We start from the raw sequence: 57,671 nt of genomic DNA on the forward strand, positions 1-57,671 counted from the left end.
TTCTTTAGTGATTTGTAATGTTTGCGCTGCACCCTCTTTTCGAGGATCAAAGTGTTTTGCAAGTCGCTCGTCACAATCGTTATAACGGGCTTCTAAAGCTTTAATAGTGTCAGTATGCTGCTGTCTGAGTTTCTTAATTAAAGGTTCCGTATTCCTAAGTGCCAAGATAGTAAATTGTTTTTTCAAATCCTTGCAATCTACCAATTCATAACCAGTATTGGTTTCTTTCTCAAAGGTTATATTGGGGAGTAAATTATCAAAAGCATTGAAGTAAACATGCAGTCGATAGCGTCCTCCTAATTGGTTTGTAAATTCAGAGGTATAATGATACTGGCTTAATTTTGGATTATTCCGAAATTCATTTTGATAAATACTCACATGGTGTTTGCCCAACTCATACTGGTTTTCTTTGTCTTTTACGATAGCGTGCACTTGTGCGGGACATTCAATACGGTAGTAGTCTTGCTCAGCTATGTTGGTATCTAATACCAATGTATACCCTTGCGGTAACTGGACAGTAGCCTCGTTTTTAAAGAAAATTAAACAGTGTGTTTTTAGCCATAAGGAACCCTTAAAAAATAAAAAATCGTCCACATTATAATTAAAAAACACGTTTTGTAAAAAAAGTTCTTCTTTTGGTTTTTGTAAGCCCTATTTGATTTCATTAAAAACTTTTTATGAATTAAATATACAATAAAAACAATGGGTTATGAAAATAGAGTAATATTTTTGATTATTTATAAGTCAAATTGATTAATGGTACCTTAGAGACATTTTTATCAGCCTGATCTGGAAAATGAGTCAGGCTGCTTGCAATAAAGAAATAATTTTTTATAATGTTGTCCAAATTACAAGCTATTAAAGCGACTATGTTTACCAAATTATATTTTCCAAACTTTTTTAAATCACAGTATGAAATAAGTATTAATGAAAAACTTTCATCACCTGACACGTTGAGATGGGATAGGGATAAATTTAAAGCTTTATTGAGATTAAAGATGCATGTTGCAAAACTCACCGTAAGCCTGAGTGAATTAAAAGGAGCTACGCAATCAAGCCGGGTTGATTTTTTTTATCAATATCTTTCATTGGTAATGCAAAATGCGATTTCCGATAGAAGTTTTAACCCTGCCTTATATAGCAACGAGTTAAACAATCGATTTTTGCTATTAAAAGATGAGGTTAAAGAACACAAAAATATTAATAAGTTTTTTTCGGGATGTAACATCTTTTCGAATTCAATTATTGCTTCTGCGGGAGCTCTAGGCCTCGTTTTATTTGGGGCAGCTGTATGTACTGGTCCATTTGGTATGGCTCTTGTAGCAGTAGGCATGTCCATTTTGTCGGCGCTGGTATTGGCGATTGCCGCTTACAGTATCTATGTAGATGCACGCTTTTTAGGTGATAAACAACTGAAAGAAATCGAAGCCGGCGTAAAATATTTAAGCAATTATTATCCTGAGGATGCTCGTTTCACTAATGAGCTCGAAGAAGATACCTCTTTGTTGTGCTGTATGTAAAAGTGGTTTTTGGTTAGTATTTCATGTGCAGCCCGCAGGCCAGATAAATAAGCACCATGGACGGTACTTGGATCGCTTGTAGAAGTTGCTTCACCGGCAAAATAGAGTTTTTCTGCTACTGGCTTAGCTAATAATGCAACAATATTTTTATCAACATTGATGGGTAAATAAGAATAGCTGCCCATAGTAAATGGATCGTTAGTCCAGTGTGATTGTTTTGCTTTGATTGGCTCAGGTATATTCACTCCATAAATTGTTCTTAAGTGGTGCATTGCCCATTCTTTTAAATGGCCTCTTTTTTCCATATCACGGGCAAGCTTACCAGCAGTAAATACAATGAGAACGGGTTTTTTTGTGTATTTATAATAATTAAAGATATTGAAGGCTTCTTCACCATTTTTGGGTAGTATACCAATCCATTCTTTATCTTTATCCCAAAAGACCTTATCAAACAATAAATATAATTTTTCATAATTTCCCATTTTTAATTCTGCTATTGCATTTCTTTTTTCTTCAGGCAAGGAAGGATGAAATATAATTTTATTGGCTTTTAGTACTCCTAAAGGAACAGTGATAATCACGTGTTTGGCATCATAGGTGTGGCTTTGAGTGATGACATGGACATCATCGGAAGTATAATCAATTTGTTGGACAATTTGATTCAAATGAATAGGAATATTCTGTGAAAATTGTTGAAAAAGCTGAAAATAGCCGGCAGGAATGAATGCATTTTTTCCAGAAGAAGTTGAGCTTTCATATGCTGAATATACATTACGTGATAATTGTGTCAAATTATCAGCAAATTCATAAGTGTAAATATTATCTAATGCATAATGCAGTAAGGCACGCTGCTCTGCATCCAACTTTTTTTTCTGTGCAAATACAGTAAAATTTTGAGCAAAAGAGAGCATGATATTTTGTGTTTTACTGTAACGTATAAATTCATGAGCCAAACTGGAAAATAATTTTAAAGAGTTTTCTGATACCGGTTTTCCGTCACTATTAAACAAAGCAAAGTCTTTTAACATCTCGGTTGGTTTAGAGTTATTGTAACTATTGAGCACTATAGTTTGTTGGTTTAACAAGGGGATTAGCGGGTTATGTTCAATCCCGTGAATCCAGGTAGCTCCCAGATCAATAGCAAACCCCCAATTATAGTCTGTATATACTCTGCCACCGAGGCGTTCTTTGGCTTCAATAACAAGTACGTCTTGGTGCGCTTGATGTAATTGCTTTGCGGCAGTTAATCCAGATACGCCCGCCCCTATGATTATAGTGTCATAAGAATGTTTTGCCCAAGAGCATGGAGCAACCAATAACAACGAAGCGGCGCAAATAAATTGTTTTTTTATTAAATATAAATGAGTAATCTTGGTGAGTAATTCATTATAACTTTTTAATTTAGTTTGTTTATTCATACAAATTGACCAAATAACTTCTCTTGCAATGCTCAGAAAAAGATAACCCAAATTAACGGACATCAAGGATGTGTGCAACCAATGTTTCAGAAAATATGGTGCTTATGTTTGAGTTCAGTAAAATATTGAACGTTTAGGATAGAGAATAGATGCATGGTTTGTAAATAAAGCAAACAAAAATTTTAACTATATCTTTCTTTACAACTATAGATTGAATTCGCTTTTGCCTTAAGTCTTAGTCAGTGAGTGGTGATTACTTGAACTATGAGGGTTCACTACTCCTGGAGATGGGGGAGCGTGTTGATGTTGCTCCAAATTTTTTTGTTTCGGCTGTAAGCCTCGTTTCGAGCTGGAGTCTGGAACGGCAACTTTTTTTAAAGCGGGTGAAACAGAGGATATTTCCTTCTTCTTTCCTTTGCTGCTTAGTAGTGTTTCTGCTGATTGATCAAGATGATCATTTCCCATTATTGCTGCTGTAATGCGTTCAGTGCCGCATTCACCTTTATCAATTTGATCTATCATTGCTAATAAGGCGCCTGTAGAATGGTAGCCGCAGCTAACGCCATCGAATATAGGCTGAGTTTCTAAGCGGTGTATTGTTATCTGCTGATCTAAAAAGGAGACATTGATTTGTTTGCCAATGTTAAATGCCCATAATCCAAATGCTTTAAACGGAGCTGTCAAGTATCCCCATGCCATTTCCCAAATAGACGGTGCATTAGAAGAATTGAAGAATTGTTCCGGTTCACTTATTTTTGAGTCAAAAACACTCATTTCTTTGTCTTCGTTTTGTGCATGATAAACTGCGACGTAGTGGCGCTCTCCAGAACCTTTTCCCAATAAAGAACTGCAAATATTAAAGTGATTCGTACCTAAGTGTTTTTCAATAGCCGTTATGGTTGCTTGATAAGAAGGTTCGGCAGCAAGGCCTTCGCCATTTTTTACAGCTAATGGGCTGGGAATGACAACAGAATTTTTTTCTTGGTTATAAAAATAGGTGACATTTATTCCCTCTGGGTCCTCCAGATTAGGGATAATGACGCCTACTTCTCGCTTCTCCCATTCTGGTTTTCCTGCGAGGTATTGTGTCACGATGTAATCCATTTCATCTGAAAATAACATATGCCTTGGCATAGCATCAGCCGTTTATTACATATAATAATATTTAGTATAAATAAAAAGAATTAATGTTTTATTAACTCCTGTTCGTAAAGTAGACAGGGTAAAAACCTCGAAGAGCATAATATAAAATTAAAACATCTACTCCGTAATCCCCAAAGCCTACATTCCGCGTTGTATGTGCTGAGCTTTAGGCTATATGCGAGCGACTGGATGCCGTGCATAAAGCACGGCAAGTAGGCAAGAAAGCTCTCTATTGAATAGTCCAGGTAATAATACCACTTGCATAATAAGAGATGTTACTTTGATTGCCATACCAATATTGGGCGACAGGCAAGGAAAGGCCGGCCTGCAGCATTATTTTGGATGTAGAAAATGAGAGGGATGGGGTTGCATAAATAATAGACCCTCCTGTGTTAGGAACATTAAGTGAGTCAAATTTGGTTTTAGCACTATATTGGCCATTTACTTCAAGTAATCCAAAAAGGATGTATTTTTTTTCTGCGCTTTTGATAGTACGTCCTATCCCGAGATTATAATAATATTGCGTTCCTTGCTGAATGGAGTCTTTTTTGCTTGCGAATAAGGCTCCTGGGGCAATAAAACCATACCAGTCAACGAGCATACGCGAGTAAGTAGCCCCAATAAAATAAGTCATCACATCAAAACTGGAAGGGGCACTTTTCCTGGAAAATCCTGATACACGGCTGCTTGGATTCAGTTTTTTAGTTATTTCATCTAAAGTACTGACAGGGAAGCTAGGAGCAAAAATAATAGTTGCTTGATCTGAATATCTTGAGTTTTCGTAATTATAAAATGCATATTCTAAATCAAGGGCAAGATCGCCGACGCCAGATAAGCTTTGATTGCCATTTTTATAACTAAAAGCATAGGGCAATGAGAGTAATATCGAGGCTGAGTCGGTGATTCCATAAAGAATGGAGGGAGTTCCGTCTAAAATGCGTTGGGTCTGGCTATATAAGTAATTGGGGTTAAAAGAAACAATAAATTGATTCTTATCAATAACATTTTGGCCAAAAGAAAAAAAAGGACCAGGCTGTTGTGACGTTGCTAGAGCAAAATTGCCTATGGCTGGGGGTTGATTGAGTGATACAGGCGTACTAGCGGCTGACCATTTTATATTGCTTATCAATAATAAAAATAACAATCTTCTAAGTGGGCTTAGAGGATTGGTTTGTCCTTGCATCCTGCGCTCTCCTTAAGTAAATCCTTCATCGTGTGTAGTGAAAATGCTTATCTTGAATCATTTGTATTCTTTCGCTTAAAAACACAATAGTATCATTAAACAATACTTAATCTGCATCATCATTTCTACAAAATCTAATCTATTAAATGAAACTTAAATCGGGTAACTTTATAGGTGGGTTGTGCAAATGGGAATATGAGTAAGGACACGTTAAATGACCAAAAATGAAGCGACAAGAAAAAGAAGTAGTATGATGAGATGGACAGTGATTACTATTTATTTTCTGGCAACCCTTTTTTCTGCTGCCTGGCATGGACCGCTCGCCGTGATTTTTTTACCTATTATTCTCGTCTTGACTATTTTTATTTCATCTTGCCTACATGGTAAAGAGCGATATGGTCTAAAGAATCTTATTTTATTTTTTATCATCACTTGGTTGGTCAGTCATTTTTTTGAAGCACTAAGCATTCAGACAGGTTTTCCTTTTGGGCATTATTATTATGATAAATTAGCTGGGCCTAGGCTTTTTCAGGTGCCGCTTATTATTATGTTTGCTTATTTTGGAACGGGCTACGCTTCGTGGATTCTGGCTCATATCCTTTTGGGACAATACGCTACGCCACTTGCTGGGAAACAGATATTCTTCGTACCTTTAATCGCTGCTTTTATTATGGTGATGTGGGATGTATGTATGGATCCTCTGTCTTCAACAGTCTATTCATTATGGGTATGGAGGGATGGGGGACCGTATTTTGGTGTCCCCTTGCAAAATTATTTTGGTTGGTTCTTTGTGGTTTATATTATTTATCAAATTTTTGCGGTTTATATTGCCAGGTATGATGTTATGGCTACGAGCAAGCATGCTGTTTTTTCTTCAAAAAACTTTTGGAGAGAAGCGGTCGCTATTTACGGGATACAGGGTTTATCCCAATTAGTTGATCCTTTAGGCGCTTCAACTCATTTAGATATTTATGGGGCGATGGCTCTGATTACCGTATTTACGATGATGTTCGTGGCTTTACTTGCTTTGCTTAAAATCAATGAGGTTAGATAGAAAAATCAGTAGTACTTCTGGTTGAAAGCAACCATACTAATTGCTTTCGCACGTAGGTGTTTCCTTGTTGACCACGTATCAATTTTGTTTCAAAACAATCATTTTTTCTTTGGACATTTCTTCCATGGTCCCAGGTATTCCCCCAATGCCATAACCTGATTGCTTTAATCCAGTAAAGGGCATCCAATCAGTACGAAAAGCGGTGTGTTCGTTAATGAGTACTGTGGAGGCTTCAAGACTTTCTGCTGCCTTTAATGCAGGCTCTAAATCCTCAGAAAATACGCTTGCTTGAAAGGCAAAGGGTAATGAATTTGCGGTGTGAATTGCCTGGTCAATTTTTTCATATTCATAAATACAGGTTACCGGCCCAAAAATTTCCAATTGTGATACTTTGACATCAGCGGCTGGATTGAGCAATACCGAGGGAATTAAAGTCGTTTCGGAAAGTCGCCCGCCACCAAATAATTTTGCTCCTCCTTTTGCCACGGCTTCATCGATCCAGGACATGACACGCTCAGTTTCACGTGGAAGAATCAACGGTCCTACTTCAGTTTCCTTTAAAAGGGGATCACCAACACGCAGTCCTTTCACACGGTTTACGAATTCGTCCATGAATGAGGTAATAATGTCTTTATGAACAAAGATCCGTTGTACTGAAACACATACTTGCCCGGCATGATAATAACCGCCTTTGACCAGGGCTTGGGTCGTTTTCGATAAATTCGCGCTGCGATCAACGATTACTGGGGCCGCTCCTCCATGCTCCAAGGCACAACGGGTTCCTGGAGACAGTTTGCTTCTTAAGTACCAACCCACTTTAGCGGAGCCTATAAAGCTTAAGAATGCGACTCGTTCATCAGTTGCAAGTCGTTCCGCTAAGTCATTATCTTCCGTAATGAAGGTTTGACACCATGCTTCTGCAAGTCCTGCTTGTCGCAATAATTCGATGAGTTCTAAACAACATAAAGGGGTTGTTGATGCAGGTTTGATGATTATCGGACAACCCACAGCAATTGCAGGGGCTACTTGATGCACAATGAGATTGAGTGGGTGGTTAAACGCCGAAATGGCGGCTACTACGCCAATGGGTTCTTTAATCGTGAATGCCCAGCGACGCTCACTAGCTTGGGTGAGTCCCATAGGAATTTCTTTGCCTGCAAAGTGACGTAATTCTTCTGCTGCATCGTTTAACCCATCTATAGCACGAGTCACTTCAATTGCTGCATCGGTCAAGGGTTTCCCTCCCTCTTGCGCAATCAACTTGGTAAAACGTTCTTGCTCGGATGCCAATAATTCGGCAGCACGTTTCAATATAGCCATACGCTCATAAGGTTTGAGCCAGCCATCACGATTTTTTAGGGTTGATGCCGCTTTCTTAAGTTTTGCGACAAGTGCTTGTGCATCATCAGAGGGAATTTCTTTAATTAATGTTCGATCAAATGCACGTACCACGCGAAGTGTTGTTGTCATTATTTTCCCTTTTTCTTTGGCGGTAGCCGCTCTTGTAATTCATCCACGAGGACACGTTTATTTTCTGAATAATCAATGGGAAACACAACAAGATGGACGCCTCCATTCTTGAATGCGTTTTCCAGGATGGATTGAAAATTTCCAATGGATTCAACCCGGGTGCCCCGTGCTCCGTATGATTCAGCGTATTTTATTAGATCAGGATTTGTGAATGTCATACCATAATCAGGAAAATGATCTACCGCTTGTTTCCAACGTATCATACCAAATGCATGATCTTCAATTACGAGTACCACCAGGTTTAATTTAAGTCGGACGGCAGTTTCTAATTCTTGACTATTCATCATAAAACCGCCATCGCCACACACAGCCATTACTCGGCGATCAGGATACAAAAGTGAGGCCATAATTGCTGAGGGAAGTCCAGCTCCCATTGTAGCAAGTGCATTATCAAGAAGAATGGTATTTGCCACTTGCGTTCGATAATTGCGGGCAAACCAGATTTTATACATTCCATTGTCCAACGCGAGAATCCCATCACGTGGCATTACTTGTCGGACGTCATACACCATACGTTGAGGAGTAAATCGATCCTCAGTAGCTCGCGCTGCGATTTTACTCAAAATTCCTTCACGTAAATGAAGGAGTGCATCTGCATGAGGGAGCTTACTCTCGAGCTTATCCGCAAGCAATTTTAAGGAAGGCCCCATATCCCCAATAACCTCTGCTTGGGGAAAATAAATTTGTTCCACATTAGCCGATTTGTAATTGACATGAATGACTTTAAGATGAGAGCCCATGATAAAAGGTGGTTTTTCTATTGTACTATGGCCAATCGTGATAATCAGATCAGCTTGTTCTATCGCTTCATGTACATAATCCCGCTCTGAAAGAGCCGCGGTTCCCATATAAAACTCTGTTGCTCCAGAAACCGTCCCTTTACCCATCTGGGTTGTGAAATAAGGAATTTTTGTGCGCGTAATAAATTGGGACAGTGCATTGGTTGCTCTTGGGCGTGAAGCAGCGGCACCAAGCATTACGAGAGGGCGCTTTGCTTTTTTAATCATTTCCGCTGCGCGATTTAACGACTCCTCACTTGCCACAGGGTATTCTATAGGGTGTGGCGGAATGAGAGCAACTTTTTTACTTTTCTCCGCAGCAATGTCCTCAGGAAGTTCCAAATGCACAGGTCCTGGGGTTTCTTCTTGAGCGAGATGGAATGCTTCCCTTACGATGGCAGGAATCATTGAAGGGGATACAATTTGACGCGACATTTTGGTTAATGGTTGCATAGCCGCCACAGTATTCACCATCTGAAAGCGTGCTTGACGCGAGGATAAAATGCCTTTTTGTCCAGTAATCATAATCATGGGCATCTGGCCAAGGAGGGCATAAGCTGCCCCGGTAGTAAGATTCAGAGCTCCAGGGCCTAAGGTAGTGATACAAACTCCGGGTTTACCCGTTAATCGTCCATAGGTTGCCGCCATAAACGCAGCTGCCTGTTCGTGCCGTGTTAGCACCAGCTTGATTGACGAGTTTCGGAGCGCTTCCACCACATCAAGATTTTCTTCGCCAGGAATGCCAAAAATGTATTTTACTCCTTCATTTTCCAGGGCAGCAACTAAGAGTTCAGCACCTTTACTCATAGCATTTCTCACTTATTCCAGAATAATCCATACTTCAATATTATACTAAAACTCATAAAATTGTTTCGCTTTGTGTGTCGATGCTTCGATTTACAAAGATGATCGACAACGGAACGACGATAATGATTAAGTCACTTTAATATGCTCGAAATGATGCAAAATTAAACATAATGAATTTATAGCATAAAGATATAAAAGGTAGGTACTAAAAGGATAAAAGAAACGGATTCAATGAATTTTTAGCATTTTTAGGGGCACAATATGAGCGACAGTAAATTCGTAGGGGGTCAGAAAAAAATAGCACTAGTTGATATCGATGGATGTCTTCTTATAAACGGTGAACTAAATATCAATCTGTTCAGAGACATTATGCATAAAATTGTTATCAATCGTTTTTTATTTGAATTCGCAAGCTGCGGTACGAGTGGGAAATAGTTGTGAAGTACACGAGGAGGAGCTACCACATCCATGTGGTGTTGCATCTTCCGTGATGCTATATTTTTCCTTTTAAGACATCCATTGTCATTCCTCGTTCTTGTTAATCATAACAAATTTCTCTAAAAGGTCATTACCATACTTGCTTAAATTTGTGTAAGAAATATCTTAAAGTAATGCAGTTTCCTTTTTTAGATAGTGCAAAGTTAACCAACTTATTTATCTGGCAAAATATCAATTTTAGTGACAAAACATTTCGTTTCACCACTCCAAGGAAGGGTATAGGCATCACAATGATAACTAATAATGACATGTTTATTATTTTGCATGGCAAAATCAGCTTGCTTTATCAGTTCTGATTTGAATTGCCCCAGAGTAAAATGAAAGGCACGACCACTGGCACCGCTGGCATTTTCCAAACCACCCAGGATCATTTCTCCTTCATAGGTCCCCCAAAGTTTACCTTCTTTGGCAACTTTGACAATGACTCCAGATTTCTGTCCTTTTTGTACTGTCCAGCACCCTGTTAAAAAACATAAGGAAATGAGTAAGATGGATGAGAAGAATATTTTTTTCATAGTACCTTAGAGTGAAATGAACACTTTTGCTTAGTAAGTATTCTATTATTGTAATGCAGTTTTACTCTTGATGTAATCACGTGATGCTGGATTCAGTGAAAAGCTTTTTTCTAATGAAATAGAGATCTTTATGTTCCATTTGTCACTTAAAATAAAAACTGTTTTGATAATAGACAATCCGAATATTTATTGATATATTCACTTTTTTTATTTTCAATAAGGAAAAGACATGTCGCTAGAAAAAGCAATCAAAATAGCCCAAACCATTTTAGCTGATATTCAAAAAAATATAGTGACTCGTAACAGTATTATCCCTTTATCTGAATTGCCTTTTGTTTATGAAGATGAAATCAAACAATATAGAGTTAAATTTGGAAAATCTTTTGATTTACTTCTGCAATCCATAACGAATCTTAACTTGGTAAGAGATGCCTCGGAGGTATTAGTAAAAAAAGCAAAGGGCTTTCAGGAAGGAGCTACCTCAACCTATATGCTGCAACAGCTTGCGGTTGCTTATTGTAAAATGGGTGCCTGCGGCGAACTCTCAACCTATGCTTTATTTGCATTATTAAAACAGCTTAAGGAGGAAAATATTGATTTGCCGATTACCTTCATTGCATTAGATAGTAAAAAGAAGAATATATTTACAGGGGAGTCTTATAATCATGCGTGCCTGTTGATTGGTGAGGTTGAAATTAATCCTGGTGAGCGCATAGACAAATTCAGTAAATTACCTGATACCGTCATCTGTTTTGATCCCAGCATCGGATGGATTGCACCGGCAAATAAAATGCTGGAAATAAACCAGGTATTTTTTGCAGCGCACGAAATCGATCATGTTACTACAGAGCATCCTGGGGTTATCCTTTTTCAGCCAAATGATAAAGCTTTGCAGAAAAAAGCACTTAAAATTGAAGCGGCAGCTCGAATTCTAAGTAACCAAATATTAGAAAAACTAAAAGGAATACATGATTTTAAACCGTTCTCTTTAGAGAATAAATCATTGCCGAAATTAGCTGCGCATGAGTTCAGTTTTATTAACCAAAACACTAAAAAAGACTATGAGGATGCGTTAGAGAAATGTACAAGCTCTCTTTTTGAAGACAGTTTATCTCATTGGAAATATTATCCTAGACGTGATGGTGACAAACCACGTCCAGCTCAAATTTTATTAAGTGTAAAGGATGAGGATAAAGCAAGCGTTATTCTTGATCATTTAATAAAGCATAAAATAACGGGTGTTCATCCGACAATGCAGCGTGTACAAGCAACTGGTTATTATGCAGTATTGATTGTTGAACCCAATCTTGTCGAGCTGCGCGATTTACCAAAGATAGGAAAAAATCAGAAAGACCATGCTCAAGCTTTGTCGGAAGCATCTCTAACAATGTTATAGAAATAGATCAGAGTAAGAGCTCGATTCTGCATACTGTAGCCTGGTTGCAAGTAACCAGGCTACATTACCTGAACAGTTTACAATAGCTCAATCAAGCGAGTTGTTAACAGATTCTAGTCTTATTAATGCGTCTTTTTATTTTTAAGTTCGCGTCAATTCTCCATTTATCTCGTTTCTATAGCGTTTTATTTTTTTAAATAAACGGAGTAACTTGAGATTGAGTTTATTTTCTAATTCGATAAGGGGCATTTGATAATTATCTAACTGTAAATCTTTAACAGAGGATTTACTGGCAAATAAAATATAGTTGTTGCTCACTGTTGGACAAATAAACAGGTCAGCAAAATAATCTTGCATGCATTGAATAAAAAGGGAGTCCAGTTCAGGAAGTTCATGAAAATTGATAACCAACCAACCCCGATCATCCAAAATACGATGCGTTTGTTCTATAAATTGTTGCTGAATTTGAAATACGTTCATTCCATAATCAAGATACAGGTCAGCAAAAACTATTTGAGTACTTTTACTTTTTTGAAATTTAATTGCATATTGTGCATCTGCAATTAATATTTCGATATTTTGGGCTTTCGGTAATTGAAAGAAATTCATTGCTACGTCATACACTTTTTCACGTAATTCGGTACAAAAAAGATGGCATTCAGGTAAAAGAAAATGGAGGCAGTGAATTAAACTTCCTCCACCTAATCCTAATAAAGTGACATGGTTTGGCTTAAGCAAGGCGAGAACTAATACCATTACACGAGTGTATTCATGGACAGGGATATGAGGATATTGAATATAAATGCCGGTTTGATCATAGACTGGATCGAAGTTTAACGCCCTAATATTTTTTTTATCGACGACGAAAATATCGCCCCAACAATCATTCGTGCGATAGATGACAGTATTTCCAAAAAAATCATTATTATTTGAGTTCTTAGAGCCCAATTGTATGTCCTTCAATACAGCAAAAGGGTCTAGTATTTCATATCATGTTCCAAGACACTATTTTTTAACTCATAAAAAACTAGCTTCTTGGTCATAAATAAACTCTTATAAATCTATGTACTAGGTTTTATGCGTGGTATTCAGAGATCTTGCTTTTAAAAAGAACTTGGCAGTACCTTAGTATCGCTCTGGATGCCGCGCAAAAGCGCGGTTAGGAAGAAGGGTTTATGAGAATTTATTCACTATACGAACGAGGGTACTAATGTTTGACTGTCTTCCTTAGTGCGGGTGTCCTGCAACGCAAATACACCAAGATTACTTGCCGCTTTTGCGCTGCCTGGTAACAGAGAGGTTTCCAATGGCTTTTTAGCAAAAGATTTCTTATCGTCAAGCAGGACAGTACCATTGCTATCGGTAATCGTTAAATGTAGGGCTTCATTATTCTTATATTGATTTGGCTTTAACGCAACAAATTGTCCTGACATATCATAGGAACGAACATATTCCTCTGATTTGGCATCCAGGTCGGAGCTATTCGTAACCTGTAGACGACAGGTGAATAACTCTCGAGCTGCTGCCCATTCCTGTAACTTACCTTTTTTAGATAAGGCTTCAGTAAAATCAATCGTATCTGTATCGAGAACAAGCGAGCCAAATACCTCAGCCACATGATGCAAAACATCGGGTTGCGTTGTACCATAGCTCAGAATGAAAAATTTATTACGCACAGGAATTAAAGCGGAGGTTTTTTTTAAGGATTCGACATCCTTTTCCAGCCCTTTTATGAGAAGGTTGTTATCCCCTATTGTATTGTCACCATCCGTAAATAATAAAACATTATTGTGCTGTGTTGATTGAGAGAGCATAGTCAATTTATCGGAGACTGTTCCGAAAAGCCGGGTTGTTCCAGTAGCATTTAATCTGGTGATATCTGTAGCTAACTGAGAACGATCTGATTTTCGATAACTACCCATTCCCACCTTTGTAGTAGCTGTATTAAATTCAGTGATATTAATGACCGCATCAGGTTGAAATTCGAACAAAGCATCAGCAAATTCGATCACACTCTTTTTCAATGCATCCAAACGGGCTCCCTCCATACTGCTACTGGTATCTAGAACAAAATGATAGGCAGGTGGCGTGATTGCATCGGGAACAAAAAAGTAAGGAGTTACTTCAACTGTATCTTCACTTATTCTATTCTCTGCATAAAAAACCTTTTTCTGTTCAAAGGAATCTGAATGGACAAAGAGCAAAGGTAGTTTTCCATCAATTAAAATAAGTTCTTGTTTATTAGCTTTTAGAAATTCCTTGATGTTGAATTTGATTTTCTCACCTTCAATGCTCATAAACTTATAATTTAAAGAATTAAATAATGGGGCATAAGCAGTCGATGGAAGTTGGATATTCACATATTCCTGTTCTTTATCAAGTGCGTATTCCAATCCTGTCATTTGTAAAACATTCAGTACAGCCAGACAGGATTTTTTATGTGTTTCAGCCATTGCATCATCAGAGCAAGCCGCTTGAGCAATTTCATTGGTCAATAGCTCAGCAATACTCATACGTCTAACAGTAGGTTTTATCGCATCTTTTTGTAAAAGGGCTTGCAAATTTGTTACGAGAGTTTCAGCGTCGTTCACTGTTTCTGGGGTAAAAATAACGCGCTCATCTTTACATATAACCTTGGCATTATTTAGGGTAATCCCCATAGCTTCCAGCAATGCTTCCATATTCTTTGAACGTAAAATATTATTGACAAGACGCCCCATAAAATTCCCCTTTTATTAAAATAAAGACAAAAGTGTCGATAATAATACACACAATTAAAGGGGAAAAATAGACGAGCCATTAATTTCTCTATTTGACTCATTAGGGTTCATTAAATACAATAATTACCCTGTTAAAAATAATAGAACCAACGTGTTTGATAAAAGTAGAAGTCAACTGGAATTATACAATAATTATATCTACCATCCAGGAACGCATACGTTGCTCTCTCCCGTAGCCGGTAGCCGTGCCTGCGAGTTACACTTGATTTATGAATACAGGAATTATTTCACCTCTTTTCAAGAGGCTATCTATTCAAATCAGCGACTCAATATTATCCCTATTGAGTATAAAGAAAAAGCAGATAAGATTTCGAAAGGGATATTAGCCCACTATATAAAAAAATATGCTGATGCTGAAATTACACTAGAAAATGCGGTCTCCTGGACGCAGATTGGGCTGACAAGAACCTATCTTAGTGACTTGGAAAACGAATGGAATACCTGGTGCGTACAGGCCATTGTTAGTGAAATTGGCTCTGATACTCATATCTCGGAAGGCAAATATCGACCTGGATATATTTGTGCTTTACATGAGTTAATGCATGTTGAGGAAACGCCTCTAGGCATTTCGAGGCAAGAATATGAAAAATATAAGGATGTTGTGGAAGTTCTGACGGTTACGAGAACCTTAATTCTGCTGGATGAGGTTTATAAGAAAACATTGGATATCCCTATGGATTATATTGCTGATTATGATAATAATTTTAATCTAAATGGGTATGTTATTTCTCAAGGAAAATTTGCAAATTTTTATCGTGCACTTGAAACGAAATACGGTTCTTTAGCTGAGGCTTTGGTTTCCGATGAATCGTTGACTTTTTTAGGGTTCCCTTTGCATCAATATCCTGATATTAGCATGCACGTAGTACGTGAATTCATGGCTGTTTCAGGAGCTGTTGCGATTTTGGCAGGAATTGTATTATTATGTTTTTTCAGTATTCCCCCATTGGGCGCTCTGGCACTAGTGGCTGGTGGTGCGGTCCTCACTTTAATTGGTATTGGGCTATTTTCCTCAGAACGTAAAAAAGAATCGGTGGAGTCGAGAATGCAAAACCTCGAGGTGCCATCATTGGGGGGGCCTTCAATATAAATTGCAGAATCAATTTACTATTCCCCAATTATTTTCACTAAGGCTCTTTTATCGCGACAACCATCGAACTCACCGTAAAAAATTTGTTCCCATGGCCCAAAATCGAGTTTTCCTTCAGTAACCGCTACTACAACCTCCCTTCCCATTATTTGTCTTTTGATATGGGCATCAGCATTATCTTCTCCAGTATTGTTATGCTGATAATGCGAAATGGGTTCATGGGGCGCAATGTGTTCAAGCCATTTTTTATAATCCTGATGTAAACCCTCTTCATCATCGTTAATAAAAACAGATGCAGTGATATGCATGGCATTAACCAAAACAAAACCCTCCTGAATACCACTGTCGTTTAAGCACTCGCGCACTGTATCGGTTATATTTATAAATCCCATACGTGCAGCAACATGAAACCATAATTCTTTTCTATAAGTTTTCATTGAATACTCTCAAGTAACACTCTCAGTCCAATCGTCCAAAGTTTACTATAATTAGATCTAGTTTGGCTAACGAGGAATAGGTGGATGATTATGGTTAGTAATTCTCAATATTTGAAAATAAATCTGGATGGCATGCGTGCAGCATCTGAGTTTAAAGAAGTTTATCAACAAGTAACGCATGAAATGTTAGAAAAAGAGCATTGGACGCATGAGGAAAGGGAAGCCATGCAGTTGCTCTTTGAAGGCAATGATCCCCAAACGATTCGTAACCATATACAATTAGATGAAGAATCCAATAGAAAAATTGCAGATATCTATTTTATGATTTTGTTAAATACTCTAATACGCAGTAAAATCCCGATGCCATTTGAATTACCCGAAAAAGAAATTACTTCTTGGCCTGATAACTACCCTATAGATCAATTTGCTTCAGATCTTCTTAAGCATAAAAAAGAGATGGCTTCTACAGCTGTTGGAAGGGAGGTGATGAAGGCTGCTTCTGAATATACTTCTTTATATGAGGGTACTGTAAGCCAGAATCCAGATATAACAAATCAAAAATCAGACACTAAAAGTTCGACGTTCGATCGAGTTTGTGATTCATTGGGTTTTTTATATGGTGTGGCAGATGGATTATCGTTTAGCGCTAAATCTCCACTCCCTAGCGTATTAACCATGACTAGTGATTCCGCAAGTGCAGGATATGCTGTTGGGATGTTTGCTAAAGGTGTTTTTGAATTAGGTGGGGTAGTTGCAACCTTAATGAAATAGCAGATCAAATAATGTTTTATCCCAATCATAATTCAGGCCTGGATTCAGCGAAACGAAACCCAGGTATTTAAACCCGGGCCCGGGTTTGGATAATGTTCACCCCGGACTACCAGGAACTGAATTTGCTCTGTAATCCTAGAGTAGGAATAAGCCCAATTAAAAAATGCTTATTCGACTACTTTAGAGTGGGTTGTTCTGACGTTGTGTGTACCGGGTTATTGTCACCTGGTTTAAAGAATTGTTGTCCAGAAGACGCTGCTTGCTTACTTAAATAGTCTAAAAACTCATTCATTAGAATTAATTGATTTTTAAAATCCTCTTCTAATTGAGGATTAGCTAAGCGTTTTTCTTCAAACATTTTGATTGAGAGTTTAAGTGCTTCTGCTGGTTCTAGAGGACCACCTTTTTTATCTTGATAGGCGCTCAATTCAGAAGATATTTCACTTTGAATAGCAATGTAGGGTAAATGACTCTCTATGGCATTATAAAAAGTATGGGTAAATAAAGATTCTAATTGCTCTTTGAGTTCGAGTTGATCTTTTGCAAACTGGTTGATGAATGCGCTTTTGAGTGTAATAAATCCAGTTAGTGTTTGTCCCATGGAGTGTTGTTTGGAGATCAATGGCCTATGACCGAATTTTTTTAGATTTTCATTGATGTAAGGGTAATAATCCGCAGCTTGTCCACTGCGAAACTGCATCACTCCCTCGCTATAAAACCATGCCGTCAGTTTATCGTGTTCCAGGGAGGTTGTTTCAGCAACTTTAATGACGAAAGCACGCATTTCTTTTTCGTAAATGCTAAACGTAGAGAAACCAGGCATGAAAATCCTTATTTGTTAAATTTAAAAAATGAAAGACTACAGAAAATAAAGTGAGGGGTAAAGGGCTGTTTTATAAAAAACAGAACCTTGCGATTTTTGGAAATGAGTATGCTTAATTTAAGTAAGGTTATTATAACCGATGTTTAATTTGATCATAGATAGAACCTTCTATTCCTACATGAAAAAAACCATCAAAAGTGTGCAAGGGTATTTCCATTACCTGTGCAAAAGTATGATAGATGGAATTGCTGTTGATGGTGGCTGATAAAGGAATTGTAAATCCATAAGGGGGATAATTAAGATCCAAATCATTTATTGATTTAATCGCTTTTATTCCTTGCAGCCAGTGTTGGACACAATCCTCTTTTAGATACACTGTGCGGTGGACATGAATAGGTAGTGCAAAAGTACCTTGTTGCAACCCATATTGATTGGCAAATTCAGTATCGTAGGCAACGCAGTAAGCTTTTAAACTATGATCTTTGTTGTAACCAATTGGTACTATATTCCCGCTTTTTCTTGATGTAGCAAGGCCATGTAGTTGGGCGATGACGTGATTGCTTTCAATCTCCCTTAAAATCCAAAAATCATGAGCAAAACGATTAAAAAAGGGGATTGGCAACTGAAACATGGCTGCTTGAATACAATATCTTCGCATAAGTATCTCCCAGTTCAACGTGTCCCTATAATGTTTAGTAGCACTACTTTGTAGTGTAGTTCAATCTATTGATTAATTTGAAAATTCAGTCCGTTAATTTGACGCAATGGACTATTTAGGGAGCCTTATCTATTTGTAATCAAAAAATTAATTGTTTGCTTTTTAATGGATTAAATAGGAATACTTTAATCATATCTTTGGCTTCACGACATGGGGTAGAGCAAACTGTAGCAAAGGATTTGAGGCCTATTCAGGTTGAGTACATGCCATTTCAATGGCAGCTGAATTAATAATGCAAAAAAAGCAGGGGAGCGATTTCCAAGCCTGCTGCTTACGCACAAATGCTGTATCCTTTTTTCAAAAGAATCATTAAAAAATCAAACATTATTAATCTAAATCAAATGCTCCGACTAAATCAGTAGATACAGAAGGTACTTTTCGTTGTATTTTTACTTTAAAAAGCCCATGGCTCTTTAATGATGCCCCAACTTTAGGAGCATGATTTATATCAGAGTCTTGAGCACTTTCTGTGCTTCCATTCATTGTTAAACCATTATCTATTATTGGGATGTCAACGATTTCTAAGCCAGATTCTGAAAGAGTATCTATTTCCAATATGTTATCTATTTTAGGCTCATGATTCGTTTCTGAACTATTATCCATTTCGGAGTCCATCATTTTCTGAGGGCTTTTTTTAATGTTCAATTGTTTACTTAAATAATCAGCAAGTTCATTTTGGCCACTTGCAATCGCTTTATTACAAGCAATCCTTAGGGATTTTTTGTTGGGAGTGTTAACGGGAAGTTCACATAAGTACCGAGCAACTTGGGGATTTTTTAGCTTCACTGCCAAGATTAACCCCTCACCAACATCTCTTTGATTGAATGCATCCATTTTATTGGTGCATAAGTAAGCAACAATATCCAGTTTTCCATGTTCCACACCAAGAAGAAAAGAATGTTTTACAACCGATTTGCCTGGGGAATTCTGTTCCCAACGACAGAGGGTACTAAATAGTTCCACTTGCCCATGCTTGACAGCCCAATACATTGCTTGATTGATAACATGTCGAGTTGGTTTGTTTTTAATTGCCATAGAGCAAAAAAACTCAACTAGAGCTACCTTTCCTGTTTTTACAGCAGTTATAAATCCTTGATTTACCAAAGATTGATTGGGTGGATAAATGGATGAGTTATATAAATAGCTAATAATATCCTTGTGCCCATTAATGATTGCTTGTTCCAATGCTTTTTCAATAATTGCTTGCGGTAATTTTTCAGGTACATCGTGAAGGCATTGTACTATTGGTAAATGACCTAACTGACATGCCTTTACAAACGCTCGGTAGATCACGTTGGGCCGCGGGATATTGGTTGATAAAGTACAAAACCGTTGCATCGCGTCTAGCTGCATGGTGGTTGCCGCATGAGTAAATGCCTTTTCAATAGTTAACAGAGAGGGATAATGTTTATCTGAGTCCGCAATAAATAAGGCAATGTCCCAAAACTCTAATTCGATTGCCGAATTAAATAATTTATTTATCACGGATTGAGCAGGCATCTTGTTAGAAAAATTGTGAAAATATTGAACAACATTGAGTTTATTATGTGTAATTGCCTGATGAAGAATTTGAATCACTTCATCAGTAGATGGTTTATAATCGTAGGTATCTAAAAGGTATTTTATAATTATAACCTGGCCGTGCTCTGCTGCTTGGAGTATAAGGGTTGCAATTTCTTCTTCACTCAATTGCACTTTATTATATTGGCAGAGCCTTTCTACAAATTCCCATTGATTTGCTGTTGCCGCTGTAATTATTGCTTTGTTAAAAGTTTCTGGCGCGATTTGCTCTTGCAAAAGGGAGAGTAATCCTAGATTGCCATGTTTTGCTGCCTGAAGGAATATTGTTTTTCCATCATATTCTTTTTCTACCCAATCGAGCCGATGTATGGGATAACTTTCCAGTTTTTCAATAATTTGTTCCCTAATCGATTCATTATCGATGATCGCAAGAATTTCAATAAGAATACGTTCGTATTCGCTTACTCCATTTTCTGCTACTACAGGGGGCATAGATAATGATTCGATAAATGCATCCAGATCAAAAAATTCTCTATGAGAAAAAAAAGTAATTTCGGCAACCTTTGCCTGCAGAGCATATTTATTATTGAGATTGAATTTCTCTTGCGGTGAAATGAGATCAAATACAGCAAGTTTTCGAGTTGCATCAACCCAAATATCTTCGATAATATGATAGTGGTAGCGGCTGAATGGAAGTTCCTTTGATTGTTCCATGATACAATCATGGACTTGCTTTTTTATTTTTTCACTTTGTTGAGTAAGTATCCGATTACAATCTGGGTATTTCCTTAACTGACGCAACAATTTTTCATCTTCTAATAGAAGTGGATGATGCACAAGATTATCAATAATTGCTTGAAATACGAGTTGCGTCAACGGACTTTCTTTCTTTGGGAGCATCGAGAATAATGCCATTAATTGAAAAATAATTTCTGGATCAGAGGTATGTCTCGCCGTGAGTTGATGGATAAATCCAGTAATGTTTTTTTCATTAATGTATTCAAAAAGCATCGGCTTATAAGGCAATAGGTAAAATACAGCGCCTTCATTCTTGGATAGTAAGTATTGTGCCGTATGATCATCGATTAAAGCAGCGAAGATCTCTAGGACGTGAGGAGAGGATTCATGGGCAATATAATTAATAAGCCTGGGAATTTCATTGGTTACAATTTCTTGCTGGTTCAAGGTTTGTTTTAATGCTTCTAACCAGGTTAAATTTTCATGCTCTACTGAAGTGATTACCGCTGCAGTCAGAAAGGTCGCACCAAAAAGTTCGTGTAAGGCTAAAAAGTTCGCTGTTGTTAATGAAAATTCTAAAGATTGCGGTTTCGGTGGGATGCTCTGGAGTTCTTTCTCGCTCAGAATTCCATTTAGTGCATAGTGCTGAAATCCTCGTTCATCGCTACCTGTTTTCTGGGCTGCTTCTACAAGTAGTTTGGCCTCTGGGAAGCGACTAAGCAACGAATATAAATGAAAAACTTCATTGTCTTCTGAGTGCAAGGTAAATAAGTGATACTTAAGGAAATCATGAAGTAAGTAGCTTTGAAGAATTTGCTTTATGCTGACATGACGCTGCAATAGCCAGAGTATTAATGCAGCAAACTGTTCTGTGTCACCAACCCACTCCCTACATAAGCCAATGATTCCAAGGGGATTTTTTTGATTGGATAACTGTTTGCTTAAATCACCTAAATGGTCTTCAACTCGTTTCAGTGCTTCATTACGTTTTTGCTCACATAACCCAAGCTCAACCTGTTTCTGAATTTCAGGATGGTTTTTAAATAATATTTCATTTTGTTGATAAAAAGAAAGAGTATTTTCTCTGTCTTGATGCAATAAAGCGACAAATAATTCATTCAATTTGGCATTTTGATGGAAGTCTTCTTTTTGTGTTTTGGGCAGCAGATATTTTAAGGTGACTAAAAACAAAGAACACTGGTGATCCTCCGCGAATTGCAGGTTGCAAAACTCAAGATAATCCATAAATAGAATGTGTTTTTCTAACTTACTTTGGGCATCACCTGGTTCAAGGCCGGTTAATTTGGCAACCCGTGCTTCACTTAGAAGCAAGCGATTTATTTTTTTTGCTTGAGATTGTTCCGATTTGAGGAGGTCTTGCGATAGAGGTTGATCGACAAGATGCAACGATTTTTCATCGTCTTGAAACCAGTTAAACAGGTCGCTAATGATCATCTTTTGTTCCGACAGGATAACATAAAGATAAGATGTACCACAAATAATCTTGAGTCAAGATATTATTTATACTTTCAGAATTCAATTTGATCTTAGTGATGTTTAAATGAGGTCTTTATGAAAAAAAACAGTAACGGGTTAAAAATAAAGCAAATAAAATGGAGGCATGATACGAAGGAATTAAATATGAGGAGTAGCCTTATCAATGAACAGGGAGTGCTTGCTTCAAAAAAAACGATTTCATGATCGATTAAGAAGATGTTCCTAGCGATAATGTGTATTTAGTTATTCGATTACACCTATAAAATGATTCGAAGATGAACCAATGAATTAAGTCTGATTAACGGGTGCATAATCAGACTTGTGAGCAGACTAACACGAGGAGGTTAACCACATCCATGTGGTATAGCGTCTTCCATGATGCTGTAAACTTCCTTTTAAGACATCCATTGTCATTCCTCGTTTTGTTAAGCATAACAAAATGCTCTATATTATCATCGCCTTTTTATCTCATATTCGTGTAAGAAATCTCTCAAACTTGCGATAGACAAGTAATGGAACAAACTTCTCTAATCGATGCAGCATAATTTTTATATGAGATAAAATTTTTTAAGGCAAAGAGTTATATCAGAATTGGCATGGTTATACTTGAAACAATATTTCTAAAGCGCCATGATATCTAGGCAGCTTACCTACTGATAGGAAAAGATGTAACTCAACCTTGGTTGAGCGTCGCTACATTGCTGTGAATAAGAGAAGGATTCTTGTTATGAAATTACCCAACATAAGAATTTTCCATGCCATATTATTTGTATTTGGTTTGAATGGCGTAGTTCTTGCACACACTCATAAAAGTCACTGTCTCATGGTTGTAACGAACCAAAATGAAGGCGGCAGCAAAACAGCAAATAATGGTTATACGACACCCCAAGCGTTCTGGAATTTATATTATGATTTTACTGGAAATGGAGATGCGCAGTACCCTAAGGGCAAAATTAATATTTCTCAAACTTTATTCCAGTCAGAACTGAAAAAAAATAGTAATTTAACACAACAAGATAATGGTTCATTAATTCTATTTATTAATTCAACATTATATATTTATAACAGCGAGCATCAGTTAGAACTGGAACAATTGATGCGTACTGCCCCGAACTCCGGCTTCATAGAAATGACTGCCGTATCACATATTGGTCCTGCACTAATGTATCTTGCAAAAATAAAGGAAAATAGCGACAGCAATTGGAAGTCGCAAATGGAAATCTTACTCAAAGATGTTAAAGCAGTAAAAGAAATAAATGCGCAAACAGAAAATAACTGGTTGGAGCACGTGAATGCACCTGCTTGGAAACCTCATTTAACTTTAATTCATAATATGATTGATTATGCTTGTTCCATGGCAGGTAATTATATGAGTGAGGTTCTTCGCGGGAAACAAACATTTGATATGACCTCATTACAAAATAATTTCCTTGATGGGAATAACACATACCCAATACCTTATAATAATGTAATGGTTGGCACTTTTATGTTAACCGCCTTACAAAGTATGGATGAGCTTCATCGTAAAATAGCACAATTAAATATTGATTGGCCGAATGCAAAAGTAATCATTCGCTTTGTTGCTGGATCAAATGTTTCGGCGGGTGTGACTAAAGACAGTAATTGGTTGGTTTCTTTTGTTGAGGCACTTTCCAATAATACCTTACCATCCGATAGAGTTTATATAGCTCCTTATGCAGCGGTTAAATCTTCCTTAGGTGAAAAACAATTACCTCGCGCTGATTATGACTATTACAATAATATATGGGCATCGAGGCACAATCGCACAATTATCGCTAATAACGTCTTTACCAATATTCCCAGTATCTTTTTACCTGCTCGTCCCGCCATACCTGGTGATTATACTTATTCAAAACAACCGGAGATTAACGATTTTTTAATGCGCCTAAAATTTTCATTAGCTGAACCAACACAAATGCTGTCCAATACAGTTGGTTTTTGGATGGCTGGGGAGCTGGCTGCAAAGAGTTGGGATTACAATAAAATAAGCATTCCTGGCATTACTACTGGATTTCCGCAGGGCACATCTGCTTATCCCCAGGATAATCCAAGGATTCAATAGTGATTAAAAAATTACTGATAAGTATGACCTTTTTTTTAGTATTTCCAGTTTGGGTACAAGCAAAAGAGGTAATGCTTTCCCCATATCAATACTTAAAAACATCTGGCGCAAGAGATATGACGCCGTTTACGATTGATGGTTCTCAATATATCGCTGTGCCGCAATTAGCGCAGGATGTGCCTAATACTCCGGCAAATATGAATGGTGGTAATGCCGATATCGATGTGCTCATTTATAAGTGGATTGATCACAAGTTGATGCTGCATCAAAAAATCCCAGGACATGGTAATGAAGGGACTGCTTTTTTTAAAATCGCAAATCAAGCTTATCTTGCTACATCTTCAATACATTCAGGTACCAAAGCGCCATATAATTTGAATACCTATGCAAAATTATATCGCTGGGATGGCCACTATTTTTATCCAATTCAACAATTTTTTACTTATGCATCTAAAAGTGCTTATGCTTTTTCAATTGAAAAACGGCACTTCTTGGCATTTGCCAATGGAGTCGTTTTACCTGACAGTAAAATAACAAACAATACTGATTCAATGATTTATGAATGGAATGGGAAAAAATTTATTCCTTTTCAAACTTTTCCTACAAAGTGGGGTTATGGATGGGATTTTTTTTCGCTAGATGGTTCTTATTATCTAGCACTCACGGATCATGTGAATGCTTCAACTATTTATCGTTGGAATGGAACGAAATTTATTTTATTCCAAAGCGTTCCAAAGGGCGGTGGACGAGCATTTACTCATTTTACTATAGATGGAAAATTTTACTTGGCATACGCTAATCTTCTGAATTCGTCAATTATTTATCAGTGGGATGGTAAGCAATTTAAAGAGTTTCAAGTGTTAGAGGGTTTAGGAGGTCGAAATTTTGTATTCTTCTCGAATCATGGCAAACATTATTTATTTCGGATTAACTTTATTACGGGCTCTAGAACGACTCCGAGAACGAAATTATTATCCCAGTTGTATCAATGGAAAGATGGTAAATTTCAGGTACTACAAAGCATCACAACACATGGGGGAGTTAATGCTGCGGTTTTTACGGTTAATAGCCAGCATTACTTAGCTGTGGCTAATAGCTTAAGTGAGCAGTTACGATTTCGTACTGATAGTGTGATCTATAAAATAAACTTTGTTGACTCATAGAAGTCACAGGAAGGGCCTTAAGTTTTTTTGCATTTCTTTTAGTTCAGTTTGATCGAGAGGGAAATGAATTGTCCAAGGTTTTATTGGCAAGGGTATGGTATCTGTGCAGTAAGTTTTTAATGTTTTAGCTGAAATATCAATGTCAAATTCCTCTACAAGTACTTGGTGACCCTCTTCAAAGCTGGCCAAAACTTTTTCGGTGTATTCTGTACCCTCACTCGCTGAATATTTTAACTGTTTTGATTGAGCATCCCAAACCAATGATTTTCGGCCATGCTCGGTAACTATTCCAATAACTGTTTTTGCATCGCGTATCACAAGAATTTCCGGATGCCGTTCCAGTTTGAGTAAATTCATTGCTGCTTTTTCCTGACTTATTGGAGTCAAATCGGTCTGCATTAAGAGAAACCATCCTTTTCTTGTTTTTTTCTCAAGAACATGGATTGTATCAATAGGATAAAACTTAAATTCATCTTCGTTTTGAGGAATTGACTCATTTTTTCCCGTAATGAGTATCGGGAGGCGCGGAGCGGAGGATCCTAATCCGGGATCCAGGAGAAACTTTTGATCATCAATTTGAACTGTTAATATGAGATGAGTTGGGGGCATTTTAAGTACTTCAGATGCATTAGGTTTCGCTCCTAGAAGCACTCGCGCAGCACAGAATGAAACGGTATACCCCAGTTGTGATAATGCATCGGATAATAAACTAGCCGTTTGAAAGCAATATCCGCCATCTTGGGAAGAAAGTAACTCTTTATAACTAAAAAAAGACAAAGAATCTCTTTGGATAAGATGCTGTTTGGAAATTTTTCGTAACTCAAAATTTGAATATGGGAAAGTTCGGATATGAGCAGAATAGATTTTTCTTAAAAAATCAATTTTATCTTCACGTGAGGCATCAGTTAGTGAAGGAACAATAATTTTTATTTTTTTAAGGTAATCTTCTAAATTTATTTTTCCCATGATTAAAATGCTAAATAGAGTCTCAATTAATATAAAGTACTTAATATTTTTATTTAATTCCAGGGAATTCTTAAAAGATAGATAGGAAAATCCATCGTTCGTCTGGTGTTTGATCTATGGATGGAGGGCGGCGACTTATTATTATTTTTTATTTCCAGGCTCCGTGGACAAGTCACCGGAGTTAGTGCAGCTAAAGTATTTCTTTAGTAATGATTCGATCTATATTTTTCCTCATTTCCCGCCAACGAAGAAAAGAATTTAATTTTTTTCTTTTAAAGTTTATTTTGTTAATCAATCCTTAAGCTTCTCTGTTTTACACTGATAAAAAGTCGAAAGGAGATTACCATGTCAAACAAAAAACTAACTGAACGTTTAAATCAGGAGCTCGATGAGCTTGGTGTTCCTGCCTTAATGACCGAACGTGTACAGGTGTGCTCTAAATTATTCCAATTACCTAAATTTAAAATTGAAGCGCTGTTATATGGTGTGGCTTTGGATTCTAATTCCATGCAAAAAATAGCTAATGAGCTTGAGGTAAGTATGGATTGGTTGTATGGCGATGACAAAGGAAAAACAACTCACTAGGATAAATAGAGAGTAGCCTGAGTGCAAACAAAGCGTTGCGACTCGGGTTATTCTTTATCACTGTGTTAATAACTCATCGCGACTGAGGTTTGAGTCACAGCGATTCATCATGTAATATTTCCCACAAATTTGCTGCAATGATATGCTGCTGAAGGCGCATGTTTTGCTTGCATTTGGTTCTAAAAATTTCATTGAACTGAGTCAGTTTGCCTCAGAGTTGTAGCGATAACTATAAAGGACTGTGATCGCAATGTATTTATTAGTTTCGAAGAAATGATGGCTGCGTAATTTAACGTATTTTTGATTAATCACTAAATACAGCCACCTACACATTGAAGTTGAAAAAAAACCAGTTAAAATAATAACTTGCTTCTGGAAAACCTTAATTGAAAAATGCGCGGTATTTTCAGTAGTTGAAATTGACTCACAATTAAAGCTTTAATTGACTTTTTAAAAGGATTTTAAAAAATGCCATCAGGAACTTATTCTAGTGTAATGGAACATCTTCAAGCCTCTTCAGCTGCCCATAGAAATGCACAACGAGGAAATGCCGGCTTAGCGGTGACCCAATTAACAGTACAGGCAGGAATGCAACTTACTAACACAACAAGCCCTATTCCGTTAATCCCGATATCTTTTGCTCAGGTACTCAATTCCAGTTATGCTGTATGTCGGGCAGATACCCATATCAATGAAAAAGTCATTCAAGGACTTCAGGCTATTTTTTCGGCAGTTATATTAGGATTAGCAATAAGCCTAATGTTTCATGATCAAGATGTGGTTGGACAAGTTATGTACTTATTTCAACTTCTCTACAGTGCACTACTTCTTGTTTCATGGGGAGGCAGTGAAGTTTCAAAGGATTCCTCAATTTCTCCGGCGAAGGCAGTTGCTCCTCGTTTGCTTAAAGGCATAATTAAAAGTCAAGTTGAACACGATGAGGAGAAGGGGGAAGTGAGCGAGCAAGAAGAGGATTCAGGTAATGATGAGGAGATGCGTTTAGATACAATAAAAAACAAAAGCTCCTAATCCCAATGTGCAGAGGCTTTAGTATCGTCCACCGTTCACCAAGGCCCTAAAGAGGTCCTCAAGCTACAGGGTGCTTTGGGGGGCATTGGTGTCACCTAGCCTCAATCCAGTAAGCATGCTTTCAAATACTCCGAAATTATCGGAGTTTGATTTGGTATTAATTATGGGAAACATAATATGTTGGAAAAAAATGGCTCTTTTTTCAATTTCTTCGGCATAAATTTCTGCCACTAATTCGGGTTCATTTTTAAATTCGCCGCAACCCCAGGCGCCAAGGATTACATGAGTTTGTCCAGTAAGAATTAATGTATCCAACTGCGCTGCAATTCGTCGGCGCAAATCCTCTCTGTGTGCTTTTAAAGTGCCAGGGTCTTTTGATTGAGATTCCGCAAAATGTTCGGGAGCAGATGAGCGTAACTCATGAAAAGGAAAAACATTTGATGGAGTAAGAAACGTAAAGCTCATATCAGGGCTTGCAACTCCACCTGATGGATAGTCATCCACTGTTGCCGGTAGTAATATTTCCGGACCTCTAAAACATATTCTTGGTGCCTCGCTATGGAAGATTTTATAGACCTCTGGAGAACACAATGAGGGGCAACGTTCTCTTATAGTATCCCGCTCTTTTGCCGTCATTTTTCGTCTCGCTTCTACCAGTTCGGTTCCTTCTTTAGTATAAATAAACATATTGCTATTTTTCTTGTCTAATTTAACGATACTATCGATCAATGAAAGAGCACAGGTAGAGCGGAGCCACATATTTTCTTCTTGAGCGCTTCCTCCTTCCAAGACAGCACCTCCAGGATAAACCGAATTCGCCATATTCAATACAGAATATATTGTTCCATGCTTTTTGGTTGCTTCAAGAGTTGCAACTCCCCAATCTTTATAGACGACTTCCACTATTGATGGAGCCTCAGATTTTGTTTTTGCCCAAAGATCTAAATTAGTGATTGCTTGTTGTTGTAATTCCTTATATTTTTGCGTATTAGTAATCGTTTCTAAAGTTTGTCCCATACGTTGATAACGCCAACGTTCACCAGTAAGGCTTCCTCTAATGAGAGGGGGTTTATGGGATGCGTAAACATCGCGAACCGATGAATATGCTTCACGCGAAGGTATTTTTTTTGCGAAAAACCTTAACCTAGCTAACATAATTTAAATCCTTAATCTATTTTGCCCTGCTTATAATTAGGAAAACTTTAAGTGGGCAAACTCAATAGAATAGAGAGGCATCCATCTATTTTGTGTCAAAATGGAGTAGGATAATGAGGCTATCCTACTCTGATTGCCTCAAATCATTATAATGTATGAGAAGAATCCCTTAATTCTTCTAATGGTATTATCGATGGATTTGATTTAATTTGCCCCTCTAAATACTTAACTAGGGCTTCCTTATCCCCCGGCTTAATGCGACTGGGAAATGAAGTGACTTTTATAGTTTCAGTGGCACCATACATATTTCCCCATTCATTTAATTGTCCTATGAGAACTTGTGCATCGGCAAGAGTAGGTAATCGTTCGTTTTTGCGTATAAGTCCCATGTCTTTTGCTTTTGCATTCATTTCCTCATACTCCTCTGGAGATTCATAGAAAACGATATCCAGTGAAACAAGTTCAGGAGAAAAATCTGGATTTTGCCAATGTCTCACATGGGCCGGTTCATTAGAGCTCATTACCGATGATACAATACGCCCAGGACCACAAACTTCAATTACGCTATGCATGCGTTTGTTAACCTCGGATCGCCAATCATCTTTCACTGAAGCACCGATAATCCCAGTAATTTCATTATTATTTTCAGTCATCGTTACAATACTTTGATATCCTCGGACATCATCTTGGGGCATAGCATTGATCATTCTTTTATCGTAGCGCTTAAACATCTTTTCGTTTAAAAGCAGAAGCTTTTGTGGGGTCGTATATACCATTGGAAAGCTAGTAACGAAAATATAGCCTATTTTGGGAATTAACGATAAACCTACAGTATAAGGTTTTACTGTTTCTTTGCAGGGTGTAAAAGAGAGAAAATACCTACTGTCATTATCTCGAATATAGCTTACAATGTCATGCGAAGTAGCCTTCCTGCTTTCTTCAGATTTTCTGCCCACGCGATTTGTCTTCATTGTAGGAAGAACCTCATCTGTACCCTCGGTACCCCGGTATATCAGGCTGGCGCCGGTTGGTATGCTATCGCGAAGCAACTGAATCCTTTGGGTCCTTTCCATGGCTTTATATTTAAGGTACGTTGTATCCACCATTTTGAAGGTATGTCTAGTGTGGGATATCTCTTGATATACTATGGATGCAAACCCTTGTAGTGCTCTTTTAGCTCTCATATAGCTCTCCTCATGAACATGCATACAAAATCTTGATTAAAATAAGCCCATATGGCCATATTTTTATCATAGTGTATATCATTGAGAATTCAAGAAAACACCAAGTCGTGTCTTTTTTAGTCTTTAAAAGAGATGAAAACGATATTAACTCTTCGGATAGGGTGGCAATGTTTTTTTTCGCATCCCTTATGAATAAAGCGCTGCCTGTCGCCAAAAATCCAGTACCACCAGTAAAGGCTCCCGCAGTAGCCAAAAAACCTGCTCCAGTTATGGAAAAAACAACCCCAGTCACCAGAATTGCTGTACCAAGAATTATCATTGCCAGCAGATAAATCGTTCATGAGGGGATTCTCGCTATTGGCAAGAACAGAGGCATTTTCCGGTACACATGTACTAATTCTTCACGCTCCGACTCAGGAGGTGCGGTTAATAATTTCAGGGTTTGATGTATGTGTTGAATCAAAATCTGGTTGTGCTCCATCTGCATTTTTTAATGATGTTTTTGATAACCTACAACATCAATCGGTTCCGATTGCTCTATAAACGCATACTGAATCTCATCTCTATTGCGCCTATGAACATCACAAAAATGCAATGCCATTTTCAAGGAAGAATCGGTATAGCGAGAGAGCAATTCCTCTACAAAACCGCTGGAATATTTTGCTGCTCCATCGCGATGCAAATTCGCAGCATTGTTTGTGACGGTGGCTACAGAAACCGGCGACTTTACAATCTTTCCCTCAAGTGGTTTTGCATAAGTTTTAATTAATAAAGCCAGGAAATAGGTTTGAGCACATCAATACTGTTTTCTGGCTTCAATTTGTTGTGCATGATAATTAAGGGAGGTCATTATGCCTGATAGCGACTTCCTTGGGCTGAGCGCATTTCATTTAGTGCTTTTGATGAGCCTAAGAAACAGTGCATGGGCAGTATTCAACCCGGCTTTCAGAACCCCAGAGGAAAATCGAAACAAGAATGCCTTCAAAAGTGCTGAATGCATCTAAAGTAACCTTGTAGATCAGATAAGTTTCATTTTATACCTCAGGATTTTCTCTAATTCATTAAATGGATTATAGTAAAGGTACATAGAACAAGGAGTGTTTTATTATGATAAAAAAATCTCTTAAAAATTTGAGCGTCCTACTTATGCTTTCTTTTTCAATGCAAGCGTTTGCCGATGATACGATTAAGGTTCACGTAAAAACTAAAGAGAAAACAGCTGCTGCAATAGGTTTTACTGTAGGTGGTAAACGATCCGGGTCTCGGGGCAAAATCCATTCGAGTAAAGGACCTGCAAATAGGGAATATATTTTTGGCTATAGAAAAAACTCGACATTTGGCCCAGATGTTTTGTGTGGTTCTAAAGTGCTAACTAAAGACAGTACGGTGACGTTAGTGATTGCAAATGATCAGTGTTCTATTGTAGTCAATTAAATAGGCTAGGAATTATAGGGATAGCAGTTTTTGACAAAGGTTTCGCCAGAGTTCTTTTTATCGTGCGGCTACCCCTGCATCCTCGATCATTTGATCGTAAATTAAAACCAGAACAGAGCCTTGATGAACTTCCAAAATGATTTCAGGTAATTGAGTTCGATTAAAACAGGATGTTTTTCCTGGAAAGGAAAGTGGACTGTTATTGAGTTCCCATTGTAAACCTTTTGAGGATAGAGTTGCTTTAGGTATTCCTATTAATGAAATTTTTGTCTGAGTAGGTAACAAAAAATTCATCCTGGATTGTTCATGGAGAACGAAACCTCTTATGGGGGGAGCGTATAAAAGGCAGTTTGTTTCCATAAAGATATTTATGTTATTGAGTATATGATCCAAATACCCACCATTTATGCCAACGATGATGGCAGGTAATAAATCATTATTTTTTAAATAACACATTGCTTTTTGGTAGTCACTTTGATTTTGATCGGGTGAATGAAGAAAAGGGTGGTTTTCCAGAATCATTGGTTGGACAGAATCCAAATCTCCAGTAATTAATCGAGGATGGATTCCGCGTTCTAATAAACTGTTCGCAGCTCCATCAGCGGCAAAGACAGGTAAGTTCATTCTATTAAAAAAAAAGGATTCAGGTAAATCTCCATTGAGGCATAAAATAGACTGATATCCTGTTAAATTAATTATATCGTGCATCATAATGTCTTTTTAAGAGAATGAGTAGCAGGCTGACAATCAAACCCACTACATTTGAACTGATTACAAAGAAGGAATTCGTACTACTTCCATAAATAATCCATGCTACAGAACAAATGAGATAATTAATCAACATAATCATAGAGAGATCTTGAGTTGATTTGGTTTTTAAAGATTTGATAATTTGCGGTAACAAACCAATAAAAGATGTAATAAAAGCAACAATACCCGAAAATAAAACTATAGACACATTTTCCTCCGCTCAGACGAATGAGATCAGGTTCAAAGGGTTGGTTTTTCCTCTCAGCCGTAATTGGCACCCCCAATGTACAAATATTATTCTACCATGAAAGTGTTTTACACCAAAAGTAAATTTGGCAATGAGGTACTGTTTTCCTCTTCTGAGGATTTCTTTTGCTTGGTATGAGTCTCGTTTGTGATCCTATTTAGGTCATATGAACTAATTTTAATCCCATATAGTCGTTTTTTTTAATGAATGAATTAAATGCGATCTAAATTTTAATATAAAAAACACATTGTTAATATTTTGTTAATGTTAAGAGTGTAAAATTTTGCCCATAAATTAAACAATCAAGGGTAAATTATGGGTAAAGTAATTCTTATTCATGCTAATTGTAAAAATCCTACTGCAAAAGGTGATTATGCTTTTGCAGGTAATATGGCAAAGGATATAGTTCGTGAACTTGCCAAACAGGGAATAACGGATATTGATGTCGTTTTAGTGAGTACGCTTGATGGTATACCTCGATTTACAAGCATGTATGGCGCTCCTGTTGATGGTCGTGTATCCATAGAAGGTACCAGCGTTGGGCTGTCTCCTTTAGAGACGTTTGATGCAGTTGACAATACAGTCGTAGCTTTTATTGATGCTAACCGTTGTAAGCACGCTCCAGGAGATATTATCAAACGAGTTCTTTCTCCTGAAAGTAAATTTTTATTCGTAGGGAACGTGAACCAAATGGCTTTTTCCGATGTGTTCATGCAATCCCTCTATCGTATGCAAGCCAAGATCGATCAACCAAAACTCTATGACTCTTTTGATGATCGCGATATGTTGATTGGGAGTGCTGGTCTTGGATCAGATAGGTTAGGTATACCTTCGATTACCAAAGCAGAAGATTTACCTCCATTATCAATTTCCGATCAGGCAAAGGTTCCCACAGGTAATTATGGATTTATGTATCTTGCCGCAGTAGATTCTTCTAAGGATTATAAATTAATCGCACAGTATATTAAGTTAAGCGATCAAGATTCGTACATTCTTGTTGGGGAGTGGGGAAGTAAAAGGTCAGAAATTAGATATGCTTATGAACACGACTTGACAATGACTACTTCTAAGCCTCTGCCGGCAATTGAATACCATCAATCATTACCAAACGGGGTGATGCGTCAAACGGTTGCCCAGTCGTCAAGCTCATTGGTTTTATCAACCGGCGTTACCAGTACTCTGGAAGCGATGCGAGATAAAAAGCTGCCTTATTACCAAGATATGGATAATAATACAGAATTTGTTGCGGCTTACTTAATTGCAGTGAAGTCATTAGTTTCGAGTGATAGTACCTTATTCGGAGCATTACCTGGCATGATTATTGAGCTGTCAGACTTGCTTTTTGCAGCAAAACCATTAAGTCGTAAGGATATGGAACGTACCGATACTCTTTTAAAGATCGGTTCTGTAAGCTCAAGATTGGTGGAGCAGAACCAGAGTATTATGGATCACGCAAGTGGAAAAATTGCACCAAAACTTCTTACTTTTATCGGTGAGGGACGAAAAACGAAAGATCAAGTACAACTGGCTACAGTTTGTGCTTCGTTGCGTAAAACTGGTGAAATGGGAAGTCCGGTGCATGATCAAGCGTTAAGAAGAGCAGCTACCTGGGGACGTTTATTTGAACTCAAGGTATTGATTAAATCGATGTCAATATCTGATCTGGATAAAACAGATCCTACTTATGGACGTTCAGCACTTCATTGGGCTGTTGCTAGCAAAAACTTTGATTGTGCTCGTGCATTGGTTAAAGCTGGTGCCTCTTTAGATCTTCAGGATAAAGATGGACAAACTCCGTTGCACAAGGCGGTACAACATGGGGATAGACCGATGATTAAAATGCTTATTGAAGCTGGTGCATCTATAGATATTCCTGATAAATCGAGCCATAGTCCAATTGATTGTGCTCCGGATAGTGGTGTTCTATTATTTATCAATGATTGTCATTCTCATATACAGAAGGGTTCGCAAAATGTGTTGTAAACTTCTGGAATAAATCCCGTATTAATGCTTCACATTTTTACGGGATAAGTTGTGTCGAGCGACATAAAAGGCAGAAAATTATTTTCTACTTTTTATGTCGACTATGGTTGTTAGCCTTAAAATTTAATGACCGCTCGTCCAACAATGTCACCAGCTCTTAGCAAATCAAGATACTCGTTAACTTGTTCCAGATTGATTATATTAACCGTATGCTTTATCTTGCCTTGCGAAGCCAGAGCCAAGACTTCGCTTAAATCATTATAGTTACCCCAGAAAGAGCCATGATAGGTATATTCACGAGCCACTAATGGAAATAAAGGGATATCAATCCTGTCACCTACTAGGCCAACAGAAGCGTAATGTCCAGCAACTGACAAAAGCTCGAATCCCATACGAATCATCTCTGAGGCACCGGTACAATCAATGATGGCATCTAGTTCACCTTTTCCGGCGACTTTATTCAATTCAATGCGAATGTCTTGCGTCGATTTATCTTTGGTGCTAATCACGTAATCAGCACCGTATTCTTTAGCAATAGCTAGCTTATCGGGGTTTCGCGCAAAAGCAGCCACCGTTGCCCCTGCCCCTAATAACTTAGCATATTGCACTGCGTAAGTACCCAACCCACCAATACCCAATACCCCGAGTATCCGATTAGGACCTAAAGCTCCGGCTGTGAGTAATTTTTTAATGCCACGATAGGGTGTCAAGCCAGCATCAGTGAGTGGAGCAAGTTCTTCAGGTATTAAGTTTTTGTCTACTTTGATAAGATATTGAAATGGAACGGGTACAAAATCTGAATAACCTCCATAAGGACCGAAGCCAGGCCAACGACCGTGGCTGCATATTTGGGTATTACCATCATGGCAATGTCGGCAAAATCCATCTCCCCAGCCACCAACTACAACGACCTGATCTCCTTCTTTAAAGTGAGCGGCTGGCGGCACCAGGTTGCCAATTTTATGGATTATCCCAGCAATTTCATGACCGGGAGTAAGAGGAAGCGGTAAATCGGCATATTTTTGAAAGTAGGCATCCAGTAATTGCACATCGGTACGACACATACCAGCGGCTGTAACCTGAACAAGAATTTCATCTGCTTGGATATCGGGAATAGGGACTTCTTCAAGAATCAATGGCTTATGATAGTGGTGCATTCGTGCTGCGCGCATACGGCCTCCTTTTCTTCCAGAAATTAATAGAGTAAGAAATCTAATAAAAACAAGTATGCTTAAAAATCGCGGCTATATGATAATAAATTTTACAACAAGGATTATAATTGATCAAAAAAAGGAGAATTGCCCAGCTCATATAGCTCGCACTACTACAGACAAAACCAAAGAATAAGACAGTTAAAAAGCCAGCTTAAAGTGCTCCCAGTATTGGTTATAGAGCATGAGTGTTTCTTCTCCTACATCATGCTGGAATTGACCTTTTTCCATAATTGTTCTGGGTGGATAAATCATGGAATTGTCTTTAATAGTGGTAGGCAGTAAAGCTCTTCCTTTTGCATTAGTAATTCCATGTCCTTCTTTTAAAGCGATTTGTGCACTGGATTCTGCTTTAAGGATAAAATTAATAAATTGCAGGGCCTCTTTCAGATGAGGTGGATTTTTAGGAACAGCCAAACAGTCAACCCAGATAATAAAACCATCTTCAGGATAGACAAACCCAATTGCTTTATTCTCTTCATGTGCCTTGAATGCATCGCCATTCCATGCAGAACCAATCGTTGCATCTTCATCGATCATAATGGCCTGAATACTATCGCTCGCAAACAATTTAATATTGGGCACAAGTTGCAATAAATGTTCATAGGCTTTTTTAATATGCTCTGGATTTGTATCATTAGGATCAAAGCCAAGGCTCATTAGGGCAATTGCAAAAATTTCGCGGGAGTCATCCAAAAGCATCAGCTGATTGTGCCATTTGGGGCTCCACAATTCCTTCCAGGTTTTAGGTCGCGTGGTTACTCTATCATGATTAAAAAAGATGCCGGTTGCGCCCCATATAATTGGCACACTGTAGCGGTTACCCGGATCATAATTATTGTTCACGAAGCGTTCATCAAGATTGCTCATATTGGGCAGTTGCTTGTGATCAAGCCGCTCTAACATCCCTTGGCGTTTCATGCGTTCAACAAAATAAGCAGAGGGAAGGATTACATCATATGCAGTGTGCTGACTTGCCTTTAGCTTGGCATACATGGTCTCATTACTGTCATAGGTAGAAAAATTAACTTTAATTCCAGAATCATGTTCAAACTGTTGAATCAACTTTTTGGGAATTTCTCCTCCCCATGCATATACATTAACAATAGGGGCAGAAAATGATTTAAAAGCCAAAAAGACCAACACGAATAAAAAATAATTCATACTTGTTTCCCGGAGAGACGATGAGAAATGATCACCAAAATCATGGATAAAACAAAGGTAATAGAACATAAAGCGTTAAGTTCTGGTGTAACTCCTGCACGTACCAATGAATAAATAGTCAAAGGCAGAATGGAAAAATCAGGTCCCGCTACAAAATAACTGATGATGACGTCATCAAAAGACAAAGTAAAACTTAAAAGAAAAACACTGAGTACTGCTGGCCATAGTAAAGGCAGTAAAATTCGTGTTAACGCAGTATAATGGCTCGCCCCCAGATCTAACGCGCCAAAATAAATAGTGGGATTTAAAGTATTGATCCGCACATTAATCGTGACAATGACAAAAGGAATACAAAAAGTAACATGAGCAATTAATAAGCTTAAAAATCCCATGGGTACTTTGGTGATATTAAAGAAAATTAATAAGCCAACACCAAGAACCAAATCAGGAATAATAATCAGTGATAGTAAGACGGCATATAAAATCTGGCGATGTTTCGAGCGAAATAAAAATAAATGGATGGATGCCAACAAACCTATAATGGTTGCAATCAATGCAGAGGCAAGTCCCAACATGATGGAATTAAAAAAGGCAGTCCACAAGCCGCGGTCATGGAATAATTCATCATACCACTTTAAAGAAAAGCCATGCCATTGAAGGGAAAATTTTGCATCGTTAAATGAATATAAAACCAATACTGCGATTGGAACATAAAGTGAGGCATAAACAAAAAAAAGAAAAAGACGTTTCACTAAGGAGTTCATTGCCCCCCCCTCTTCTTCTGACCTCGAAAAATAAGAAACAATAAGAGCAGCAGTATGGTGAGCAAGACGCTGGTGGCAGAGCCTTGAGGCCAATCACTTAAGACGAGAAACTGATTTTGAATTAAATTGCCCACTAAAATGGAACGTGCCCCTCCCAAAACATTAGGAATGTAAAATAAAGTCATTGCAGGCAATAGAACTAACAAACAGCCTGATAAAATACCTGGGGCTGTATTAGGCAAGAAGACTCGAGTAAAGATAGACCACCTGTTTGCCCCTAAATCTTTCGCTGCTTCGAATAAGCGGAAATCAAAGCGCTCCATATTCGTGAAAATAGGCAGCACCATAAAAGGAAACAGATTGTAAACCAAGCCAATAATCACGGCAAAATTGGTATAAAGTAACGAGAGGGGCTCATTAATTAAATGTAATTTGAGTAAGAGGGTGTTTAAAAGGCCTTTATACTTCAAGATGGCAATTAAAGAGTAAGTTCTTATTAAGGAACTTGTCCAAAAGGGAATGATAATCAATAACAAAAAGATGGATTGATGTTTTGATTTAATCATTAAATAGCTAAATGGATAGGCAATGAACAAACATAACAGTGTTGCAATCGATGCAATAAGTAAAGAGCGGAAGTAAATTTTTGCAAAGACAGGAGTAAATAAAGTTGCATAATTTTCCACGGTAAAAGGTAACGCAACAAGATGCATACTGTCTTTAGAAAGAAAGCTGGCGACAAGCATCATGCATAGAGGAATAAGGCCAAAAACAATTAACCAAAAATACAGTAGGTACAGTGGAAAAGATCTAGCCTTCATAAGGTAATAAAACCTCCCAGCCTGGTAACCATTGCACCCACACTTCTTCTGAAAGTGTGTATTCCAATTTATCATCGTCCTCATCAAAAAATTCTGAGGCGTTAATTATTTTTCCTGATGAAAGAGCAACTTTGAGATCAACGGTGGAGCCTTTATAAATAATATCTACAATTCGACCAGGAAGCATTCCTTCAGGGCTCTCAACTTCAGATAAACTCCAGACCCTGATATCTTCTGGGCGTACTATCAAATGCAGCTTATCGCCGATGTCATAATTGCCGCTATTCTTACAAAGTAGAGGGATATTTTCGATAAATGTGGTCAGATTATGATCGTGCAACGAATGCACGTGTACATCAAATATATTGGCCTCACCAATAAACATTGCAACGTAGCGATTTGCAGGCGTTTCATAAACACATTTAGGCGTTCCTATCTGTTCAATGTGCCCGTGATTGAAGACTACAATACGGTCCGACATCGATAATGCTTCTTCTTGATCATGGGTAACAAAGATAAAAGTCATATTCAGTGCTTTCTGCAATTGTTTTAATTCGGATTGCATGGCTTTTCTTAGTCTGTAGTCGAGAGAACTTAATGGTTCATCCAATAATAGTACTTGCGGTCTGTTGATAATTGCTCGTGCAATAGCTACTCGTTGTTGTTGTCCTCCACTTAATTGCTTTACATTTCGCTCTGAAAAACCTTCAAGTTGTACCAGTTTTAATGCATCAATAACACGCTCTTGAATTTCCTGATCAGGAACTTTCTTACACCGTAAAGCAAAAGCCACGTTCTCATAAACGGATAAATGAGGGAAAAGAGCATAACTTTGAAATACCGTATGGACGTCTCTTTTTTGTGGAGGTAATCGGCTAACACATTGTTCATTGATATAGATTTCACCTTGTGTGGGGTATTCAAAACCAGAAATAAGACGTAGCAATGTGGTTTTCCCGCAACCGGAAGGACCAAGCAACGTTAAAAATTCACCATGATGAACGCTTAAGGATACATCATTCAAAATGGGAGTATTGCCATATGCTTTGTAAACATTTCTAATTTCAATGAGTGGTGTTGTCATGTGCAATGTATGAAAAAGTATAATTATCATCACTGTCGGAGGTCTTGTCCAGCACGTTTCTCTTTAAGAGGGTATATACTCCTGGTCATTGTGTGCTTTTATTAGTCAAAGAGTAATGTTTTTTTATCTGTTCAAATGGTTTTTTTCTTAGGATAATGGAACCGCAATGTGAGTTTGGTAAAAAATTTTCTCTCCAAATTGACGTTAGAGTAGGTTTATTAATCCTTAAAGACACGTTCCTTGAGGATGTTTTTTCAGATAAGGAATAAAAAATGAGAAAAATTACTTTGTTAATCATGGGATTGGCACTAACTGGTTTGGCAATAGCGGAAAGTGCCCCCAAAGAAGAGGTGCGTCATATTGTGACGCTCAATGGCCTAACTCAAGGCGATGGACGATATATCCGCACCGATGTTGTTGAAAACGGTCAATATAAATTTGGATATTATTTTTGTGGAACTCGCCATAGCGTAGTATATGGTGATATCGTTTTCGCTGATGAAGTGGGTGATTCATATCATGTGGAACGAACTATTAAATTTTCGATTTGCCAGAATGAAACTTTAACTGAATGCCAGGAATTTGCCTCTGATCATTTTACTATTTTTAAGAATAAAGAGGGTTATTTAGAAACCGACAGCCGTCCTGTTTTACCTATTAGTGTTGCAACAGAAAAAGATACCTTTAAAGCATGTCAGCCTAATCCAGATGAGGATAATCGGATGAAGAAAGTAATACATGCGGGAAGTAATTATCTGATTCGCAAAGGTTAATTGGAGTAGCCTGGGTGCAGCGCAGCGTAATCCGGTATGTGGGGTGAGTTTTTTAATCTCGGATTACCCTGCGCTCAGGTTATCTCAATCCTTTAGCCCATCATCGCAATTTTTTTTGGGGATCTAGAGCAAAAGCGAAGAGATTTTACTATAATGCTCCGCTACTTTTTATAAAACGAATATTATGTCTCAATCTAGAACCTCTATTTTACTTATTGGATTATTGTCAGCTTTTTCGTTACTTACCTTTGATCTTTATCAACCCTCGCTGCCTTATATCACTAAATTTTTTGCTACAACACATAGCCTAAGCCAATTAACCTTAAGTATTTATTTGGTTATATTTGGCGTCACTCAATTACTTTGGGGGCCGTTAATCGATCATTTTGGCCGACGTCGCTTATTGCCGGGTAGTTTAGTGATTGCTGTGCTTGCCAGTATCATATGTGCTCTTGCACCCAATATTTGGGTGCTTATTCTAGGTAGGTCTTTACAGGGATTTGCATTGTGCTGCGCTAACTTAGTTGCTTTTTCAATTTCGCGAGATTTTGAAGATACTGCGGAACGAGCCAAGGTCTTATCCTATGTTTCTATGATTGTTTCAATATCTCCGATCCTTGCTCCTGTGCTTGGTTCTCTTATCTTTACCTATTATGGCTGGCAAGCTAACTTTATGTTAATGGCTCTGATCGGAATCGTACTCTTGCTTCAGTCGCGCAAAGGATTATTTGAATCGCCATTTTGGAGTCAACCCAAAGAACCTTTTCTCGTAAAAAAAATAATCAAAGCATATCAAGAGATCATTCCATCCCCTTCTTTATGGAGTGGTTCGTTTATTATGATGTTTAGTTTTGCGGCAGTAATGCTTTCGGTGATTAATTCATCCTATATCATAATTGATCAATTTGGTTTTTCGCCCTTAGTGTATGGTATTATTTTTATTATCAATGGCTTAAATATTATCGTTGGAAATTATTTAGGCATTTGGCTTCGTAAATATTTCAGCATGGCTGCAACCATTTATCTTGGTAGTTGGTTCATTATTACCGGTGGTTTTGCGATGTTATTATGCGCAACCCTTTATGAATTCAATTTGTATTCTCTATCTTTTGCATTAATTTGCAATTTAGGGATTAGTTTAACTGCACCTGCTACTATGTCGATTATGCTTGCCGATTATAAGGAAAACACCGGCCTTGCACTCGCCATAATTCATACTGTACGCATGTTTGGTTCATCTGTACTAACCATCTTAAGTGCCTATCTGCTCATGCAAACACTCAATGCTTTGCCTTTGGGGTTAATTGCTTGTGGGCTTGGAGCACTTTATAGTTCCTGGCATTTTAATCGTTTAACAGCCGAATCTGATGACTCAGAACTGGATGGGGCGGAAGCAGCTTAGCTCTGTTTCTAGTTCTACTATCTTGAACAACTGTCCCTGATTTTCTGCGTGTTGCTAAACTTAACGATGGTGTTCTAGGTCCATTTTAGAATTAAAGGCTGGGTATATGGTATTATTCAGCTTTTACCACATAATGATTGGGATACCATGAAAGTAAAAAGATTTTTTTATGGCTTGTTAGTGACTATGCAGGCCTTTGCTGCCCCTCATTTTGAACCTGCAGAGCCTTCCTCTGCTGCCCAGTACGAAATCAATGGACCTGCATTATGTACAACAGCCACAGAAACTTTGGCTTATTTAAATAAAGGCAATCAATATGATCCTCGTGTCATTCACGAAGGTAAAGTTTTTGCTATACCTCTTTCACGAATCAAAGAAACGTTAATCTTTATTTGCCGCCACCAAAATGAATTGAACAATCCCGCTTTTATTAAAAAGCATTTTGATTTTGTTCGCTGGTATCCCGACCTGGAGCAAGCCAAGTCCCTAAGCGGGAAGAAATCACTCGTTGCTCGTTTGCCTGCGGATAAAATTTTAATGACTAAGTATTATGTGCATCGTGCTAAAGCATCAACGAAACGCAGTGTTGCTTATCCTTTTGCTCTTTATGGGCTTCCTAGAGATGAAGAGCAACTGACACTTGAAGAAGCAGATGCAAAACCTGAACTGACACGTTTCCAATATGGGAAACAAGCCATATTAAAAGGTGCATTAGCAGATAAAAATGTTCCTCCGCTCGCCTATTTTAATCGAGATGACTTGGAGGCAGCCTTAATGCAAGGAACCATTATTGCAGATTACCCAGGTCATCAAACGAAAATCTTTAATGTTCATCGATGCAACAATATTGCATATGACAAAGCCCAAAATCCCTATAAACAAGAGCGATATTGGTATTTTAAACCAGTAACGGGTATCAAAGGTTATGGAAAAGATGCAGATCATAAAATTACAGTAAATACTGAAGTCACTTTTGCCGCCGATCTCGAACAGTTTGGTTTAGGAAAACTTTTGATGGTACAGTATCCAAATCAGAAGGGAAAAACGGTGACACGCATGGGTATTTTTGCTGACACGGGTGGTGCATTCCAGAGTAATTTGTATCAAGTTGATTTTCTAGCGGGTAGTTATGCAGGGAGCAAAGCCTTCTCGCAAGCAACTCGCCATTTACCCGATTATGTGGCTGCTTATTTTATGGTACTAAAAAAATAATATGAAAATTCTACTGTATTGCTTCTTTTTTATAAGCTCTCTCGTGCATGCATTTTCTTGCTATGATGGGCAAAAAATTCATAAGGCACCGATTCAATTTGATGAAAAACGCATTGCTTTAACACGACAGTATCAATTAACTCATTATGGAATTGATTCCAAGTCAATTGAAATTGAACCGAAAATGATCGTATTGCATTGGACATGTATTTCTACTCTTAAGGCAACCTTTCGCGTTTTTAATCCGCCTACATTCCCGCAAAATTCACCACGTATTAAAGAATTGCCTGGTAACTTGAATGTATCAAGTCATTTTTTAGTGGATCGTGACGGAACGATTTATCAACTCATGCCTGAAAACTGGATGGCAAGACATGTCATAGGATTGAATCATTATGCGATTGGTATTGAAAATATAGGTGGAGTAGACGGCAAGGATGATTTAACAGTAGCACAAACAAAGGCAAATGCATTTTTAGTGTGTTATCTTAAAAAGAAATATCCGGCAATAAAATATGTTATTGGCCATAATGAGTATTTAAATTTTAAAAATACGCCCCTTTGGCTCGAACGGGATCCGAATTATCAAACGGATAAAGACGATCCAGGGCCTGATTTTCTTAAGCGGGTCATGAAATTAGTGCGGGGGAGTAAAAATATTCCACGCAAGCAGCCTTCTTGACTTATTAAGCAAATTAAAATGTAGCGCTGCACGTGTATCTTGATCGCATTCCTGCCTATGCCCCGCGGGGTCTAGTGTTTTGGGCAGATCTTCTGGATCCTGCGGAAAAGCCGTGGGACGTGGGAAAAAGACTGGATTGATTTTTCAGCGATGTATAGAAGATTCAGGTGCTGCAGCCAGGTAGGCGAGACTCTTATTTTCAGAAAAATGTATAGGTTTTTTTACTATGGGAAATCATACTTCACCCCCTTGTTTTTTTATCTTTGGTTTCGGTTATACCGCCGAATTTTTAGCCAGCGAATTGCATAAATTAAATTTCAAGGTGATTGGTACAACTCGCGATAAGAATAAGATTCTAAATTGTGATCAAAAAAATTACAAACTTATTGATTACTGCGCGAATGAAATAGAACCTTATTTAAGCGAAGCAACCCATATTTTAGTATGTATTCCACCTGCAGAAAAAATAGGAGATCCTGTACTTTCGTGTTTTAGTGATTTAATCAGCCAAAACAGATCGCATATCCGATGGTTGGGTTATCTGTCTTCTACCAGTGTTTATGGGGATCATCAAGGTGCTTGGGTAAGTGAAGAATCCAATTCTATAGCCACGGGAATACAGGGTAAATTAAGGTTAATAGCCGAAAATGAATGGATGTCTTTTGCCAGACAATACGTGATTCCGCTTCATATTTTCCGATTGGCAGGAATTTATGGTCCGCATAGAAATGCAATCGAACGTATTATTGCTGGAAAAAAAGCTAGTATTTATAAGGAAGGGCAGTATTTTTCCAGAATTCATGTTGCGGATATTGCCTCAGTTATTATCGCATCGCTAAAAAATCCTCAGCCCTATTCTGTTTATAATGTTGCTGATGATGAACCCTCATCATCCCATATTGTTGATGCGTACGCTGCATCATTACTCGGACGTCCTCCCTTGCCACTTATATCCTTCGAAACAGCAACTATGTCCTCAATGGAAAAGCAGTTTTATACAAGTAATCGCCGGGTATCTAATGCGAAAATTAAAGAAGACCTCAAAGTTAATCTGGACTATCCTTCTTACCGTGAGGGATTGAACCAGCTTTTTAAAGACGCCTACAGAAAAAAAGACTAAAACAAGCGACTCATCGCTTAGATATATTAGATTTGTTCTGGAGTCACTAGTAAATTCAAGCCCATAGGCCAATTCGTAGCAGCCCGTAAATTTGCGGAAACAAGGCTTCTACATCTGAAATAATCCCCCTTATCGAAGAAATTTTAGTATTCATTTGATGGAACTCACTTGCCCGTGAATAAGAGGCAACTACTGGCTCATACGGAAAACTCTTATTCTTAATGCGAATTCTGAAGCGTTGTTCAGGTCTTTCAAAACAAGTATAAAGTTTAAACCAAATAATTCTTGATGACTTTTTGCTTTTATGCATAATTTGCGAGTTTGTTATTTTTAGGATCATTAATGGGTACACTCTCCAAGCAGACCAAAACTGAAAAAGAAAAAAGAAAACTTATTTTGAAGATAACGGAGTCCTTAAAAAAACAACTCGAAGAGGGACAGGCAACAGGAGTTTTATCCAGGGTTACAGATAATATTTTTGTATTTGGATTCAAGGCATCCGAATATATTTCACAATTTAATGAGAAAGTTCGTGTAGGAAAACAAGAAGTTGAGATAAAGTTATTAGGTGGCTCTGCAATCCCTATTTATTCCATTAGTTATCAGAATGTCACTGTCATTTTCCGCGTCATTTCTGAACGGGATATTGATTTTTCTTCATATCAACGAGCTCGGGAAAATATGAGCTTAAATAAGCATTTCCCTGAACAATATGCGATGGAGCCATTTACTCATAGGCGTTCTAAATATTATTTAGAAATTGTGGAGTATTGTGGGCGAAAGGATTTACGTGCGGCAAATAACGATGTTGTCAGCAGGATAAAGTATGTTAAAAATATGTTGCAAATCATGGCGGATCTGCATGCAGAGGGATTTTGTTTTACTGATGTGAAGCCAGGAAATTTTGTTATCGCTGATGATGGTCATTTGGTTCTTTCCGATGTGAAATCTTTACGGAATGTGCTGGGAAAAGATGTCATCGCACTAAGAGAGCTTAGTAATAATATATCCGTAGCCTACCAATCTCTGCCCGCTTCCCTTAGTAATACCCCAAATTCAAGCAACCCGGATCAATCTACCGTTTCGATTCAAGAAATTGATTATCAATCCCGGTATGGCTTGGGGATTAGTATCTATGAAGTGCTTACAGGTCACTATGTTGCATCAGAGCGTATGCGAGCAAAGGCTGCGCTTAGCGAATTAGTAGAAGAGCGCCTATTGGATCAGCGCAATTTCGATCATTCTGAATTTTGGCAACAGATGGCAGGGAGTGCTGCCAAGGCTGTAGGTGCTGTTCTCGGAAAACTGGAAAAAGAGGATCTGCGAGAGCATTTGAATTTGGAGCATAAAGTATTCCAAAGTCCTGTTGGTTTGGTTTTAAAAGATATTATTATCTCTTTAACAAGCAAGGAAAGAACACAACGAATAGAGATTAGAGAAGCATTGAGCCGTTTGAATCTTGCGATGAGCCTTCTCCAGACATCATCGATACCTTTTTCTACTGAGGAAGATTCAAGTGTGGTGGCATCTTCTTCAATTTCTCCTGTGCCTGGAAAAAGAAGGAAACAATATTCCCAAGCAGAGCTGCCCACACTATTCAGAAGCTCCTCATCGGCGTGTACTCCTGAAGAGGAGGCACCGGACACACCAAAAAAGGTTACTGATAAAAGAGACAAATTTAAGCAGTCAGGGCATGCTTTAAGCAGGATTTTTGGCTCACCTAAGAAGCAAAATGTAAAGCCTGTAGAAGAAACAGATATTCCAACAAAAGCCCTATAGGCGCGCGTTCTCATTAATAACTAAATTTAGCTATTGGTTTTGTCGACCAATGGGTAACTTATCGAGTTGAGGATGCTTATAAACATGAAAAATAGGAGTTCACTTTTTCTTTTAATGAGTGGGCAGATTGGCTCTGAAAAGACGCAGGAGATTGTAATTAATCTAAAAATAGAATAAAAATTGTTTAATGCTTTGTACGGTTTATTGCACAGAGAGTGAAAATCAGGCAAAAATGACAGGACAAAGAAGATTTAATCCCTTATCTCATCACAAACCTTTATAAATTATGGACTGTTACATGCTGATAGGGACATTTTTGGCGTACATTTTAACGAGCACATTTAAAACTGGATATATTGTCGATTATTTACGCTAAGAAATTGCATAAAATAATGAGAAAGGGATCAAATACTTTATGAAAATAAAATTACTGGCGCAGAGTGCTCATGCTTTAAGGAAAAGTATTTTACTGTGTTGGCTTTTTAGTATTATATTTTCAGTGAATGGTTTTGCGAGTCAGGCTGATACAGAACTGATTAAAAAAATAAGAGATATTGAAAGAAAATCGAATACGGTTATGGGGATTACCGCCATTTATATAGAGAAAAATAAGGTAATCGCGCATAACAGTAACCAACGATTTTTCATGGCAAGTACCATTAAGTTACCCATTGCAATGGCTTTTCTGCATCGTGTTGATGAGAACAAAGACTCACTAAATCGCGTGATTAAAATGGATTCACGGTATTCCGTTCCTGGCTCTGGAGCACTGCATTATTTATTCGAAAAGAAAAAGCTAAGTATTTCTTTGAAACAAATACTAATGCATACTCTTAAAAATAGCGATAATAGTGCTAGTGATGCATTATTGCAGGCGGCAAATGGGCCTCGATATGTTGCCAAACGAATGAATGCATTAGGATTCAAAAATATTTTTATTAACCGTTCCATTATGGAAATGTTTATAGATACAAATCATGTAGATCGTTCGTTTTTAAAAAAACGCCAACCAGTGTATTCCTGGCAAAAAATATCCAATCGTGTCCCTCTTAAGGAAAAGCAGCAAGCTTGGCAGCGCTTTGAAAAAGACATCCGCGACACGACGACACCCAATGATATGGCAAAGCTGCTCGTAAAATTATATAAAAAACAAGCACTTTCACAATCAAGCACTGATCTTCTCATGAAGATAATGGAGCAATGTCGCACAGGCCGCAGCAGAATAAAGGGATTGCTACCAGCCAATGTCAAAGTGGCACATAAAACAGGAACATGGTCAATTTATGAGCGAGACTATTTAAGATATCCCGGGTCTAAAAAACTATATCGTTTTGTTAGTGATGTTGGGATTATTACTTTGCCTCATAATAAAGGGCATGTTGCGATTGCAGTATATGTCAAATCAAAATCGGCCAGTGATTATCCCCGCAGTCGTGCCATAGCTCTTGCTAGTCGAGCTATTTATGATCATTTTATGAAGTCATAATTACAGCCCCATTAAAAAGTAGGCTGTATGAAGCGTCCCAAGGCTACACGCATGTGCGCAAAAAATATTAGAAATGCTTTCCTGTTTCGTATACTCTGTGGCAAAAATGAATTTTAATAACAAGGAGGTTTTGATGCGCCGTTGTTCGACTTTGATTGGACTTATCTTTTTTTGCATGAGCTTTGGTTTATATGCTCAGCTGCCCTGCGATTATCAGGATTTATCTGCTGCAGAAAAGCAAGCCTTATTATGGAATGAAATTACTTTAAGCAATGCAGAGGAGCCTTTACCTCCGCTGACTGGCAATAGTTATAATGAAGTACTTGAAAAAATAAAAGGACTGTTTAACTTAAAACCTACATTCGATCATGCTCGTGATGAAATGCCAGAACGCCGAGTAAAAATTATTCATGCCAATGGTTCCGTAGGGAAGGTTGCTTTAGTCCCTGCAGCAGGCCATCCTTTTACTGGTATTTATCAGTCCGGCGGAATTGGTATAGCACGTCTTTCTTTGGCGACTCCTCCTGCTGACGATAACTATATTCCTGGTATGGCGGTTAAAATTTTAGTTTCCGATCATCCATCATTAAATCTACACATAATGAATTTACTTGAGGGACAAAAAGATAATTGGAATTTTTTTGCAAAAGACTTTTCAAATAAGATTCCTCATCCTACAAGTTGGACGTTGACCGCAATTGAGAAAATATTTGAATTCACTCGGGAGCCCGCAAATAATCTGCCTCTATGGCATTTAGCTGCCTGGACGAGTGAGGGTAAATACAAAGGGATTCCAATATTTCCTGAGAGAATCTATTTCAGGCCGACTGACTTAGTAAAAGATTTGATTCCACAAAATTCACGTGAGGATTTCAGAGTTTCTTTTTTGCAAGTACCTATGGGGCCCCTCTATGAAATATATGGAGAATATCAAGGCACTGAGTATCATATAGGGACATTAATGCTAGAAAGTCCTTTATTAGCCTCAAATTATGGTGATAAGGAATTATTTTTTCAACACCAACGATAATAATGCTTAGCCAGTAAAAATTGTCATCCGTTAAAATGGTTCGGGTTCATAACTCGAATTAAACCAGTGAAGATTACTCGCTGCAATTAAGTTAATTTTCCATTGATGTTCATTGGGATCACGGCCTAATCAGAGATGACGGATTTAAACATTATGGTGGATTATAGAATAAATTTTCCTGTTTTTTGTTGATTAAATTCAAAGAAGAAAAAAATACTACTTTGTCTTCCTGCTCCTCGGACGCAATGATCAATTCCCTTGTACTCGGTTTGGCTGTCGGCAACTCAACGAGTGATTTTGAGGGCTGTACAACGGATTTTCCCAGGAGGCTTAATTTCTTTATACTGCCATCGAGTTCATTATTGGGGGAAGTTTTGAGAAGTTCCTGTTTAGGCTCTAAGCGACGTTCATCTGAATTAAAAACTTTATATCTTAAAACGTTGCGAAGATAGATTTCTGATGGTGTCTTATTTGCAATTTTATAGCGATTCTCAATGAGATACCGAAACGCCTGATCGATTTGTTGATCTTCAGTTTTTCGGGGTTCCTTGCCTGAGGGTGTATCTAGGTTATAAATATGGGGCAGTGTGCTTTGAAATCCATCATGTCCATGGACATAATTAATAGTGTATCCATTATGTATTGCAGGTCTCGCGGTTTCAGTTTCCTTCGTTTCATCCCAGCGATTCCAGAAAAAATAAACCAAAGGCCATTCAGCGCGTTCCTGTTCTGACATGTTGGTTCTGTCGTGAATCGCATCGGTATGAAAGAGGGAATGGATGGTATTGCTCTCAATGTAGGATTGAAATTGGTGGTTCATTTGATCAATCGTTTTTGCTAAGGATTCTATCGTGGAGTCATCATAGTTTACCTCAAGCCTTTTCGCCATCCATTGCAGGGCATCAAAGCGGATGGGAGCATGACTAAATAATGTAATGCCCTTTGCGCTTATGGTGTAATCCAGTATCTTTAAGGTGGATTTATAGCTTTCATTAACCAAATGAATTAACTCGGAATGAGGCATAATTTCTTGATCAAGTAACAGTTTAAGCCCCCAAAACGAAGGGGTTTGAAAATCACCGATATAACCCTGAGGCACAAATGGATATTCTGCTAGCAGTTGCTCATATGCATAAATAAATTCACTGCCATGGTTTGAAACAAGAATGGTTAACGGACAATGATTTCGATGAAGGAAATTTAGAATTCTTAATGTGAAATAATCACAATTTCCGCGATCAGCAACTTCATCACCAAGAAGTCGGACTAGCGTTTGATTATCGCCGATTTGTAATTGAACCATAAAGTGATTAAATTGGGCGACACAGTCAGCCAGCTTATTCTTAGGTTCGCTTAATTTTTGGTTTAATTTTTTTTGTTCTTCTTCAGCCGTATGGAGCTTTTCAAGTGTTTGTTGCCGCAATTGGGTCAAAGTTTGATATTGTTGCGTTTTTTTATTTGTTTCAATTAATTGTTTATCGAGATTTGCAATGCGTTCTTTTGAATTATCGATCCTTACCTGTGTAAATTGCAAAAGAGTACGGTTTTCCAGATACTCTTGAAGGATCTCACCATATTGCTCATAAAGTGACACAAATTGTTGATAAGCTTCCTCAACATGTTTCACCTCATCTTTTAAGCGAATGATTTGATGGCGTAAGAGAAAATGGATGAGTTTGATTGGATTACCATGTAAATCACCGAGTGTAATCGAGCCTAAATTATTTTCAAATTCACTTGGATACTTATAAATATCAACATTTTTATTTATAAGATGATTGGTCATCCATTAATCCATATAGAAAATTTTTATATAGAAGAAAGTAATTGATTCAATTCCAAATATCAAATGAAGAGAATTTCCATAGGTTGTTTATTAAAGATTTTATAGTCTCAACTTGATAGTGGTTGGCAAATAATTAGTATTTTAGTCGTTAATGAGAAGCTTATTTAAATATTCTACTTTTACGAATTGAAGCTTCTTTGCGAAATAAGAAAAACAAATTTTCCATTTTTCAGTATTCAATTATTTCCTTACATCCATATAATGGACTATTTATTTAATAAATAGGCTGTTAATGCAAGATAAAGAAGAGATGAGTAGAAGTAGAGGATATGAGATAAGCCATGATAACAATCTCAAAAGAGATACTATGATTAGCATGGTCAAAGAACTAACAAAATTCAGCAGGGGGCAATGGCCGCTAGATGAAAAAATAAATATAATTTTAGAGGAGCTGGCATTCTTTGCATCCATAAATGAGTTTCAAAATGCGCTGTTTGCATTGAATCGATTAGCTTCTCAAATAAAACGCTTCTCTGACGAGCAGGAATTTTTTGAATTTTTAAAAAAAGAAACGGAGTATTCCGTTATAAACACTCCCCAAGTTGCCTACTTTTTTTTGTTAATGAATGAGGTAATTAAGAAGCAAAATAAGCTTATAGCTGCCGGGAGTGAAGAGGACAAAAATCTTGATGATCTCCTTCTTCCTTTTTGTTTTTTAAGCAATTCAAAAAAAGGTTTGAAAGCTCTAACTACACTGTTACCTCCTCATACAGTAGACCGTGGCTTCCAGAGTGAATTTAATAATGACGTAGCCAAGTTAGATAGTTTGTTCAACATTTTTAGAAGCTATAAAGAGTGTTGGAGAAATGATCGTTATTTTTATCGCTTCGCCAATAATTTACCCAGTTGGGATAGTTTATATATTGAATCCTTTCATGATATTTTTAATGACATTGCCGATGAAGATTACATAAATAATATCCTGAATAATATTCAACAACGTCTTAAAATTTGTAAAGAACACTCTTTTCCTGCTTTTATTCATTACAATACTGCTGATGTAGGGGCATTATTTTTAAAAATTAACCGTTATTTGGGTGGCGATAATTTAATTCAAAAAAAAATTGAAGAACAAATAGCTTCTGGCGCTAAAATGCGTTCTTTTAATGAAGAATGCCGAAGAGCGGGATCCAAGACTTTATTGTTAGGAGGAACTTATGGCAATGGATGTGTTCTTGCAGCTGCCCAAAAACTTGGAAAAACAATTTTTACAAAAACTAATGGTTATTTTCAGGCAAGCAATCCTCACTGCCGTTGGGTCAATTATCACAAAAAACCCTATTTGCATGAAAACTCACTTATAGATCCTCAAATTACAGAAGGTTTCAATCCTTATGATGCTCAACAGAATGTTGAGAAAACAGGCTTTAGCGAGTTTCCTGCGTTATTACTGGTGAGTCATCGATATGGAGGTAACTTTTTGTCATCTGAATTAAAGCAAGTTAGGGTTTTATCCTCATTGCCACGCGAACAACAGCGCAAGCTAATTCTTTCAGAGTGTGTGGATTATTCAAAATTAGCTACTGTAAAACCCAGTGCATTATCAAGAATCAGACGTCAAAATGCACAACAAAATACTCAAAGCCCTCAATGGCCTATTTTATCTTGGATGCACAATGGCAGCAGGCCTAAAGTTACTTTAAAGAAACATCGTGAAGACAATGCGAAAAAGGACTTGAGTTCTACAAGAAATATGACTCCGTAATTGTTCCAGTTCGATAAATCTCTAATGGCGAATTCAGATTTTGGCGCAAAAAGTCTTGAATTTGCCCAATTTCTATCCGAATGGTGTTGATTTGATTTAAACTAATTTATGCTTTGAAATTCTGAATCACCGCATCAAGTTCCGACATTAATTGTTGTTTGCGCTGGGGGGCACAAAAACTTGCTTGTATGCTATTTTGCGCCAATTGAACTAATTCCTGATTGGTTAGTTGGAACGTATCTGCTACAGCTCGATAGTTTTCTTCTATATAACCAGCGAAATAAGCAGGATCATCAGAATTAATCGTAACAGCCAGTCCCATATTGAGCATTTTTTTTATAGGGTGTTCTTTCATGGTCTTAAAAACACACAGTTTAACATTGGATAACGGGCATACTGTAAGTGGTATTTGTTGTTTTTGTAAGCGTGCTACAAGTTCGATATCCTCTAAACAGCGCACACCATGATCAACACGAGATACCTTTAAGAGATCTAACGCTTCAGTAATATAGGCAGGCGGGCCTTCTTCGCCTGCATGGGCCACAGTGAATAAACCATGAGCTCTTGCTTTAGCAAATACTGAAACAAAATCGCTGGGAGGATGAGCACGCTCAGCAGAATCCAATCCCACAGCAATAAATTTATCTTGATATTTCAATGCACTTTCTAAAGTACGTAAAGCATCTTTTTCAGGCAAATCTCTCAAAAAACACAAAATCATCTCTGAGCTTATATTGAATCGTCTTTTTGCCTCTTCCAGTGCTTTATGAATGCCCTGAATCACTACCCCAATATCAATACCTCGTGCAGTATGCGTTTGCGGATCAAAAAAAATTTCCGTATGCCGTACATTTTGCTGCTGTATTTTTTGAATGTAGGCCCACGTTAGATCATAAAAATCTTCTTCAGTTTGCAACACGTTGGTTCCTGCATAATAAAGTTTTAAAAAGGATTGCAGATCAGTAAATTGATACGCTGCATGAAGTTCATCAGTATTTTTGTAGGGCAATACTACATTATTTCGTTTGGCTAATAAAAACATTAAATTAGGTTCAAGCGTCCCTTCTATATGAACATGAAGTTCAACCTTAGGCAAAGCCATAATTAATTCATTCATTTTTATTTTTCCCGTTTTAACCCGCTTATATCCAATTTAAAATTAGAACCTATAATGATTTATTATAGATCGAGCCATAACCTCTTATTTTCAGAAAATGAATTATGTACTACAAACGAGGGATACAAATAGGTATCCCTTTTTTCTATCTGAGAAAGAGAAGGCCCAGGTTTAGAAGTGAAAGGCTGACGATCACAATAAAGGTTATGGTCATTCCTTGGATACGGCATTCAAGATGATGCTTTTCTTTAAGAAACGCATATGCATGCACAATTCGTCCCAAGATAAAGAAAAAAACCAAGGTTAAAAGCACTATCCAGTTTGCCTGGTTTGCTTCAGCGCAAAAAAGTAATATTAGTGTTAGGGGGATATATTCGCTGAAATTGGCGTGCGCTCTTATTGCCATTTCCAAATCAGTAAATTCTTTACAACCAAAGGCAACTTTGTGTTTGCGACGCAGTTTAATAACCTGAAAGGCAAGATAAATATAACCTAGAGCTAATAATGAGCCGGTTAGGGTTGTGATTGGATACATTGTGCTTCCTCTATAAAATGAAAATAATGCCTTTTACTCATCTATTATTTGCAGAATTCAGTATGATCATAAAATCATTAAAACAGTGCTGAACTTGGTTAAGAGTTATTAACCAAGGCACATGGCCGGCTTGAGCAATGATTCTATTGATATTGTTTTTCCCTTGAAACCCTTTATTTTCCACGAAGATTTTGGGTGGACAAATAAAGTCATTTTCGCTGGCAATGGTCATTGTGGGTATGGATTTAGGAAACCATTTGCAGGAATAATCAGGGTAAAAATGTTCAATGGCATGATAATAAGCTGTATTATTAAAAGCAAAAAGAGGGATGATTTTTTCCCCTTCTGTCAATTCATCGGCAGTAAAACAGTAATATTTATAAGTGTTCCAAAATTCTTTGTATGCTTCATCGGAAGGGGTTAAATGGTATTGAGTGGCTGCAGGAATTAAATCAGGTAAATGATGCTGTTGTTGCATGGCGTTTACATGCTCGAAAAAACTGTTTTTGGTCGTGGTGTTCATTAATACCAGTCCTGTTACATAGTCTTTTAATTCGGGCAAATTTAATGCAAACATTCCTGCAAAACTGTGAGTGACCAATACCGGTTTGTGAACGGATTTTAACAAGTCAATTAAACCTTCTTGCCAATACTTGATGTTCAGTTCGCCCTGGGTATTGGTCCCATCTTGGGGAAAATCTAAAAGAAAAATAGACCCGGGCAAATTCAAGTTGCGACACAAATCAGTCAGGTACTCCGATCCCAATCCAGGACCACCGGGCAAAAAAAACCAGGAAAATTCTTGACCTCCAGTGAGTTGTTTTATCCTATAACCAAATTTAGTGTATTTCATGCGGCTTACTACCTCTTTTTAGCAGATATTTATCATAGCATATCGATTAGTTGAATTAATGAGGCATTAACATTTATAGTGGATAAGGTACGCGTCCATTAACTCGAGATAAAGTATGAATCTGATCTATTGAAACAGGGAGTGTATTGTGAAAAAAACATATTATAATGTTTTCTTATGTCTTTTTTTAATTTCAGGTCAGATACATGCGACTGCAACTTATCTAGGATACAGTGGCAAATGTCAATTCACGCTTACTCGAGAGAGATATGCTTATTGTTTGGAAAAAGAGATGGTTTTTTATGATAGGGAATTTAGTCATCTTTATAGTAATTTAACGCCTGAGGCATCACTCCTTGCAACGGACGCATTAGCAACTCAGATTATTGAGCCTAATTGCGATGCTATCGCAATGAAAATTGGTGCAGGGTTGGAATATCATATTGCGTTTCGTACCTGTATGATTCATATCACTAAAGAAAAAATTGCCTGCATTAAAAGATTCATCCCCTGTCAACTATGCTGGGGGAGAAAATTGGTTAATTCACTAAAAAAACCTTATTTATTCTTAGAGAATGTTTCGATTCATGTATCAGATCCAACGTGATTGTATGAATACGTTGTCGAGAAATTTTTTGATAGGAATATGGAAACAGACCCCCTCTCATGAGTGGGAGAGGGGCGGATTTTTTTAACTTGCTGATGAAGGCTTGGATGCAACGGCGCTATCAGCACACGTATCAGCAACATCATCAATTTCGCTGTAATATTGTTTATCGGTCATATCATTTGATTTCTTGAGCAGTTCGACTAATTTAGGTTTAGCGCATTCGCAATAGGCAGTAATTAATTTTTTATCTTCGTCTGTTGGTTTGGGAAGAACAAGATCCCATCGGTCCTGGCAATAATCAGCAACATCACTGTCTTTTGCTTTGCTTAAGCCAATGTCATCTTCTATAGAGTCCATCGCGTCGTGAAGCAAAGTTCTTGACATACATAATTTAGCTGCTTTTTGAAAGGCTGCTTCATTATCTAACGGTTGTTTTGCTGCACAACTGCAATATTTTTCACCGAAATTCTTAAAATCCACTTTATCTTTTGCTTCTTCTGCATGTTTCATCCAGGCCTCAGTACAACGAGTTTGAAAGTCTTCCGCAGAATCTGCATTAACTGATAAGGAAAGCATTGTAAGAGCAAGAATACTGATCCCTCTTAAAAAAGGCCGATTCATAATATGTCACTCCTTTGATTGTAAATACTATTGTCTCCACATTGAGCATAGTCAATGTCATGTAGGTAATCTATAACTTTTTAAAAATTTAGTTTTTATCTCATTTTAGCCCCAAGTCAGAATATTCTAATTACATAGTGCTTTTACAGCATGGGTTCCTAAGTTGGTAACTAGCGCTTTAGTGCCAGAATCTGCCAATACGGGAATTTGTTGCATGTTGGTTAAGGTCCAGACTAAATAGTCACCTTGTTTAAAGGTAGTACCATTGAATTTTCCCTTTCCACTTATAACCTGAATAGAAATAGAGTTTTTTACGCTTGCAACCAAATGTGCTTCGCATAGCATAGAGAGTGCTTGTTTATTGGTATTCGTTAAAACAACAGGTTTATTCGGCTCAATATTGATTTCGATTGGCGGTATTGAAGAAAAAACAGAAGTGCTGACTAAAACCAGGATGCAGGGGACTAATTTATTGGGAAATCGATTCATAATGGTTCTTTCCATTTTTATTGTTATGATGTGATTATAAAAATTCTGCCGTGTCGATGTTGCAGGATATTTTTGTTTTCATTTCATCAGGAAAATGCACAGATAAAATAATTTGTTTCGAGGAAAAAATCCATATTTTGTATAAATGAGCATGAGCGGATACCCCAAAAATAAGCGATTAGGATCAGTTGTACCTATCGAGTCTGGTTATTGACCAATTAGGTTGGTTGGAGAAAAATCATTCTGAAGAGCATCCAAAAACTCTCTTACTGTATGTACTTCTTTATTTAAGAGTTCATATGCTTTACCGGTTTTAACGAACTTCCTTAACTCTTTGCCTAAATTGCCATTTCTCAATGTGGCAATATTCTCCTCGGTGAAAATAACTTTCTCACCCTGCAATGCACGCTGTACCGCCTTAACGGCGTTGCGTTTTTGGGTCAGGCTCTTCTGGATACAGGTAAAAAAATTATAGAAATATTCTTTAACTTTTCCCGAGGAATCAACTTCTTTTTCTCTATCTTCGAGATAGCCTGACAAGAGTTTATTGATGTCATATTCTCTAATTTT

General features: G+C 37.6%; 52 protein-coding genes, 1 pseudogene and 1 riboswitch (1 of these 54 running past the window's edge). Of the genes and pseudogenes, 22 read left to right on the plus strand and 31 right to left on the minus strand.

The annotated features are described in order from the left end of the window. Positions 1-492, minus strand: a pseudogene (locus Lpar_RS07510) (hypothetical protein); the annotation flags it as partial. A gap of 506 nt (positions 493-998) precedes the next feature. Between Lpar_RS07510 and Lpar_RS07515 the strand changes: the two are divergent. Further along, on the plus strand, positions 999-1,520 hold the full coding sequence (locus Lpar_RS07515; RefSeq protein WP_237759362.1) for a hypothetical protein: 522 nt from the start codon (positions 999-1,001) through the stop codon (positions 1,518-1,520). Here the strand turns inward: Lpar_RS07515 and Lpar_RS07520 are convergent. The 3 genes from Lpar_RS07520 to Lpar_RS07530 form a co-directional block, all read right to left on the minus strand. Further along, entirely contained in the window at positions 1,454-2,938 is a 1,485-nt protein-coding gene (locus tag Lpar_RS07520; protein ID WP_058517363.1) for a flavin monoamine oxidase family protein, read from the minus strand. The two genes, Lpar_RS07515 and Lpar_RS07520, sit on opposite strands and share 67 nt — an antisense overlap. Before the next feature lie 228 nt (positions 2,939-3,166). After that, positions 3,167-4,030, minus strand: coding sequence for a hypothetical protein (locus tag Lpar_RS07525; RefSeq protein WP_133133961.1), 864 nt, complete (start codon positions 4,028-4,030; stop codon positions 3,167-3,169). 280 nt (positions 4,031-4,310) lie between these two features. Beyond that, positions 4,311-5,264: a hypothetical protein gene (locus Lpar_RS07530; RefSeq protein WP_115341273.1), complete on the minus strand. Its 954-nt coding sequence runs from the start codon at positions 5,262-5,264 to the stop codon at positions 4,311-4,313. A gap of 214 nt (positions 5,265-5,478) precedes the next feature. On the opposite strand from Lpar_RS07530, the gene Lpar_RS07535 reads away from it, so the two are divergent. Next, positions 5,479-6,318 carry a carotenoid biosynthesis protein gene (locus Lpar_RS07535; RefSeq protein ID WP_058517365.1) on the plus strand — a complete coding sequence of 280 codons (840 nt, stop codon included), beginning with the start codon at positions 5,479-5,481 and terminating at the stop codon, positions 6,316-6,318. 78 nt (positions 6,319-6,396) lie between these two features. Here Lpar_RS07535 and Lpar_RS07540 read toward each other — a convergent pair whose 3' ends face one another. From Lpar_RS07540 to Lpar_RS07550, 3 genes are all read right to left on the minus strand, one after another. Continuing rightward, positions 6,397-7,788, minus strand: a complete 1,392-nt coding sequence (locus tag Lpar_RS07540; protein ID WP_058517366.1) for an aldehyde dehydrogenase family protein — start codon at positions 7,786-7,788, stop codon at positions 6,397-6,399. Continuing rightward, positions 7,788-9,434: an acetolactate synthase large subunit gene (locus Lpar_RS07545; protein WP_058517367.1), complete on the minus strand. Its 1,647-nt coding sequence runs from the start codon at positions 9,432-9,434 to the stop codon at positions 7,788-7,790. Before Lpar_RS07545 ends, Lpar_RS07540 begins: the two co-directional genes overlap by 1 nt. A 650-nt stretch (positions 9,435-10,084) precedes the next feature. Continuing rightward, positions 10,085-10,447 carry a hypothetical protein gene (locus tag Lpar_RS07550; protein ID WP_058517368.1) on the minus strand — a complete coding sequence of 121 codons (363 nt, stop codon included), beginning with the start codon at positions 10,445-10,447 and terminating at the stop codon, positions 10,085-10,087. Between the two features lie 229 nt (positions 10,448-10,676). Here Lpar_RS07550 and Lpar_RS07555 point away from each other — a divergent pair, with 229 nt between their 5' ends. Then, a complete protein-coding gene (locus Lpar_RS07555; protein ID WP_058517369.1) occupies positions 10,677-11,843 on the plus strand; it encodes a hypothetical protein in 1,167 nt (388 codons plus the stop codon). Between the two features lie 141 nt (positions 11,844-11,984). Here the strand turns inward: Lpar_RS07555 and Lpar_RS07560 are convergent, their stop codons facing one another. Both Lpar_RS07560 and Lpar_RS07565 read right to left on the minus strand, forming a co-directional pair. Continuing rightward, positions 11,985-12,791, minus strand: coding sequence for a class I SAM-dependent methyltransferase (locus Lpar_RS07560; RefSeq protein ID WP_058517370.1), 807 nt, complete (start codon positions 12,789-12,791; stop codon positions 11,985-11,987). Between the two features lie 242 nt (positions 12,792-13,033). Further along, complete coding sequence (locus Lpar_RS07565; RefSeq protein ID WP_058517371.1) at positions 13,034-14,563, minus strand: VWA domain-containing protein; 1,530 nt, start codon at positions 14,561-14,563, stop codon at positions 13,034-13,036. Between the two features lie 151 nt (positions 14,564-14,714). On the opposite strand from Lpar_RS07565, the gene Lpar_RS07570 reads away from it, so the two are divergent. Further along, complete coding sequence (locus Lpar_RS07570) at positions 14,715-15,713, plus strand: hypothetical protein (protein ID WP_058517372.1); 999 nt, start codon at positions 14,715-14,717, stop codon at positions 15,711-15,713. Positions 15,714-15,730: 17 nt separating this feature from the next. On the opposite strand, the gene Lpar_RS07575 is transcribed toward Lpar_RS07570, so the two are convergent. Further along, on the minus strand, positions 15,731-16,150 hold the full coding sequence (locus tag Lpar_RS07575) for a secondary thiamine-phosphate synthase enzyme YjbQ (protein ID WP_058517373.1): 420 nt from the start codon (positions 16,148-16,150) through the stop codon (positions 15,731-15,733). Between the two features lie 90 nt (positions 16,151-16,240). On the opposite strand from Lpar_RS07575, the gene Lpar_RS07580 reads away from it, so the two are divergent. Beyond that, positions 16,241-16,921 (plus strand): hypothetical protein, encoded by a 681-nt coding sequence (locus tag Lpar_RS07580; protein ID WP_058519203.1) that lies wholly within the window; start codon positions 16,241-16,243, stop codon positions 16,919-16,921. A 175-nt stretch (positions 16,922-17,096) separates the two neighbouring features. On the opposite strand, the gene Lpar_RS07585 is transcribed toward Lpar_RS07580, so the two are convergent. The 3 genes from Lpar_RS07585 to Lpar_RS07595 all read right to left on the minus strand — a co-directional run bounded on the left by Lpar_RS07585 (position 17,097) and on the right by Lpar_RS07595 (position 22,176). Beyond that, on the minus strand, positions 17,097-17,744 hold the full coding sequence (locus Lpar_RS07585; protein ID WP_058517374.1) for a hypothetical protein: 648 nt from the start codon (positions 17,742-17,744) through the stop codon (positions 17,097-17,099). Between the two features lie 130 nt (positions 17,745-17,874). Further along, positions 17,875-18,402 (minus strand): hypothetical protein, encoded by a 528-nt coding sequence (locus Lpar_RS07590; RefSeq protein ID WP_058517375.1) that lies wholly within the window; start codon positions 18,400-18,402, stop codon positions 17,875-17,877. 387 nt (positions 18,403-18,789) lie between these two features. Then, positions 18,790-22,176, minus strand: a complete 3,387-nt coding sequence (locus tag Lpar_RS07595) for an ankyrin repeat domain-containing protein (protein WP_058517376.1) — start codon at positions 22,174-22,176, stop codon at positions 18,790-18,792. A gap of 769 nt (positions 22,177-22,945) precedes the next feature. Here Lpar_RS07595 and Lpar_RS07600 point away from each other — a divergent pair. Together Lpar_RS07600 and Lpar_RS07605 are read left to right on the plus strand one after the other, a co-directional pair. Next, positions 22,946-24,301: a DUF5624 domain-containing protein gene (locus tag Lpar_RS07600; protein WP_058517377.1), complete on the plus strand. Its 1,356-nt coding sequence runs from the start codon at positions 22,946-22,948 to the stop codon at positions 24,299-24,301. Further along, the gene (locus tag Lpar_RS07605) at positions 24,301-25,464 is read left to right on the plus strand and encodes a hypothetical protein (RefSeq protein WP_058517378.1); all 1,164 of its coding nucleotides are present in this window, start codon (positions 24,301-24,303) and stop codon (positions 25,462-25,464) included. Before Lpar_RS07600 ends, Lpar_RS07605 begins: the two co-directional genes overlap by 1 nt. A 3-nt stretch (positions 25,465-25,467) precedes the next feature. Here Lpar_RS07605 and Lpar_RS07610 read toward each other — a convergent pair whose 3' ends face one another. After that, positions 25,468-26,430: an arylamine N-acetyltransferase family protein gene (locus Lpar_RS07610; RefSeq protein ID WP_058517379.1), complete on the minus strand. Its 963-nt coding sequence runs from the start codon at positions 26,428-26,430 to the stop codon at positions 25,468-25,470. Between the two features lie 345 nt (positions 26,431-26,775). Here Lpar_RS07610 and Lpar_RS07615 point away from each other — a divergent pair, with 345 nt between their 5' ends. Together Lpar_RS07615 and Lpar_RS07620 are read left to right on the plus strand one after the other, a co-directional pair. After that, the gene (locus Lpar_RS07615) at positions 26,776-27,015 is read left to right on the plus strand and encodes a hypothetical protein (protein ID WP_058517380.1); all 240 of its coding nucleotides are present in this window, start codon (positions 26,776-26,778) and stop codon (positions 27,013-27,015) included. 468 nt (positions 27,016-27,483) lie between these two features. Beyond that, complete coding sequence (locus Lpar_RS07620) at positions 27,484-28,044, plus strand: hypothetical protein (protein WP_058517381.1); 561 nt, start codon at positions 27,484-27,486, stop codon at positions 28,042-28,044. Between the two features lie 63 nt (positions 28,045-28,107). Here the strand turns inward: Lpar_RS07620 and Lpar_RS07625 are convergent, their stop codons facing one another. After that, positions 28,108-29,199, minus strand: coding sequence for a poly(ADP-ribose) glycohydrolase domain-containing protein (locus tag Lpar_RS07625; RefSeq protein ID WP_058517382.1), 1,092 nt, complete (start codon positions 29,197-29,199; stop codon positions 28,108-28,110). A 146-nt stretch (positions 29,200-29,345) separates the two neighbouring features. Beyond that, positions 29,346-30,383: a hypothetical protein gene (locus Lpar_RS07630; RefSeq protein ID WP_058517383.1), complete on the minus strand. Its 1,038-nt coding sequence runs from the start codon at positions 30,381-30,383 to the stop codon at positions 29,346-29,348. A 167-nt stretch (positions 30,384-30,550) separates the two neighbouring features. On the opposite strand from Lpar_RS07630, the gene Lpar_RS19205 reads away from it, so the two are divergent. Beyond that, a complete protein-coding gene (locus tag Lpar_RS19205) occupies positions 30,551-30,715 on the plus strand; it encodes a hypothetical protein (RefSeq protein ID WP_237759363.1) in 165 nt (54 codons plus the stop codon). A gap of 158 nt (positions 30,716-30,873) precedes the next feature. Here the strand turns inward: Lpar_RS19205 and Lpar_RS19210 are convergent, their stop codons facing one another. After that, positions 30,874-31,065 carry a hypothetical protein gene (locus tag Lpar_RS19210; protein WP_058517384.1) on the minus strand — a complete coding sequence of 64 codons (192 nt, stop codon included), beginning with the start codon at positions 31,063-31,065 and terminating at the stop codon, positions 30,874-30,876. A gap of 425 nt (positions 31,066-31,490) precedes the next feature. Here Lpar_RS19210 and Lpar_RS07640 point away from each other — a divergent pair, with 425 nt between their 5' ends. Further along, positions 31,491-31,817: a hypothetical protein gene (locus tag Lpar_RS07640; RefSeq protein WP_058517385.1), complete on the plus strand. Its 327-nt coding sequence runs from the start codon at positions 31,491-31,493 to the stop codon at positions 31,815-31,817. Between the two features lie 57 nt (positions 31,818-31,874). Here Lpar_RS07640 and Lpar_RS07645 read toward each other — a convergent pair whose 3' ends face one another. Next, positions 31,875-32,525, minus strand: coding sequence for a thiamine diphosphokinase (locus Lpar_RS07645; protein WP_058517386.1), 651 nt, complete (start codon positions 32,523-32,525; stop codon positions 31,875-31,877). Then, positions 32,509-32,775, minus strand: a complete 267-nt coding sequence (locus Lpar_RS07650) for a SemiSWEET family sugar transporter (RefSeq protein WP_058517387.1) — start codon at positions 32,773-32,775, stop codon at positions 32,509-32,511. The genes Lpar_RS07645 and Lpar_RS07650 overlap by 17 nt, the downstream gene beginning before the upstream one ends. Next, a riboswitch (TPP riboswitch) is annotated at positions 32,762-32,859 on the minus strand. It overlaps the preceding gene by 14 nt. Positions 32,860-33,129: 270 nt before the next feature. On the opposite strand from Lpar_RS07650, the gene ankY reads away from it, so the two are divergent. Further along, the gene (gene ankY / locus Lpar_RS07655; RefSeq protein WP_058517388.1) at positions 33,130-34,797 is read left to right on the plus strand and encodes a Dot/Icm T4SS effector AnkY/LegA9; all 1,668 of its coding nucleotides are present in this window, start codon (positions 33,130-33,132) and stop codon (positions 34,795-34,797) included. Between the two features lie 116 nt (positions 34,798-34,913). On the opposite strand, the gene Lpar_RS07660 is transcribed toward ankY, so the two are convergent. The 5 genes from Lpar_RS07660 to potA form a co-directional block, all read right to left on the minus strand. After that, positions 34,914-35,969 carry a zinc-binding dehydrogenase gene (locus Lpar_RS07660; protein ID WP_058517389.1) on the minus strand — a complete coding sequence of 352 codons (1,056 nt, stop codon included), beginning with the start codon at positions 35,967-35,969 and terminating at the stop codon, positions 34,914-34,916. A 180-nt stretch (positions 35,970-36,149) separates the two neighbouring features. After that, complete coding sequence (locus tag Lpar_RS07665; RefSeq protein WP_058517390.1) at positions 36,150-37,172, minus strand: ABC transporter substrate-binding protein; 1,023 nt, start codon at positions 37,170-37,172, stop codon at positions 36,150-36,152. Continuing rightward, complete coding sequence (locus tag Lpar_RS07670) at positions 37,169-37,936, minus strand: ABC transporter permease subunit (RefSeq protein ID WP_058517391.1); 768 nt, start codon at positions 37,934-37,936, stop codon at positions 37,169-37,171. Before Lpar_RS07670 ends, Lpar_RS07665 begins: the two co-directional genes overlap by 4 nt. Beyond that, entirely contained in the window at positions 37,933-38,757 is an 825-nt protein-coding gene (locus Lpar_RS07675) for an ABC transporter permease (protein WP_058517392.1), read from the minus strand. Before Lpar_RS07675 ends, Lpar_RS07670 begins: the two co-directional genes overlap by 4 nt. Further along, positions 38,747-39,841, minus strand: a complete 1,095-nt coding sequence (gene potA / locus Lpar_RS07680) for a spermidine/putrescine ABC transporter ATP-binding protein PotA (protein ID WP_058519204.1) — start codon at positions 39,839-39,841, stop codon at positions 38,747-38,749. The genes Lpar_RS07675 and potA overlap by 11 nt, the downstream gene beginning before the upstream one ends. 272 nt (positions 39,842-40,113) lie before the next feature. On the opposite strand from potA, the gene Lpar_RS07685 reads away from it, so the two are divergent. The 8 genes from Lpar_RS07685 to Lpar_RS07725 all read left to right on the plus strand — a co-directional run bounded on the left by Lpar_RS07685 (position 40,114) and on the right by Lpar_RS07725 (position 49,325). Further along, on the plus strand, positions 40,114-40,614 hold the full coding sequence (locus tag Lpar_RS07685; protein ID WP_058517393.1) for a hypothetical protein: 501 nt from the start codon (positions 40,114-40,116) through the stop codon (positions 40,612-40,614). 184 nt (positions 40,615-40,798) lie between these two features. Then, positions 40,799-42,016 (plus strand): multidrug effflux MFS transporter, encoded by a 1,218-nt coding sequence (locus Lpar_RS07690; RefSeq protein WP_058517394.1) that lies wholly within the window; start codon positions 40,799-40,801, stop codon positions 42,014-42,016. A 147-nt stretch (positions 42,017-42,163) separates the two neighbouring features. Next, entirely contained in the window at positions 42,164-43,228 is a 1,065-nt protein-coding gene (locus Lpar_RS07695) for a hypothetical protein (protein WP_058517395.1), read from the plus strand. A gap of 1 nt (position 43,229) precedes the next feature. After that, a complete protein-coding gene (locus tag Lpar_RS07700; RefSeq protein WP_058517396.1) occupies positions 43,230-43,910 on the plus strand; it encodes an N-acetylmuramoyl-L-alanine amidase in 681 nt (226 codons plus the stop codon). 226 nt (positions 43,911-44,136) lie between these two features. After that, complete coding sequence (locus tag Lpar_RS07705; protein WP_058517397.1) at positions 44,137-45,030, plus strand: SDR family oxidoreductase; 894 nt, start codon at positions 44,137-44,139, stop codon at positions 45,028-45,030. A 342-nt stretch (positions 45,031-45,372) separates the two neighbouring features. Beyond that, complete coding sequence (locus Lpar_RS07715; RefSeq protein ID WP_058517399.1) at positions 45,373-46,809, plus strand: protein kinase family protein; 1,437 nt, start codon at positions 45,373-45,375, stop codon at positions 46,807-46,809. A 415-nt stretch (positions 46,810-47,224) separates the two neighbouring features. Continuing rightward, positions 47,225-48,295, plus strand: coding sequence for a class A beta-lactamase (gene bla / locus Lpar_RS07720; protein WP_058517400.1), 1,071 nt, complete (start codon positions 47,225-47,227; stop codon positions 48,293-48,295). A 133-nt stretch (positions 48,296-48,428) separates the two neighbouring features. Further along, positions 48,429-49,325, plus strand: a complete 897-nt coding sequence (locus Lpar_RS07725) for a hypothetical protein (protein ID WP_058517401.1) — start codon at positions 48,429-48,431, stop codon at positions 49,323-49,325. 151 nt (positions 49,326-49,476) lie between these two features. Here Lpar_RS07725 and Lpar_RS07730 read toward each other — a convergent pair whose 3' ends face one another. Further along, the gene (locus Lpar_RS07730) at positions 49,477-51,111 is read right to left on the minus strand and encodes a coiled-coil domain-containing protein (RefSeq protein ID WP_058517402.1); all 1,635 of its coding nucleotides are present in this window, start codon (positions 51,109-51,111) and stop codon (positions 49,477-49,479) included. A 292-nt stretch (positions 51,112-51,403) separates the two neighbouring features. Between Lpar_RS07730 and Lpar_RS07735 the strand changes: the two genes are divergently transcribed. Beyond that, positions 51,404-52,876, plus strand: a complete 1,473-nt coding sequence (locus Lpar_RS07735; RefSeq protein ID WP_237759364.1) for a hypothetical protein — start codon at positions 51,404-51,406, stop codon at positions 52,874-52,876. A 106-nt stretch (positions 52,877-52,982) separates the two neighbouring features. On the opposite strand, the gene Lpar_RS07740 is transcribed toward Lpar_RS07735, so the two are convergent. From Lpar_RS07740 to Lpar_RS07750, 3 genes are all read right to left on the minus strand, one after another. Then, complete coding sequence (locus Lpar_RS07740) at positions 52,983-53,993, minus strand: adenosine deaminase (RefSeq protein ID WP_058517404.1); 1,011 nt, start codon at positions 53,991-53,993, stop codon at positions 52,983-52,985. 145 nt (positions 53,994-54,138) lie between these two features. Continuing rightward, positions 54,139-54,528, minus strand: coding sequence for an MAPEG family protein (locus Lpar_RS07745; RefSeq protein WP_058517405.1), 390 nt, complete (start codon positions 54,526-54,528; stop codon positions 54,139-54,141). Positions 54,529-54,565: 37 nt separating this feature from the next. Beyond that, the gene (locus Lpar_RS07750; protein WP_058517406.1) at positions 54,566-55,381 is read right to left on the minus strand and encodes an alpha/beta hydrolase family protein; all 816 of its coding nucleotides are present in this window, start codon (positions 55,379-55,381) and stop codon (positions 54,566-54,568) included. 148 nt (positions 55,382-55,529) lie between these two features. On the opposite strand from Lpar_RS07750, the gene Lpar_RS07755 reads away from it, so the two are divergent. Next, on the plus strand, positions 55,530-55,988 hold the full coding sequence (locus Lpar_RS07755) for a hypothetical protein (RefSeq protein ID WP_237759365.1): 459 nt from the start codon (positions 55,530-55,532) through the stop codon (positions 55,986-55,988). An 84-nt stretch (positions 55,989-56,072) separates the two neighbouring features. Here the strand turns inward: Lpar_RS07755 and Lpar_RS07760 are convergent, their stop codons facing one another. The 3 genes from Lpar_RS07760 to Lpar_RS07770 all read right to left on the minus strand — a co-directional run. Next, positions 56,073-56,612 (minus strand): hypothetical protein, encoded by a 540-nt coding sequence (locus Lpar_RS07760; protein WP_058517408.1) that lies wholly within the window; start codon positions 56,610-56,612, stop codon positions 56,073-56,075. A 126-nt stretch (positions 56,613-56,738) separates the two neighbouring features. Beyond that, positions 56,739-57,101, minus strand: a complete 363-nt coding sequence (locus Lpar_RS07765; RefSeq protein WP_058517409.1) for a hypothetical protein — start codon at positions 57,099-57,101, stop codon at positions 56,739-56,741. Between the two features lie 207 nt (positions 57,102-57,308). After that, a protein-coding gene (locus Lpar_RS07770) for a hypothetical protein (protein ID WP_058517410.1) crosses the window boundary here: on the minus strand, positions 57,309-57,671 show its final stretch. The gene runs 1,383 nt beyond the window's last position; only the last 363 of its 1,746 coding nucleotides appear in the window; its start codon lies off the right edge, out of view — the gene reads right to left on this strand; the stop codon is at positions 57,309-57,311.

This window comes from Legionella parisiensis, assembly GCF_001467945.1.
GTDB classification, from domain to species: Bacteria; Pseudomonadota; Gammaproteobacteria; order Legionellales; family Legionellaceae; genus Legionella; species Legionella parisiensis.

What these genes read in the sequence shown, in the direction of transcription:
- Lpar_RS19205 (WP_237759363.1), top strand. Translation starts at nt 30,551, where the DNA reads ATGTTTTTTTTCGCATCCCTTATGAATAAAGCGCTGCCTGTCGCCAAA.
- Lpar_RS07565 (WP_058517371.1), bottom strand. Translation starts at nt 14,563, where the DNA reads ATGGGGCGTCTTGTCAATAATATTTTACGTTCAAAGAATATGGAAGCA.
- Lpar_RS07705 (WP_058517397.1), top strand. Translation starts at nt 44,137, where the DNA reads ATGGGAAATCATACTTCACCCCCTTGTTTTTTTATCTTTGGTTTCGGT.
- Lpar_RS07575 (WP_058517373.1), bottom strand. Translation starts at nt 16,150, where the DNA reads ATGAAAACTTATAGAAAAGAATTATGGTTTCATGTTGCTGCACGTATG.
- Lpar_RS07690 (WP_058517394.1), top strand. Translation starts at nt 40,799, where the DNA reads ATGTCTCAATCTAGAACCTCTATTTTACTTATTGGATTATTGTCAGCT.
- Lpar_RS07620 (WP_058517381.1), top strand. Translation starts at nt 27,484, where the DNA reads ATGCCATCAGGAACTTATTCTAGTGTAATGGAACATCTTCAAGCCTCT.
- Lpar_RS07660 (WP_058517389.1), bottom strand. Translation starts at nt 35,969, where the DNA reads ATGCGCGCAGCACGAATGCACCACTATCATAAGCCATTGATTCTTGAA.
- Lpar_RS07625 (WP_058517382.1), bottom strand. Translation starts at nt 29,199, where the DNA reads ATGTTAGCTAGGTTAAGGTTTTTCGCAAAAAAAATACCTTCGCGTGAA.
- Lpar_RS07725 (WP_058517401.1), top strand. Translation starts at nt 48,429, where the DNA reads ATGCGCCGTTGTTCGACTTTGATTGGACTTATCTTTTTTTGCATGAGC.
- Lpar_RS07515 (WP_237759362.1), top strand. Translation starts at nt 999, where the DNA reads ATGCATGTTGCAAAACTCACCGTAAGCCTGAGTGAATTAAAAGGAGCT.
- Lpar_RS07600 (WP_058517377.1), top strand. Translation starts at nt 22,946, where the DNA reads ATGAAATTACCCAACATAAGAATTTTCCATGCCATATTATTTGTATTT.
- bla (WP_058517400.1), top strand. Translation starts at nt 47,225, where the DNA reads ATGAAAATAAAATTACTGGCGCAGAGTGCTCATGCTTTAAGGAAAAGT.
- Lpar_RS07675 (WP_058517392.1), bottom strand. Translation starts at nt 38,757, where the DNA reads ATGAAGGCTAGATCTTTTCCACTGTACCTACTGTATTTTTGGTTAATT.
- Lpar_RS07750 (WP_058517406.1), bottom strand. Translation starts at nt 55,381, where the DNA reads ATGAAATACACTAAATTTGGTTATAGGATAAAACAACTCACTGGAGGT.
- Lpar_RS07540 (WP_058517366.1), bottom strand. Translation starts at nt 7,788, where the DNA reads ATGACAACAACACTTCGCGTGGTACGTGCATTTGATCGAACATTAATT.
- Lpar_RS07520 (WP_058517363.1), bottom strand. Translation starts at nt 2,938, where the DNA reads ATGAATAAACAAACTAAATTAAAAAGTTATAATGAATTACTCACCAAG.
- Lpar_RS07715 (WP_058517399.1), top strand. Translation starts at nt 45,373, where the DNA reads ATGGGTACACTCTCCAAGCAGACCAAAACTGAAAAAGAAAAAAGAAAA.
- Lpar_RS07735 (WP_237759364.1), top strand. Translation starts at nt 51,404, where the DNA reads ATGCAAGATAAAGAAGAGATGAGTAGAAGTAGAGGATATGAGATAAGC.
- Lpar_RS07695 (WP_058517395.1), top strand. Translation starts at nt 42,164, where the DNA reads ATGAAAGTAAAAAGATTTTTTTATGGCTTGTTAGTGACTATGCAGGCC.
- Lpar_RS07595 (WP_058517376.1), bottom strand. Translation starts at nt 22,176, where the DNA reads ATGATCATTAGCGACCTGTTTAACTGGTTTCAAGACGATGAAAAATCG.
- Lpar_RS07585 (WP_058517374.1), bottom strand. Translation starts at nt 17,744, where the DNA reads ATGCCTGGTTTCTCTACGTTTAGCATTTACGAAAAAGAAATGCGTGCT.
- Lpar_RS07555 (WP_058517369.1), top strand. Translation starts at nt 10,677, where the DNA reads ATGTCGCTAGAAAAAGCAATCAAAATAGCCCAAACCATTTTAGCTGAT.
- Lpar_RS07610 (WP_058517379.1), bottom strand. Translation starts at nt 26,430, where the DNA reads ATGGGAAAAATAAATTTAGAAGATTACCTTAAAAAAATAAAAATTATT.
- Lpar_RS07700 (WP_058517396.1), top strand. Translation starts at nt 43,230, where the DNA reads ATGAAAATTCTACTGTATTGCTTCTTTTTTATAAGCTCTCTCGTGCAT.
- Lpar_RS07590 (WP_058517375.1), bottom strand. Translation starts at nt 18,402, where the DNA reads ATGCGAAGATATTGTATTCAAGCAGCCATGTTTCAGTTGCCAATCCCC.
- Lpar_RS07685 (WP_058517393.1), top strand. Translation starts at nt 40,114, where the DNA reads ATGAGAAAAATTACTTTGTTAATCATGGGATTGGCACTAACTGGTTTG.
- Lpar_RS07730 (WP_058517402.1), bottom strand. Translation starts at nt 51,111, where the DNA reads ATGACCAATCATCTTATAAATAAAAATGTTGATATTTATAAGTATCCA.
- Lpar_RS07535 (WP_058517365.1), top strand. Translation starts at nt 5,479, where the DNA reads ATGACCAAAAATGAAGCGACAAGAAAAAGAAGTAGTATGATGAGATGG.
- Lpar_RS07550 (WP_058517368.1), bottom strand. Translation starts at nt 10,447, where the DNA reads ATGAAAAAAATATTCTTCTCATCCATCTTACTCATTTCCTTATGTTTT.
- Lpar_RS07640 (WP_058517385.1), top strand. Translation starts at nt 31,491, where the DNA reads ATGATAAAAAAATCTCTTAAAAATTTGAGCGTCCTACTTATGCTTTCT.
- Lpar_RS07630 (WP_058517383.1), bottom strand. Translation starts at nt 30,383, where the DNA reads ATGAGAGCTAAAAGAGCACTACAAGGGTTTGCATCCATAGTATATCAA.
- Lpar_RS07530 (WP_115341273.1), bottom strand. Translation starts at nt 5,264, where the DNA reads ATGCAAGGACAAACCAATCCTCTAAGCCCACTTAGAAGATTGTTATTT.
- Lpar_RS07760 (WP_058517408.1), bottom strand. Translation starts at nt 56,612, where the DNA reads ATGAATCGGCCTTTTTTAAGAGGGATCAGTATTCTTGCTCTTACAATG.
- Lpar_RS07765 (WP_058517409.1), bottom strand. Translation starts at nt 57,101, where the DNA reads ATGAATCGATTTCCCAATAAATTAGTCCCCTGCATCCTGGTTTTAGTC.
- Lpar_RS07670 (WP_058517391.1), bottom strand. Translation starts at nt 37,936, where the DNA reads ATGAACTCCTTAGTGAAACGTCTTTTTCTTTTTTTTGTTTATGCCTCA.
- Lpar_RS07580 (WP_058519203.1), top strand. Translation starts at nt 16,241, where the DNA reads ATGGTTAGTAATTCTCAATATTTGAAAATAAATCTGGATGGCATGCGT.
- potA (WP_058519204.1), bottom strand. Translation starts at nt 39,841, where the DNA reads ATGACAACACCACTCATTGAAATTAGAAATGTTTACAAAGCATATGGC.
- Lpar_RS07745 (WP_058517405.1), bottom strand. Translation starts at nt 54,528, where the DNA reads ATGTATCCAATCACAACCCTAACCGGCTCATTATTAGCTCTAGGTTAT.
- Lpar_RS07740 (WP_058517404.1), bottom strand. Translation starts at nt 53,993, where the DNA reads ATGAATGAATTAATTATGGCTTTGCCTAAGGTTGAACTTCATGTTCAT.
- Lpar_RS07545 (WP_058517367.1), bottom strand. Translation starts at nt 9,434, where the DNA reads ATGAGTAAAGGTGCTGAACTCTTAGTTGCTGCCCTGGAAAATGAAGGA.
- ankY (WP_058517388.1), top strand. Translation starts at nt 33,130, where the DNA reads ATGGGTAAAGTAATTCTTATTCATGCTAATTGTAAAAATCCTACTGCA.
- Lpar_RS07665 (WP_058517390.1), bottom strand. Translation starts at nt 37,172, where the DNA reads ATGAATTATTTTTTATTCGTGTTGGTCTTTTTGGCTTTTAAATCATTT.
- Lpar_RS07615 (WP_058517380.1), top strand. Translation starts at nt 26,776, where the DNA reads ATGTCAAACAAAAAACTAACTGAACGTTTAAATCAGGAGCTCGATGAG.
- Lpar_RS07645 (WP_058517386.1), bottom strand. Translation starts at nt 32,525, where the DNA reads ATGCACGATATAATTAATTTAACAGGATATCAGTCTATTTTATGCCTC.